The following is a 56,021-nucleotide window of genomic DNA, read 5'->3' on the forward strand; positions in this document are numbered from 1 at the left end:
TCCCCCCGAAGTCCGGCCTGCATGTCGGCCAGGAACTTGTCCTGATCGGCCTGGGCCTGGGCGTCGGCGGGCGGGGCCAGGATGGCGCCATCCACGAACACCGCCCGGTCCACCTTGAGCTGACCACGGCGGATCACCGTATGGATCACCGGCAACCCCATGGAATGACCGACCAGGGCGGCATGCGACAGGCCGGCATCCTTGGCCACCGCCTCGACCGCGCGGGCATAAAGCGTCATGGTGTAGGCGACATCCTGGGGCGCCCCGGAATCGCCATGACCGGGGGAATCCAAAGCGATCACCCGATGGGTCTTGGCCAGCGCCGGCACCTGATGGTTCCAGAACGACTGATCCAGGGTGAACCCGTGGATCAGGATCACCGCCGGCGCCCCCACCTTGCCCCAGCTCTTGTAATGCACCAGGAAGCCGTCCAGGCCGGCATAACGGCTTTCACCGTCCTTGGCCGCCGCCGGAAGCGCCACCATAACCAGAAGCAGGACCAGCAACGGCCGCAACAGACGGGCCATGACCTCAGGCCCCCACCATCTCGATGAACACGCCACACGCCTCGGACGGCGGAATGCGCACGGTGCCTTCGCGGTCACGGCTGAAATCGACGCCTTTGTCCTTCAACACCTGGGCGGCCCGGTCGGTGTCGGCGACGCGGATGGCCAGGGCGACCAGGGCCGGCGACGGCGGCAGTTCGTCCAGTTCGGCCTCGGGATGCAACTGGGTCAGTTCGTCCGGGCGGGTCAGATAGATCAGGCCGCCGCCGGTGTGCACGGTCACCGTGTCGTCGGTCAGAACCGCCGAATGGGGGCCGAACAGCACGTCCCAGGCCGGGGTCAGGGCTGGCGGCTCCTCGACGATGGCGGTGGCCGCGGCGATGCCGCAGGCGGTGTTGGGATGGTCCAGCCATTGCGGATGGCGCTCACGCTCGGCGGTGATGTGCTGGACCACGCGGGTCGGAATGCCCGGCGTCGCCACCGGCGGCAACGGCATTTCGGAAAACATCAGGGTGGTGCCCTTGCCGTCATCCAGCTTGCGCGACAAAGAGCGCGCCACCGGCACCTCAAGACCGGCGGAACGCAACGACTGGCTGGTGGCGGCACCGTCCGACGATCCCAGAGACAGACTGAACAGTCCCTCTTGCCGGGTCAGGAAGTCGCGCAACTGGTCGGCGACCTCGCCCTCGCCCTCGGGGGCGATCAGTTCCACGTAATCGCCGGCGAACATGGCGCAACGGTTGGCCGTGCCCCATTCGGCATGATGGCCCACCGGGGTCAGCGCGAAACCAAGGCGTTCGAAAACCCCGGAAGCGGCGTCAAGGTCGCGCACCGCGACGACGGCGTGGTCCAGACCGGTCAGATTGTTCGCCATGCGCGTGCCCCCTTTTCTGCGTAAAACCCGCAAGAGGGGACACCCTGAGGGGGGGCGGAGTCAACCGTCGATCGGTGAAAGCGCGCTTAACGGTCCTGTTTGGCGTCGATGATGGCGCGGCGAATGGCGCGGGTCTTGGTGAAGTGCTTTTCCAGCACCTCGCCCTCGCCCCAGCGAATCGAGCGCTGCAACGCGGTCAAATCCTCGGTGAAGCGCTGAAGCAGTTCCAGCACCGCTTCCTTGTTGTTGAGGAAGATGTCGCGCCACATGATCGGGTCGCTGGCCGCGATGCGGGTGAAGTCGCGGAAACCCGAGGCCGAGAACTTGATGACCTCTTGCTCCATCACCCCTTCCAGGTCGTTGGCGGTGCCGACGATGGTATAGGCGATCAGATGCGGCAAATGCGAGGTGACGGCCAGCACCCGGTCATGGTGGGCGGGGTCCATTTCCTCGACCGTCGAGCCCACCGCCTCCCACAGGGCGCGCACGCGGGCGGTCGCCTGGACGTCGGTGTGGGCCTGGGGCGTCAGGATGCACCAGCGCCCCTGGAACAATTCGGCGAAACCGGCGGCGGGGCCGGAAAATTCGGTACCGGCGATGGGATGGCCGGGGACGAAATGCACGCCTTCGGGCAGGAACGGCTCGACGTCGCGGATCACCGCCGTCTTCACCGAACCCACGTCGGACACGATGGCCCCGGATGCCAGATAGGGCGCGATGGCCTGGGTCACCGCCTCCATGGCGCCGACCGGCGTGCCCAACACCACCAGCCCGGCCCCCGCCACTTCGGCCGCCGGATCGGCGGAGGCGGAATCGACCACGCCCAGTTCAAGCGCCACCCGACAGGCTTCGGGGTCACAATCCAGCGAGGTCAGCCGCCGGGCCAGCCCCAGCTTGCGCACGGCCCGCGCCAGCGAGGAATTGATCAGGCCGATGCCGACGAAGCAGATGGTGTCGAAAAGCGGTGCGGTCATGTCATGTCCCGAAAGGGAGACCGCCGCCGTCACCGGTGACGGCGGCGGTTGCCGTTACTTTCCCTGGCCGACGAATTCGGCCAAGGCCTGGACCACCAGCTGGTTTTCCTCGCCGGTGCCGATGCTGATGCGCAGCCAGTCGCCCAGGCCATAGCCGACCATGCCGCGCACGATGATGCCCCGCGACCGCAGGAAGGCGTCGGCGGCGGCCGCGTCCTTGCCCGCTTCCTTGGGAAACCGCACCAGGATGAAGTTGCCGACGCTGTCGGTGAGCCCAAGGCCCAATTTGCGCAATTCGGCGGTGATCCAGGGCAGCCAGTAATCGTTATGGCTCTTGCACAGATCGGCGAAAGCCGTGTCCTCGAGCGCCGCCTCGCCGGCCACCAGGGCGGCCGAGCTGACGTTGAACGGACCGCGCACACGGTTCAGCACGCCGACGATGTTGGCCGGACCATAGGCCCAGCCCAGACGCATGCCGCCCAGCGCGTACATCTTGGAGAAGGTGCGACACATGATGGTGTTGTCGCCCGCGTCCACCAACTCGACACCGGGGGTATAGTCGTTCTTGGACACGAACTCGGCATAGGCCGCGTCGATCACCAAAAGAATGTCGTCGCGCAGGCCGGCGCGCAGGCGCTTGACCTCGTCGGCCGGCAGATAGGTGCCGGTCGGGTTGTTGGGATTGGCCAGGAACACGATGCGGGTCTTGTCGGTCACCGCCGCCAGCAGGTTGTCCACGTCGGCCACCAGATCGGTTTCCGGCGCGGTCACCGGAACACCGCCACAGGCCTTGGTGGCGATGGCGTACATCAGGAAGCCGTGCTGGGAATACACCACCTCGTCGCCGGGGCCGACATAGGCCTTGACCAGCAGCGCCAGCAACTCGTCGGAACCGGCGCCACAGACGATCCGCTCGGCGTCCAGCCCCCAGCGCGTGGCCAAGGCCTTGCGCAGCCGGGTGGCGCCGCCATCGGGATAACGATGCATCTCGGCGGTCATGGCCGCGACCGCCGCCATGACCTTGGGGCTGGGCCCCAAAGCACCTTCGTTCGACGACAGCTTGAGCACCCGATCGACGCCGGCGACGGCGGACTCACCACCCACATAGGGCTTGATGTCCATGATGCCGGGACGAGGCGAGGGAGCGGCCATGATGCGATACCTCCTTGAGGATGCGTTTTACGGAAGAATTCAGACGGGCAACGGCGCGGCGTAACCGCCGATGACGCGGACATGGGCGACCGGGTCGCGGGTCTGGACCAGATCCGCCAGGCGGGAATCGTCGGCGGCGACATAGCCCGGCACCTCGACCAGATGGCGCCACACGCCGTCGGAACGATGGGTGGCGACCAGATTGGCCACGTCCATGCCGGCGGCGGTGAAAGCGGCGCGCAAGCGGTCGCGGCTGATGTCGGGAGCGGTTTCCACCGCCACCAGGGTAAAGTCGTCGCCGGTGGCCTCGGGTTCGCGGCAGGCGACCACGAACGCTTCCAGCGGTTCGGCCCGGCCCGAGGCGACGCTGTCGGCCAGTGCCGGCAGGCGGGCGACCACCCGCGGCAGGTTGCCGGCATCCGAGGTCAACGCCAGCCACCACGGCTCGACGTCATGGGAACCGGGAATGGGCACCAGACCGACGCTGGCCTGGGCATCGGCGACCATGCGCACCACGTGACCGGGGGTCAGGTGCACGATCTGCGGCCACACCACGCCGAAATGGTTGCGCGCCAGCTCGATGTAACCGGCGCCGCGCTCGGGCTGATAGACGGCGATGACGAAAGGCTGTTGCAACCCGACCAGGGCGCCCATGATCTCGCGCCAGATGCGCACCAACGCCTGTTTCGGGAAAGACCCCTTGTGGCGTTCCACCAGCCGGCGCAGCACCTGGGCCTCGCGACCGGGACGCAGGGCGACGCCGTCCGGTGCCTTGGCCTTGGCGATTTTTTCCACCAGGCCGGCACGTTCCATCAAAAGGTCGTGAATCTTGTCGTCGATGCGGTCGATTTCGCGGCGGACGCGGTCAAGGGAAGCGCTGTCGGTACTCATGGTGCAGGGTTCGGGCTTTCTGAGGGGCGGCATAGGTGTAGTGCGCCTGTCGTCCGAAATCAAAGAAAACGTTGACAGCCCCCCTTCGCACCCATAGCTAATCGTGTTCTTTCGTCGTTGGATAACCATATTTCCATCATGACCGACGCCCCGCTTCCTGGGCCTGCTTCCCTTCGCAATCCGCTTGGCCTGACGGTCGAACTGGGCCGAGACACCCCGATTCGCCTTGATTGCGGGGTCGAGATGGATTCGGTCACCGTCGCCTACCAGACCTATGGCACGCTCAACGCCGACAGATCCAACGCCATCTTGCTGTGCCATGCCCTGACCGGCGACCAATACGTGGCCGACCCCCACCCCATCACCGGCAAGCCCGGCTGGTGGAACGACCTTGTGGGGCCGGGCCGATTGTTCGACACCGACCGCTATTTCCTGATCTGCTCGAACGTGCTGGGCGGCTGCATGGGCACCACCGGCCCCAAGGAGGTCAACCCCGCCACCGGCAAACCGTGGGGACAGGATTTCCCGATCATCACCATCGGCGACATGGTGCAGGTCCAGGCCCGGCTGGTGGACCACCTGGGTATCGACCAGATGTTCGCGGTCATCGGCGGGTCGATGGGCGGCATGCAGGTGCTGGAATGGTGCGCCTCGCGCCCTGAACGGGTGTTCGCCGCCATCCCCATCGCCACGGCGGCACGCCATTCGGCGCAGAACATCGCCTTCAACGAGGTCGGCCGTCAGGCGGTGATCGCCGACCCCGAATGGCGCGAGGGCCGCTACATGGACCACGGCACCAAGCCGCGCCGGGGTCTGGCGGTGGCGCGCATGGCCGCGCACATCACCTATCTGTCGGAGCCGGCCTTGCACCGCAAGTTCGGCCGCAACCTTCAGGGCGACCGCGACGCCTTCGAATACGGCTTCGGCGCCGAGTTCCAGGTGGAAAGCTATCTGCGCCACCAGGGCAGCACCTTCGTCGACCGTTTCGACGCCAATTCCTATCTCTACATCACCCGGGCCATGGACTATTTCGACCTGGCCGCCGAACACGGCAGTCTGGCCAACGCCTTCAAGGGGACCAAGACCCGGTTCTGCGTGGTGTCGTTCTCGTCGGACTGGCTGTTCCCCACCGTGGAAAGCCGCGCCGTGGTGCACGCGCTGAACGCGGTGGCGGCCAATGTCAGCTTCGTCGAGATCCAGTCGGACAAGGGCCACGACGCCTTCCTGCTGGACGAACCCGAATTCCACGCCACCCTGAGCGGCTTCCTTGAGGCCGCCGCCGTGCGGCGCGGCCTGCCGCCCGCCGGAAGCAAGGGGGAAACGCCATGATCATGTCCATCGGCAGCCTGCGCGTCGATCTGCGCCTGATCGCCGACATGGTCGAGACCGGGTCGCGCGTGCTCGACGTCGGCTGCGGCGACGGCACGTTGCTGGCGTGGCTGGGCCGGCACAAGGATGTGGACGGGCGCGGCATCGAACTGTCCATGGCCGGCGTGTCGGCGGCGGTGGCGCAAGGCTTGTCGGTGATCCAGGGCGACGCCGACACCGACCTCAAGGACTATCCGTCGGGCGCCTTCGACACCGTCATCCTGAGCCAGACGCTGCAAGCGACCTACGAGCCCAAGACGGTGCTGAACCACATGTTGCGCATCGGCCGGCGCGCCATCGTGTCGTTTCCCAATTTCGGCCATTGGCGGGTGCGTCTGTCGCTGGCGCTGAACGGGCGCATGCCGGTGACCGACACCCTGACCTATCAATGGTACGACACGCCCAACATCCATTTCTGCACCATCCACGACTTCCTGGCGCTGTGCGACGAATTGGGCATCACCGTCGAGCGAGCCATCGCCCTTGACGGCAAGGGCGGCGTGCTGCCGTTCGATGGCGACGGCCCCTTGGCCAACCTGTTCGCCACCCAAGGCCTGTTCGTGCTGAGCCGGGCCGGCTGAGGCCGTCATGAGCCCCCATCGCGGCCCGACGGCCTTCGTCAAGTTCCGGGCCGACGCGCCGTTTTCCTTTCACATCTCGGCCACCGAGTCCCGCCACCGTCAGGGCGGCGACGGCAGCCGCGCCTATTACACCCGGAGCCGTCTGGTGCTGCAACAGGTGCGCCAAGCCGGCCCGGCGGCGCGCGTCGTCGCCGAAAGCGCCCATTTCCGCACCCTGCCGGCCGAACGCTGGGCCCGCGATTACGGCCGCCAGAAGGTGATGTTCGTCCTGCCGTCCGAGGCGCTGGGCGACTGTGTCGGCGTGGTGCTGTTTCTCAGGGCCTTCCGCCGGCGCTTCCCCGAGGCCGGGGTGACCATCGCCAACACCGGCGCCGCCAGCGACCTGTTCGGCCGCGAACCGGGCGTGCGGGTATTGCCGCTGGTGGTCTCGGAAAAGGAACTGGACGGCCATTTCCCCATCATCGACCTGGGGGAAGTGGATGGCTGGGACACCGTGACCACCCAGCCGGTGGACGTGGAAACCACGCTGTTGCTGCGGTTCGGGCTGGACCCGGTCGAGGTGCCGCCCCGCCCCCTGTCCGCCGGCCGTCCCGCCGTCGCCATCCTGCCCATGGCCAGCAGCCCGCTGCGCACCCTGCCCCCCCAGGTCGCCGCCGCCATCGCCACCGCCTTGCACGAAAAGGCCGACGTGACGGTGGTGCTCAACGCCTATCAGGGCTTGAAGCCGGCCTATGAACGCCGGCTCGTGCCATTGCTGCCCAAGGATGTCCGGGTGTCGCCCGGCTTTCCCACCACCGCCGGATTGCTGGATTTCCTGGCGGCCCAGGATTTCGTGGTCACCGCCGACAGCGGTCCCGCCCATCTGAGCAAACTGTTCGGCACCCGCGGGCTGGCAATCTACACCTCGGCCTCGGGCACGGTGTTGCAGGGACGGCACGGCAATCTGGATTTGTGGCAGGTGGATTATGCCGGCCGCCATTGCGCCGCGCCCTGCGGCCTAGCCAAGCTGCGCGCCACCGCCGACGGTCGGGTCGGATGCATGGGCAGCCTGAACCTTCCGGTCGAGGATTTGCCCAATCTGGTGGGCGAGGCCCAACCGGCCCTGGCCGAACGCCTGACGTTCGACGACCACGTCCCTTGCGTGGCGCGGCTGGTCGAGGAACGCGATCGCGTGGCCCAAGCCGCCTTGGACCACTTCTCCTCCCTCAGCTCTCGCTGACCGAACGCGAGAACCCCTGCGCCACCGGCAGATAGCCCCGCCGCTTGCCCTGGCGTAGGCCGGTGGCGGCGTAGATCTGTTTGGTCGCCTCGACGATGTTGACCCCGGCGAAGGTTTCGAACCAACGGCACCCCAAATTCTCGATGGCCATGGCCGAGCGCAGCATCACCCGCGAATTGGTCGGCGGCAGGAACAGCGCGCCGCAACTGGAAACCGGGGTGAACATGTTGTCGCGCAACAGCCGCGCCAACTGGCCGGTGGTGTAGGGACGGCCCTGGCCGAACGGCGTGCGCTCCAACCGCGCCCAGATGCCGCGACGGTTGGGCACGACGATGGCCAGACGACCGCCATCGGCCAGCACCCGCCACAACTCGCGCATCATGCCCCGCACCTGTTCGGTGGATTCGAGGGCATGCACCAGCAAGATCCGGTCCATGCTGCGGTCGGGCAACGGCAGGTCGGTCTCGTCGCCCAGCAAGGTCATGCCCGGTCCCTCGGGCGGCCACGGCAACACGCCCTGACTGGCCGGCATGGCCGCCACCACCCGTTCGGCCTCGGCCAGGAACGGACGCAGATAGGGCGTGGCGAAACCGACGCCCAGCACCCGCTGGCCGGACACATCCGACCACAGCATCCGCAACTGGCGGCGGATCATGCGTTGGGCCATCTGGCCCAGGCTGGTGGCGTAGAAATCCCGAAGATCGACCACGTCGGCCCACAGCGACGGAGAAGGGGGCAGGTTGGACACGGTACGCCTCGTTGTCAGGATGGAAACACTCTACCTCATTCGCCGACGTTGAGCAGCAGGCCGCGCCGCCGCGCCACGTGGTGGGTGCGCAGGAACAACGCCCCGGCCAGCACCAGATAGACAAGGTTCAGCCCCACCGCCCCGGAAAAAAGATCCCACCGGAACAAGTTGTCGATCATCAGCGCCCGCATGCCTTCGAACACATGGGCCGGCGGCAACGCCCACGCCACCGGCTGAAGCCAGCCGGGCAAGGTGGCGATGGGGTAATAGATGCCCGACAGCGGCGCCACCGCGAACACCATCACCCAGGCCAGACTTTCCGCCCCCAGACCGAAACGCAGCACCAGGGCGGAAACGCCCAGGCCGATGGCCCAACCGCTGACCATCAGGTTGACCCAGAACGCGACCAGCGGCAGCCCCAGGTCGAACAAAGAGAAATGATAAAGCGGAATCGCCAAGGCCACCGCCGGCAGCACCCCCAGCATGGTCCGCACCAGACTCATGCCCAGCATGGCGGCCACCAATTCATGCGGTCTGAGCGGGCTGACCGAAAGGTGGCCCAGATTGCGCGACCACATTTCCTCCATGAACGACAGCGCCACCCCCAGATTGCCGCGAAACATCACGTCCCACAGCAGCACCGCGCCGATCAGCACGCCGCCGGCGCGGGCCACCCAGTCGGAATGGCCCTGGAAGAACTGGCTGGTGAAGCCCCACACCACCATGTTGACCGCCGGCCAATAGGCCATTTCCAGCACACGGGGCCACGACCCGCGCAGGATGTAGAGATGGCGCAGCATCATGGCGAAGACCCGGCGGGCGGCGGAAGACGTGCTCATGGCATGGTCTCCGCACGGCGGTCGCGGGCGATGTCCAGGAACACCTCTTCCAGCGTGGCACGGCCGTATTCGCCAACCAATGCCGACGGCGCGCCCTGGTCCACCAACCGGCCGCCCTTGAGCACCAGGACGTCGTCGCACATGCGTTCCACCTCGGTCATGTTGTGCGAGGCAAGCAAGATGGTGGCGCCGCTGGCGCGCTGGTAATCCCGAAGATAACCGCGCATCCAGTCGGCGGTGTCGGGGTCGAGCGATGCCGTCGGTTCGTCCAGCAACAGCAATTCCGGCCGGTTGAGCAGCGCCTTTGCCAACGCCACCCGCGTCTTCTGGCCGGCCGACAGCTTGCCCACCGGGCGGTCAAGGAACTCGGAAAGCTCCAGCGCGCGTTCCAGTTCGCCGACCCGCGCCTTCAGATGCGGCACGCCGTAAAGGTGGCCGTAAACCGTCAGGTTCTCGCGGGCGCTCAGCCGATGCGGCAGGTCCACGTAGGGGCTGGAGAAATTAAGACGCGGCAGGACCCGATAGCGATGCCGCACCATGTCCTCGCCCAGGACCCGGATGGTGCCGGAACTGGGCAGCAAAAGGCCCAGCAACATGGACAAGGTGGTGGTCTTGCCGGCACCGTTGCCGCCCAACAAGGCCACGGTGGCGCCGCGGGCAATTGTGAACGACACGCCGTCCACCGCCACCACCGATCCGAAATGCTTGCTCAGGCCGTCCACCTGAAGGGCGAAGTCTTGCATCCACCGGATATAGGCGAGAGCCGGCGCCGACGCAAACCGTGATCTTGACCGGGCTCAAGGCGGCACACCCCGCATTGTTGCTTGGCTGACGCCTCTTTCGCCCACAAGGAGCACCGTCATGACCGAAACCGTCCTCGACGTCCGGGCCATCGCGCCCGCCGAGCGTCACGCCCTGGTTTTCTCCACCTTCGACGCCTTGGCCCCGGGCGGCGCCTTCATCCTGGCCGCCGACCACGACCCCCGGCCGCTCTATGCCCAATTCGGCGCCCAGCGTTCCGGCAAGTTCGAGTGGAGCTATGTGGAGCAGGGCCCGGAAGTATGGCGCGTGCGGATCGCGCGGGCCCGCGAAGGGGCTTCGTGCTGCGGCAGTTGCAGCTAGTGCATTGAAGCATTCAGATTCTTCAATGTACCAAGCCCGAGCGGCGTTTGAGCCAGACTTGCGCCGGAGGCGCAGCCGCCAAAGGCAAAGCGAGTGCTCAGACGCATTTGAATGCGTCTGAGCACTCGTCACCGTCCCCCGCGCTCCGATGCCGACGCCGACGGGCGCGGGGGATCAATACTGACGGGGACGGGCGCGGATACCCCGCCGGCGCACATCGCCGGCCAGGGTCTGTTCCACATGGCGGCCCTGGAACAAGGTGATGCCCACCGAATGGCCGTATTCGATGGCCGAGGGAGTGTCGCACCGAGCCAGGATGATGCGGGTGACGCCGATACGGCGTAGCGCGTCGGTCTTCTTGTCGCGTTCCTCGGTCAAGCTCGGGTCCCAGATCAGCTTGATCAGATCGGCCCCCAACCGTTCGCGATCGACGAAGGGCAGCATGGAATAGCTCAACCCGTCGATGCAGATGCGATAGCCGCGATCATGGGCGAAGTCGCGGGCGAACAGATAGGCCCCCAGGTCGGCGAAGATATCGACCTTTTGCAGTTCCAGCACGATGGTGCCGCGCATGCCGGCCTTGACGTTGTCGTCGAACACCATGAATTCAGGGCTCAGGATGGTCGAGACGTTGAGGTTGATGCTGATGTCGCCTTCCAAGGTGCGGTCGTCGTGCTTGTTGAGCAAGCTCAGCACGCGGCGGTCCAGCGTCTCGGTCAACTGCTGGAACAGCCAGGGACTGGAATTCATGTTGACGCTGGGCATCAACGTCTGACGCAGGTCGGCGATGGAAATGAACAATTCGTGGAACACCGGCTGCGGCGGTGCCTGGCCGACCACCGCGCACACCGCCTGGCGCCGCATCAGATTGGCCAGATCGGCCTGGCCCAAGGCCGCCTCGACGCGCGCCAGAAGGTCGGGAGTGAACGGCGCGCCCTTGGGCTTGTCCTGCTGACGGGTGTCGCGGGCGGTCCGTTCCTGTTCGGCACGGCGACGGTCCTGCTCCTCCTGAAGCATCTTCTGCGCCAGCGCCACCAGGACGTCATACTCGCGTTCCAGGTCGTACCACGTGCAGAACGTGCCCTTGCGGCCCTGAGCGTCGTCGATGATCAGCGGATCGTCGGAGAACAGGAACCTCAACTTGACGATGGCCGATTCCACCTCGTCCTGGGCCTGGGCCTTGTACACCACCATCAGGTCGGCGTTGGCCAGGGTGAACACCTGGGCCTGCAACATCTTGACCAGCCCTTCGAAGGTGCTGGCGGCAATGCGCATGTGATGGTCGCGCCGGTTCTGGCTGAGCAGTTCCGAAAGGTGGATGTGCACCGCCCGGCGTTCGGAACGATGGCGTTCCAGCCGATGCAGGTAGTCGATCAGCAGGTTTTCCTGGGCGTTGGCACGCGGGGCGGCGGAGGGGGAACCGAACATGGCCGCTCCTATCGCAGCACGCGCAAGGGCGGGAAGGCGTCGAGCATGTCGTTGTTGCCGCATTCCACGCGCGGCCGTCCCGAAATGACGCCGTGACGCTGGGAACATTGCGCCAAGGTGCAGGCGGAAGCCTTGTCGCATTGCGCCATGGTCACCGCCGCCACCATGGAATCGATATAGCGGCCCTGGAAATGGCGAATACCCTGGTTCAGGCCCCAGGCGATGGCGCTTTCGGTGTCGCACCGCGCCAGGATGACCCGCTCCAGGCCAACCGGCCCCAGCGCGTTGTGGATGTCGGCGGTCACCACGTCGTCGGCCATGTCGCCCGACCAGTTCACCTTGACGAAATCGGTCTGGTAAAGCTCGGCGTCGATGAACTGAAGAGTGATCGGACTCATGCCGTCCAGCACGGTCTGATGGCCGCGCGACCGCAGGAAGTCCCGCGCCTTGAAGAAGGCTTCGAGGTTGTTGAAGATGTCCATCAACTGGAACTCCACCACCAGGCCGGCACGGCCACGGATGGCCGCCTCGAAATTCTGGAAGGCCGGCGAGTTGATGGAAGACATGTTGAGGTTGACCGAGAACGCCGCCGGCAGCTTGCGGAAGCCCGCGTCCTGCAACACCGACAATACCCGCAGGTCCAGGAACTGGCACAGATGCTGGAACAGCCAGCGGTTGGACAAGATGTTCACGTCGGGCGCCAGCACCTTTTGCAGGTCGGCGATGGACATGAAGAATTCCTGGAACGCCACTTCGGCCGTCATCTTGTCGGAAAAACGGACACAGGGCTGGCGCCGCACCACGCCGGCGATGTCGGTGGCACCGATGGCCTCCAGCACGCGGTTCAGGTTGCGCGCGTCAAGCTGTTGGATCTGCGGCGCGGTGCGGGCATCCACCTGACGCTTCTTGGCCTGGTTCAACAACTGGCCGCAGACCGCGAAGAAGGTGTCGTACTCGCTTTCCAGGTCGTAATACGTCGCGAAACGGTCCTCGCCATGGGCCGCTTCGCTGTAGGTCAGCGGATCCTTGGAAAACAGGGCGCGCAGTTTGTAGACGATGGCGTCAAGGTCGGCGAGACGCGCGTCCTTGCAGATCAGCATGATGTCGGAATTGGTCAGCAGGAAAAGCTGGCCACGAAACATGTCGACCATGCTTTCGAACATGCGGAACGCGATGCGGATCTTGGCGTCCTCGCGATTCGCCGGCAGCAATTGCGACAGATGCAGGTGCAGCGCCAGACGGCCTTCGCGGATTCGACCGACACGTTCGGCCGCGTCGAAAAGCAGGCTTTCCGACGTGACGATTTCCTGTGGCCTGTCACCGAACGCCGTCGCGTTCATCCCGTCCCCATTCTGGTGAGCCGGCGCGGACAAAATCCGGCCGCGCCTGGCGATGGTTGTTCTTCGCCGGTGGATGGCGCAAACTTCTTTCTGTCTTGTAATCTACATCGCCGCCCCAGGGTCTCCTAGAGCGAAATGCAAATGCCCGGTTCGGATCGCCCCAAACTCGCCGCCCGCGTTCCCGCCGGCAACCGCGTCTACGCGGTGGGCGACATCCATGGCCGCGCCGACCTGCTGGAACGGCTTTTGATCCGCATCGAGGCGGATTGCGCACATGCCCGGCCCGAACGGGTGGCCGTGGTGTTCCTGGGCGATTACGTGGACCGCGGCCCCGATTCTCGGCGCGTGGTGGAACGGCTGTCGCATGGCGCCCCGCAAGGCGGCGCCCTGGCCGACGCCCGATGGATCTGCCTGCGCGGCAACCACGAGGACGAAATGCTGCGCTTCGTGGACGGCGCGGCGAACGGCACCGGCCGGGCATGGTGCCTGAACGGCGGTCTCGACACGCTCAGGTCCTATGCCGGCGACGTGCCCGAGCGCCCCCTTGACGACCTGGACGGGCTCAGGCTGACACTGAGCCGCGCCTTGCCGCCCGCGCATCTGCGGTTTCTGTCACGTCTGCCGCTGACCCATCGCGAAGGCGACTACGTCTTCGCCCATGCCGGCATCCGCCCCGGCGTGCCACTGGACGCGCAACTGGAATCCGACCTTCTGTGGATCCGCGAAGGCTTCCTGGACGACGTGCGCCCGGCGGATTTCGTGGTGGTGCATGGGCACACCCCCACCCCCACCCCCGATATCCGCCCCCACCGCATCGGCATCGACACCGGTGCCTATTATTCCGGCCATCTGACGGCGCTGGTGCTCGAAGGCGACACCCGCTGCTTCCTGAGCAGTTGAGTTTTTCTTGCATCCTTTCCAGCCGTGGGGTAACGCACCCGAAGACTTGCGACAGGGTGTGACATGACGGAAATCTCGGCGCTGGTGGAACGGGTGGAGAAGCTCAAGGGAACGCCGGTGCTGTGCATCGGCGACGCCATGCTGGACCGCTTTGTCTATGGCTCGGTGGACCGCATCTCGCCCGAGGCGCCGATCCCGGTTCTGTGCACCGAACGCGAAGACGCCATGTTGGGCGGTGCCGGCAACGTGGTGCGCAATCTGGTGGCGCTGGGGGCCCATCCCGCCTTTGTCGCCGTGGTCGGCGACGACGAGGCCGGACGCGAGGTCGGACGGCTGTTGGGCGAACATCACGAGATCGACCCCTGTCTGGTGATCGAACCAGGGCGCCAGACCACCATCAAGACCCGCTTCTTCGCCAGTTCCCAACAATTGCTGCGCGCCGATTGCGAAACCCGCGCGCCGCTGGCTCAGCTCAGCCGCGATCAGGTTCTGGCCCGTGCCGAACACCTGCTCGAGCGGGCCGGAGTGGTGGTGCTGTCCGATTACGGCAAGGGCGTGCTGGCGCCGCCGGTGGTGAGCGAACTGATCTCCCGCGCCAAGGCCATGGGCAAAAAGGTCATCGTCGATCCCAAGGGCACCGACTACACCCGCTATCGCGGCGCCAGCCTTCTGACCCCCAACCGCAAGGAACTGCACGAAGCCACCGGCATGGCGGTGGACACCGACGCGGCGGTGGTGGTGGCGGCGCGGCGGCTGATCGAGACCTGCGGCGTCGAGGCGGTGCTGGTCACCCGCAGCCAGGACGGCATGACCCTGGTGCCCGCCAAGGGCGAGGTGCACCACCTGCCGGCCGAAGCCCGCGAAGTGTTCGACGTGTCGGGCGCCGGCGACACCGTCGTCGCCACCTTGGCGGCGGCGGTGGCATCCGGCGCGACGCTGCTGGACGCCGCACGCATCGCCAATGTCGCCGCCGGCATCGTGGTCGGCAAGGTCGGCACCGCCGTCGCCTACGCGGCCGAGGTGGTGGCGGCCCTGCATCACGACGAGATCATGACGGCCGAAACCAAGGTGGCCGACCGCGACACCGCCGCCGACATGCTGGAACGCTGGCGGCGCAAGGGAATGAAGGTGGGGTTCACCAACGGCTGCTTCGACCTGTTGCACCCCGGCCATGTGTCGTTGTTGAACCAAGCCAAAAACCACTGCGACCGGCTGGTGGTGGGGCTGAACTCGGATGCCTCGGTCGGCCGGCTCAAGGGGCCGACCCGGCCGGTACAGTCGGAATCGGCCCGCGCCGCCGTCCTGGCCTCGCTGGCCGCCGTCGATCTGGTGGTGATCTTCGGCGAGGATACGCCGCTTGAACTGATCCGCGCGCTCAAGCCCGACGTGCTGGTCAAGGGGGCCGACTACACCGTCGACACCGTGGTCGGCGCCGCCGACGTCCAGAGCTGGGGCGGCCGCGTCGTGCTGGCCGACCTGGTGGCGGGTCAAAGCACCACCAACACCATCAAGAAAATGAGCGCGTGATGGCCGATTACCCCCACCTCACCCAACTGGGACAGAAATCCGGCCTGCCGTCCACCCCGGACGAAGCGGTGCTGGAGACCGTGCCCAACCCCCATCCGGGCACCCATTATCTGGTGCGCTTCGTCGCCCCCGAGTTCACCTCGCTGTGCCCGATCACCGGCCAACCCGACTTCGCCCATATCGTCATCGACTACGTCCCCGACGAAACCCTGGTGGAATCCAAGTCGCTCAAGCTGTTCCTGGGCTCTTTTCGCAACCACGGCGCCTTCCACGAGGCATGCACGATCGGCATCGCCAAGCGGCTGGTGGACGCGCTGTCGCCGGTATGGCTGCGCATCGGCGGCTATTGGTATCCGCGCGGCGGCATCCCCATCGACGTGTTCTGGCAGACCGGCGAACCGCCCAAGGGCCTGTTCCTGCCCGATCAGGGCGTCCCCCCCTATCGTGGCCGGGGCTGACCCCGCAACCGTAAAGGAAGCCATCCGCGCCAAGGCGCTGGAACTCGGCTTCGATGCCGTCGGCTTCGCCCCGGCGAACGGCGAGTGGAGCGCCGGACTGGAAGCGTTCGTCGCCGACGGCCGCCATGGCACCATGGCCTGGATGGAGGAGCGGAGGGAGCAACGGGCCGCCCCCAAGGGCCTGTGGCCCGACGTCCGCTCGGTGGTGGTGCTGGGCACCAGCTACGCCCCGGCCGGCGACCCGCTGGCGACCCTGTCCCACCCCACGCGCGGCCATGTCAGCGTCTATGCCCGCAACAAGGACTACCACGATCTGATGAAACGTCGCCTCAAGGCGCTGGGACGCTGGATGGTGGAAAGTTTCGGCGGCGCACTCAAGGTGTTCGTGGACACCGCGCCGGTGATGGAAAAGCCGCTGGCGGCGCAATCGGGAATCGGCTGGCAGGGACGACACAGCAACGTGGTGTCACGACGGTTCGGATCGTGGCTGTTCCTGTCGGAAATCTACACCACCCTGGAGATCGAAGCCGACCCGCCGGAACCAGACCATTGCGGCAAATGCACGCGGTGCCGCGACGCCTGCCCCACCGGGGCCATCGTCGCCGACGGCCAAGTGGACGCGCGGCGCTGCGTCAGTTATCTGACCATCGAACACAAGGGCGCCATCCCCGAGGATTTGCGGCCCCTGATGGGAAACCGCGTCTACGGCTGCGACGATTGCATGGCGGCATGCCCATGGAACAAGTTCGCGCCGCCGACCCGTGAAGCCGACTTCCTGCCGCGCATGGAATTGGTGGCGCCGCGCCTGAGCGACTTGGCGGAACTGGACGATTCCAGTTTCCGCGAGGTGTTCTCGGGATCGGCGATCAAGCGCGTCGGCCGTGACCGCTGGCTCCGCAACGTCCTGGTGGCCATTGGCAACAGCGACGATATCCGTCTGATCGATTCCGCCCGCGCCCATGTGGACGACCCGAACGAGACCGTTCGCGAAACCGCACGCTGGGCCGTGAACCGGCTCGCGCCTCATAACGGGAGATAGTGGTCAGACCACTCTCGTTACGGTAGACGTCGCCTCAAAACACTGCGGGGCGGCCTTTCGGCCACCCCGCAGTGTGATGACGGCACTGAAAAGCAGCCTTATTCCGCAGCGAGAGCCCGAGCCAACTGCGACAGCGCTTCCTGATGCTTTTCGTTGGAAATGCTGGCGAAATTGCGAGCCAGTTCCAGGCACATGCGCTGACGCGCGGTCAGGTCGGTGCTGCGCTCGCTGTTCAGCCCTTCGAAGAAATAGCTGACGGGCACACCCAAGACCTGAGCGATTTCGTAAAGCCGACCAGCAGAAATGCGGTTGATGCCGCGTTCGTACTTGTGGGCCTGTTGATAGGTCACGCCGATCAGATCGGCCATTTGTTGCTGGGACAGTCCAAGCATGATGCGGCGCTCGCGAATACGCGCACCCACATGCCGATCCGTGTCGTTTGCCCGATTAGCCGGGCGAGCAGCTTTTGTTTCAGTGTTTGCGGTCATCGTTCTCAACTGACTCTGGATGTTGGCGTCATAGTCGCGGGGGTTGTCCGCTGTATCAGGCATAGGCATCAACTCCCGTGCATAGTCTGAATTCAAGAAACAGGCAACCCAGATTGTTATTCCATTAACGACTTATATAGTTCGTTCATTTGATCCTGCCGGAAATATACTGTATTTATTTAGTTTATATTAAACAGCGCAATACACAACCGGGACGATCCAACCGGCGAAGGAACATCCCCGGACGCTTTCCGCACCAGAGTATATGCATCCTCCCGCGCGGTATTACCAGTGTGGGAATCCGAAATAAAGGCGTTGATCAGCGTCAACACGGCCAGGGACGCAACGAGACAGCGCCCGTTGCACCCAGCACAAGGACACAAGGCCTATAGAAACAGCCGACAATGACGAGGAAGAAAACGTTAGACGGATAGATCCACCGCCCGCCCGGAAGACAACCGCGGGAAGGCCGGAGACATGACGTCAACGTCTCTATAGTTGCCGGCTTCAACGGAAGACGCGGTCCGGGCATAGGCCTGAGCCCCAGCGCGGGCAGTCCCTTCGGTGGAGGTGGCGGCATCAGCGGAACCGCTGTCGGCGAACAGGCGCGCCAGAAAGGAGGTGAAGGCCCCCAACAATCCCGACCCAGCCCAGCCCGAGCCTGTCGAGACGTTGCTTTGGTCGGATTGGCCCGTCTTTTCACTCTGGGAGGCGACGGCTTCGGCGTCGCTTTGGGAATCGACCGCGGCCCGCTTGGCGGCGTCGCGGTCCTCGACCTCGAAGCGTTGGCGGACAGGATCTATGGGACGAACCGGGATGGTCACGGCAAGCCGGTCGGCCTGGGCATAGGCGCCCGCCGCACCGATCTGGCTGGTGATCAATCCGCTGTCGGCCACAGCGCGCCCCAGTTGTTCTAGCGTCAACAGGATATTTTACGCGCAAGGCGGGTGAACAGGCAACAGGCCGGTCCACCCGAAACCCCGATTACTTCTTTTTGGTCAGCTCCGCCAACTGGCTTTGCAGTTGGTTGATGCGGGCCTGCATTTCCTCGAACGGCGAAATCATGCCGCCAGCCCCACCTTCGGTTCCCGGCGGATAGAACGGCGCGAACATCTTCATGGCGCTTTCAAAGAAAGCCATGTTCTGCTTGCTCATTTCCTCGAAGGAATTGAACGGAAACAGACCATCCAGAGCATTTTGCATGTAATGGCGCATCTGTTCTTCGTTGCGCTGGAAAGACGACATGGCGTGTTCCAGGTAACGCGGCACCAATCCCCCCAGGGAATCGCCGTAAAAACCGATGATCTGGCGCAGGAAGCTGATGGGCAACAGGTTCTGGCCGTTCTTGCCTTCTTCCTCGACGATGATCTGGGTCAGCACCGAACGGGTGATGTCCTCGCCACTCTTGGCGTCGTACACCACGAAATCGGTGCCCTCCTTGACCATCTGCGCCAGATGGTCAAGCGTGACGTAGCTGGAGGTCGCGGTATTGTACAGCCGCCGATTGGCGTATTTCTTGATGGTGATCGGCGCCTGGGCGGCGGTGTTGGCTTCGGACATCTTGGCGTCACTTCCGGTTTCGGCTTATGGATTCTGAAGATACCAGACTTTTCCCAATTGGCGGGATTGGCAACTTTTTTTTCATAGCCCTGCAACCAAACCGCTTGCCGCCCCCCTGGTCAAGCCCCGCCCCGAGGAGTATGCTGCCCTCATGTCTGAAGCGCCGCCGGATTACAGGATGCTCGCGCGCCGTTACCTGGACCTGTGGCAGGAACAGGTGGCCGCCATGTCCAGCGATCCGGCGTTTGCGGATGCGTTGGCCCAAGGCGTCGCCTTGATGTCCCAGGTGCCGGCAACCATCCTGCAAGCGGCCGCCGCCGGCGCGGCAAGCCCCGTCAACCAGGCGCGAGCAGCCGATGCCGGATCGTCGTCCGTCCCATCAGACACCAGCCCCGACACCGGCGCGGCAGGGGCCGCGCCCGCTGCCGCTGCACCTGATGGCCCACGCCTCGACCTTGATGGGCTCACGCGCCGCCTTGCCGCTGCTGAAGAACGGCTCGCTGCGCTGGAGGCCCGACTTGGCGAGGCAGGCGGAAGCCCTGCGCCAAAGCCTGGACGACGCCGGACCAAACGCATGGATTGAGCTGGACCGGGCACTGGCCGACGAGGGATTGGCCCGGCACGAAGCCATGCTGGCCGGCATCGAGGCCTATCGCCACCACCCTTACGCCCGCGATCTGCCCGAACCGCCCGTACTGTGGCGCGAAGGGACCAGCCGCGTGCTCGACTATCGCGCGGGCGACGGCGGCCTGCCGGTGCTGGCCATCCCGTCCCTGGTCAACCGCGCCTATGTGCTGGACCTCACCGCCCGGCGCAGCCTGATGCGCGATCTGGCGGCGCGCGGGATGTCGCCGTTCCTGGTGGACTGGGACGCCCCCGGTGCAGAGGAACGCCGTTTCACCCTGGACGATTATGTCGCACGCCTGGGACGGATGCTCGATTCGGTGGCCGCGACCACCGGCCGCAAGGTGGCGGTCTTGGGCTATTGCATGGGCGGCGATCTGGCCCTGGCCCTGGCCCAGACTCATCCCCGGCACGTCGCGGCGATGGCGCTTTTGGCCACGCCTTGGGATTTCCACGCCGAACAAGCCGCCCAGGGCAGCCTGCTCAAAACCCTGGCGCAGCCGCTGGAAACCGTGATCGACAGCGCCGGATGCCTGCCGGCCGACATGCTGAACTCCCTGTTCGCCAGCCTCGACCCCAATCTGGCGGCCCGCAAGTTCGCCGCCTTCGCCCGGCTCAAGCGGACCAGCGCGCGCGCCCGCGACTTCGTCGCCCTTGAGGACTGGGTCAACGACAGCGTCGCCCTGGCCGGCCCCGTGGCCCGCGAATGTCTGTTCCGATGGTACGGCGACAACAGCCCCGCCAAAGGTCAGTGGCGAATCGGCGGATTGCCGGTGCTGCCGGAAAAGGTGACAGTTCCAACCCTGGTCATGATCCCGGAACGCGACCGCATCGTGCCGCCGCAATCGTCGGAACCGCTGGCCCGCGCCATCCCCGGCGCCCGGACCCTGCGCATTCCCGGCGGCCATGTGGGCATGCTGTTGTCCAGCCGTGCCAAGACCGAGGTCTACGGCCCGCTGGCCCGCTGGCTGACGCGGACCGCCGCACAATAGGAGGTTTTCCGGGAGACACAGTTTTTTGCATCGCAGTAGAAACCGGCGAGAAATTTGTGGTAAGTTCCACATGAAACGCCGCAATGATCGGAAAGCGTTCAAGGAAGGAGCATAATTTTATGACCGATATCGTCATCGCCGCCGCCGCCCGCACCGCCGTCGGTTCGTTCAGCGGCTCGCTGTCCGGTTATCAGGCGGCGCAACTGGGTGAGATCGTCATCCGCGAGGTCCTGGCCCGTTCGGGTGTCGAGGCCGGCCAGGTGGACGAGGTCCTGATGGGCCAGATCCTGACCGCCGGCAACGGCATGAACCCGGCCCGCCAGGCGGCGTTGAATGCCGGCCTGGCCATGGAATCCACCGCCGTGACCATCAACCAGGTGTGCGGGTCCGGCCTGCGCGCCGTGGCCCTGGGCATGCAGTCGATCCTGGCCGGGGACGCCTCCGTGGTCATCGCCGGCGGCCAGGAAAGCATGACCAATTCGCAGCATGCGGGCTATTTGCGTGGCGGCGTCAAGATGGGCCCGATGGGCTTTGTCGACACCATGATCAACGACGGCCTGACCGACGTCTTCAACAAGTACCACATGGGCATCACCGCCGAGAACGTCGCCCAACAGTTCCAGATCGGCCGCGAGGAGCAGGACGTGTTCGCCGTCGCCTCGCAGAACAAGGCCGAGGCCGCCATCAAGGCCGGCCGCTTCAAGGACGAGATCGTCCCGGTCAAGATCGTGGTCAAGAAAGAGGAAAAGCAGTTCGACACCGACGAATACGTCCGGTTCGGCGCCACCATCGAAGCCATGGCCAAGCTCAAGCCGGCCTTCATCAAGGATGGCACGGTGACCGCCGGCAACGCCTCGGGCATCAATGACGGCGCCGCCGCCGTGGTGCTGATGACCGCCGACGAAGCCGCCAAGCGCGGCATCAAGCCGCTGGCCCGCATCGCCTCGTGGGCCACCGCCGGCCTTGATCCCAAGATCATGGGCTGCGGCCCCATCCCGTCGTCGCAGAAGGCCCTGGCCAAGGCCGGCTGGACCGTCCAGGACCTGGACCTGGTCGAAGCCAACGAAGCCTTCGCCGCCCAGGCCATCGCCGTCAACAAGGGTATGGGTTGGGACACCGACAAGGTCAACGTCAATGGCGGCGCCATCGCCATCGGCCACCCCATCGGCGCCTCGGGCTGCCGCGTTCTGGTCAGCCTGTTGCACGAAATGGCCAAGCGCGACGCCAAGAAGGGCCTGGCCACCCTGTGCATCGGCGGCGGCATGGGTATCGCGCTCTGCGTCGAACGCTGATAAGATAAGTCTAATATAAAAATACGGGGAGCCCGGCCCGCCCGCGGGCTCCCCGACACAATCAACGGGTGGAGACCAAACAGGCCGGGACTAACCGGCCGCCAGGAAACAGGAGATCATCATGGGGCGTGTTGCAATTGTGACCGGTGGCACCCGCGGCATCGGCCGGGCCATTTCCGAAACGCTGAAGAAGGCCGGCTATCGCGTCGCGGCGAATTATTGCGGTAACGTCGAGGCCGCCCAGCGCTTCACCGAGGAAACCGGCATTCCCAACTATCGTTGGGACGTGTCCAACTATGCCGAGTGCGAAGCCGCCATCGCCAAGATCACCGCCGAGATCGGCCCGGTCGAGATCGTGATCAACAACGCCGGCATCACCCGCGACGCCGTGCTGCACCGCATGACCTACCAGATGTGGGAAGACGTCATCCACACCAACCTGACCAGCTGCTTCAACATGGCGCGTCTGGTGGTCGATTCCATGCGCGAGCGCGGTTTCGGCCGTATCGTCAACATCGGTTCGATCAACGGCCAGGCCGGCCAGTACGGTCAGGTCAACTATGCCGCCGCCAAGTCGGGCATCCATGGCTTCACCAAGGCCCTGGCCCAGGAAGGCGCCGCCAAGGGCATCACCGTGAACGCCATCGCGCCGGGCTATGTGGACACCGACATGGTGCGCGCCGTGCCGCCGGCCGTCCTGGAAAAGATCATCGCCAGGATCCCGGTGGGCCGTCTGGGCCGCGCCGAGGACATCGCGCGCACCGTGATGTTCCTGATCGCCGACGAGGCCGACTTCATCACCGGGTCGACCATCTCGTGCAACGGCGGCCAGCACATGTATTGATCCCTTCCGCCAGGAAGGACGACAGCGGGGCGGGGGGAAACTCCCGCCCTTTTTTCATCGCCGCTCGATCACCGTGACGACGCCTTGGCGGTCGCAATCCGCGCCGGTACAGGTCCACACCGGATCAAGCCAGATGTGATCCCAGGGAAAGCCCTTGCCGCCGGTGGCGCGGCGCAACGCCTCGGCACGCTTGCGGGCAAGCTTGCCTTCGCCGCCCGCCCGCACCCACAGCATGACGACCCCCGGATCGTCCCGCCACAGCCGGGTCAGCATATGCAGGGCATGCTTTTGCCCGTCGTCCAGTTCCGCGGAACCGGTGGGGAACAGCACGGTGACCCGTGTTCCCGGCACGCCGGCGCGATGGTTGGCGGTCTGCCGCACCCGCCCCCGGCGGTCCTTGAGCGTCATCTCGGCGTCGGCATCGCGTGGCGGCGGGATGAACAACGACAGATTGGCCGCCGCCGCCTCGACCGCCGCCTTGGCGTTGCCTTCGGCGATCGGCACCTCGGCCCGGACGGTTCCAGCCGACAGCAGCGCCGCCACGGCCAAGCCCCACGCAGCCGCCCACATCACACCCCCACCGCCTGACGCAGGCGGTCCAGGCAAGCGTCGCGGTCGGGGCGGTAGTCGCGTTCCTCCCACCATTGCTCGACCTGCGACAGAAAGGCACCGATGGACGGGCCACGCGGCACCCCCAACGCCAGGACGTCGGCACCGCGCACCGGCAACGCCACCGGTTGCCAGCAATCGGCCATGTCGAGCAATCGCGTCCATTGCACCGAGGCGGCGGCGCAGGGCCGCCCCTCGACCGCGCGCTCGCGTGCCCATCCGGTCAGTACCAGATCACGGAAGGTGTCTCCCCCCACCCGGCGCAAGGCCCGGCGCGCCGCAGTGTCGTCCATGTCGCGGCCGACCAGGACCTGGGGCACGGCGATGGCCGAAAGGCGCGTCACCTGTTGCCCCGACAGCTTGAGCCGCTCGCCGATGGCGGCGATGCCGTCGGCGTCGGTTTCCAGCACCACGCCCAGCCGGCGAATGCCGTCCACCTCCACATGGGGACGGACCAAGGCCCGGCTTTCCAGCCAGCTCAGCACCTTGAGCGCGCCGAAGGCCCGCGCCTCGGGCAGGATGTGCTCCAGCACGCCGTTGCCATGCATGACCAGCAACACCCCGGCCGGGTCGGGAGCCTGCATCAGACGGATCAATTCGCCGGCCACCCGTTCGCCCGACAACCGCGACAATTGCGGCGCCATGCGCCGGCACGCCGCCAGCGCCTGGGGCTCCATGGGTGGACGGCCGTAATGGGCGAAGAAGCGGAAGAAACGCAACAGCCGCAGTACGTCCTCTTCCAGCCGCCGCATCGGATCACCGACGAAACGCACGATGCCGGCCCCCAAATCGGCCAAGCCGTTGAACGGGTCGTAGATGCGTCCCTGGGGGTCGGCGCACATGGCGTTCATGGTGAAGTCGCGCCGCGCAGCGTCCGCCGTCCAATCGTCGGTGAACGCCACCTTGGCGTGACGGCCAAAGGTCTCCACATCCTCACGCAAGGTGGTGATTTCGTAATGGGCCTTGCCGACCACCGCCGTCACCGTGCCGTGCGCCAGCCCGGTGGGAATGACGCGGATACCGGCGCGTTCCAAAAGCGCGGCCACTTTTTCCGGGGCGTCGTGAGTGGCGATGTCGATGTCCTTGATCGGACGATGCAGCACCGAATCGCGCACGCAACCGCCGACGAAACGCACGTCGGCGCCATCGGCGGTCAACGCCGCCACCACCGCGCGGGTCTCCGCCGCCTCCATCCATGGCTGCGGCGACAATTGCCCCAACGGTTCGGTGCTGCCGGGAACGGGACGCATCAGCCCGGCCCCAACACTTCGGACAGATTGACCAGGATGCCGGCTGTCGCCCCCCAGATCACCCGCTGTTCCCAGGTCATGGACCAGAACGGCCGGTGCCGCCCCTCGACCACCACCCGGTTCAGGGTATGGTTTTCCGGGTCCATCAGGAATTCCAGCGGCACCTCGAACGCCTCGGCCACCTCGAACGGGTCGGGCGACAGCTCGAACGGCGGCTCGACCACGCCCACCAGCGGCGTGATGGCGAAGCCAGTGCCGGTGAGATAGGGATCAAGCCGCCCCAGCACGGTGACCCGCGTCCGCGACAGACCGATTTCCTCTTCGGTTTCGCGCAACGCGGCGATTGTCGGGTCGCCATCGTCGGCGTCCTCCAGACGGCCGCCGGGAAAACTGATCTGGCCGGGGTGGTGGGCAAGATGGTCGGTGCGCCGGGTCAGAAGCACGGTCCAGCCTTCGGACCGCTCCACCAAAGGCACCAGAACGGCGGCCGGGGTCGGCGGCCGGTCAAGGGCGACACGACCGGGACGCACCGCGTCGGGCGGCCCATCGACCGCCGCTTCCAGCATGGCGTCGCCGCGACCGGCCGGGTCGAAGCCGGCGGTCAGCAAGCGGGCGATATCAGCCCGTTTCAGGCGGGATCGTCCAACCGTCCCAGGGGGAAAAAGGTTCCGCTGCTCCATAATCCGTAATGTTCTTCTCCGTCCACCGTCTCGGTGAAACCCTGCGCCACCAGGTCATAGTACACCGAACGGGTCAGGCGCGCCTCCAATCCGTCACGCACCAGGACGTACGGGACAAGCTCGCCGCTTTCCCCGCATTCCCGGATGCACAAGGGGTGGCCGTCGTCCACCGTGACCAGTTCATCCATGTTGGTGCGAAAACTCACCACCTTGTCGCGGCCACAGCCGCATGTGAACATCTCGACCGCCAGGAACGGCACGTCGTCCACCTGGATGGTGCCCATCTCCTCGGGTGTCACCAGCCAGTACGACCCGTCGGCGCGCCGTTCCAGCACCGACGCGAACAAACAGACCATCTCTTTGCGGTCGATCGGCGAGCCGTGGTAAAACCAACGGCCGTTCCGGTCGATCCTGAGACCAAGGTCACCACAATCGGTCGGCGGCCGGCACCGTTTCGCGGAGCCGTCGGCGCGGGTCTGAGGCTGGGTCACCAAATCCATGTTCTCCAAGTCGCGTCGCATACCTTCAGTTACGTTTGGTTTTCGCGCCGTTTTTCAACCGGCAGCCCGGAGCCCAGCCCGTGAAATCCATGACCGGTCCTGAAACCATCTCCCGTATCGACGTCCCGGCACCCGAGGCCCAATCCATCGTGCGGGCGGCCGAAGACCTTTCCGCCCGCGTCCATGCCGCGCGCGACGCCGTCGGGCGCGTCATCTTCGGGCAGTCTCGGGTGATCGATGAAACTCTTATCACGCTGCTGGCGGGGGGTCACGCCCTGTTGATCGGCGTGCCGGGGCTGGCCAAGACCCGTCTGGTGCAGACGCTGGGCGTGGTGTTGGGGCTCGATGACCGCCGGGTCCAGTTCACCCCCGACCTGATGCCGGCGGACATCCTGGGGTCCGAGGTGCTGGAGGAAGCGCCCACCGGCGCCCGTTCGTTCCGCTTCGTCAAGGGGCCGGTGTTCTGTCAGTTGCTGATGGCCGACGAGATCAACCGCGCCAGCCCGCGCACCCAATCGGCGCTGCTTCAAGCCATGCAGGAACACAAGGTTTCCATCGCCGGAACCTATCATTCCCTGCCGGCGCCGTTCCATGTGCTGGCCACCCAGAACCCGCTGGAACAGGAAGGCACCTATCCGTTGCCCGAGGCGCAACTGGATCGTTTCCTGATGCAGATCGACGTCGGCTATCCCGATCTCGAGGCGGAACGCCGCATGTTGCTGGCCACCACCGGCGCCGCCGAGGCCGAGATTCAGGCGGTGATGGATGCCGACGACCTGTTGGCGGCACAGCAGTTGGTCCGCCGGCTGCCGGTGGGGGAAACGGTGGTCGAGGCCATCCTGACCCTGGTGCGTGCCGGCCGGCCGGAAAGCTCGCCCCTGGATCTGGTGCGTACCGCGGTGGCCTGGGGGCCCGGACCGCGTGCCGCCCAGGCGCTGATGCTGGCGTCGCGCGCCCGCGCCCTGCTCGACGGCCGGCTGGCACCGTCGCTGGACGATGTCCTGGCCCTGGCGCCGCCCATCCTGCGCCATCGCATGGCGCTCACCTTCGCCGCCCGCGCCGACGGAGTCAGCGTGGACCATGTCATCGCCAAACTGATCGAGGTGGTGGCGTGAGCCTTTCTCCCGCCCAGGGGAAAGCGCAGGAACTGGCGGCGCGCCTGCCGCCCTTGCTGTTGGCCGCCGAGCGGGTGGCCGCAACGGTGGCCGGCGGCAGCCACGGCCGGCGCCGCGCCGGATCGGGCGAAACCTTTTGGCAATTCCGCACCGCCCAGCCGGGCGATTCCCTGGGGGCTATCGACTGGCGGCAATCGGCCCGCGCCCAGGGCCTGTTCGTGCGCGAAACCGAATGGGCGGCAGCCCAGGTGGTGGGAATGTGGCGCGACGCTTCGGCGTCGATGGCGTGGCGGTCGTCGCCGGCCTTGCCGCAAAAGAACGAGCGGGCCGAGCTGTTGCTGCTGGCCCTGGCGGCAACCTTGCTCAAGGCCGGTGAGAAGGTGGCGCTGGTGTCGGGCGGCCTGCCGCCGGTGACCGGCGGCACGGCGCTGGAGCGCCTGGCCCTGGCCCTGGACCAGGACGGTGCCGCGCTGCCGCCGCCGGGCCGCCTGCCCCGCCACACCCAACGGGTGCTGGTGTCGGATTTCCTGATGCCCCTGGCCGAGATCGAGGCCGCGTTGCGCCCTTTGGCGGCCGAAGGCGGCGGCGGCCATCTGGTGCAGGTTTTGGACCCGGCCGAGGAAACCCTGCCCTATCGCGGCCGCATCCGTTTCCTCGGTCTCGAGGGCGAAGGTGAAATGCTGGCCCGCCGGGCCGAGGATCTGCGCGTACCCTATGCCAAGGCCCTGGCCGCCCATCGCGACGGATTGGCCGCGCTGGCGCGCTCCTTGGGCTGGGACTTCGCGATCCACCACACCGACCAGCCGCCCCAGATGGCCTTGCTGGCCCTGCACCAACGGCTGTCGCAGCCCCGCTTCGAGCGTCGCCGATGCTGAGCATCGGCCCCCTGGCCCTGGCCGAACCGTGGGCGTTGACCGCGACCCTGGCGTTACCGGCGCTGTGGCTGCTGTTGCGCGTCGCTCCCCCCAGCCCGCGCCGGGTCGGCTTTCCGGCGCTGCGGCTGTTGCTGGGGCTCGACGGCCACGAAGACAGCGCCGCCAGGACGCCATGGTGGGTCCTGGTGCTGCGGCTGGCTCTGGCGACGTTGGTCATCGCCGCCGCCGCCGGGCCGGTTCTGCATCCCGTGCCGGTTTCGGCGTCGGCCGGCCAGCCGCTGGTGCTGGTGGTCGACGATTCCTGGGCGGCGGCCCGCGACTGGAACGCCCGCCGCGCCTTTCTCGACGCCCGTCTGGCCCGCGCCGAACGCGAGGGACGGGCGGTGATGGTGGTCCCCACCACCCCCCCGGCCGATGGCGGTCCCCCGGTTCCATCGCAATTGATGCCTGCCGCCCAGGCCCGCTCGGCGGTGGCGGCGCTGACGCCCAAACCGTGGCCCCCCGACCGGGCGACGGTCGCCGCCCACATCCGCGCCCTGCCCCGCGACCGGGTTGCCGAGGTGGTGTGGCTGGCCGACGGCGTCGATGACGGACACGGCACCGAACTGGCACAGGCGCTGCAAACCCTGGGCGGCGGCGTCGAGATGGTTCTGGGCCGCAGCGGCCGGCTGTTGCTGCCGCCGGCCGAAACCATCGCCCACGACCGTCTGGAAATCCGGGTCCAGCGGCTGGAAGGCGATGGTGCCGAAGCGGTCGCGGTCCGCGCGCTGGACGGCAGCGGCCGCGTCCTGGCCCGTGCCGAGGGAAACTTGGGAGCCACCGCCCGCGAAACGACCCTGACGCTGGTTCTGCCCGGCGACCTTGGCAACCGTGCCGCCCGCCTGTCCATCGAGGACGAGGACGGCGCCCAGTCCACGCTTCTTTTGGACGAACGCTGGCGCCGCCGGTTGGTCGGTCTGGCGGGGGAAGACGCCGCCGCCCCCTTGCTGTCGGCCTTGACCTATGTGGAACGCGCCCTGGCCCCCGGCGCCGAATTGCGGCGCGGAACGCTGGCGCAATTGCTGGACGGCGCCCCGGCGGCCATGGTGCTGGCCGACATGCCGGTACCGTCGGGCACCACCGGCCAACGGCTGGGGCAATGGGTCGACCAGGGCGGCGTGCTGATCCGCTTCGCCGGTCCCATGCTGGCCCAGGCGGCCATTGGCGGCGCTGTTCCCGATCCCTTGCTGCCGGTTAGACTCAGGGGCGGCGGCCGTTCGCTGGGCGGCGCCATGAGCTGGACCACGCCCCAATCCCTGGCCGCCTTCACCGAGAACACCCCGTTCGCGGGCCTTGCCCTTCCCGCCGATGTCACCGTCACCGCCCAGGTGTTGGCCGAACCGTCGCTGGATCTGGCCGAACGCACCTGGGCCCGGCTGGCCGACGGCACACCTTTGGTCACCGGCGCGCGGCACGGCAAGGGCTGGACCGTGCTGGTCCACACCACCGCCAACGCGTCGTGGAGCAACCTTGCCCTTTCGGGATTGTTCGTGGACATGCTGAAACGGCTGGTCGAATTGTCGGATGGCGGCACCGTACCGGGCGAGGGACCGTTGCCGCCGACCCTGGTGCTCGACGGCTTCGGCCGGCTGGTGGCGCCGGGGGCCGCCGCCACCGCCTTGCCCAATGACGGCGTCACGGTGGCACCGGGACCACGACACCCCCCCGGCCTGTACGGTGACGATGGCGGACGGCGAGCGTTGAATCTGGCGCCCTCCCTGCCGCCGCTGGCGGCGTTGACGCCGCCGGCCGGAGTGGCCCTCGGCCATCTCGGCACCCCGGAACGGGAACGCGACCTGCGCCCGCCGCTGTTGGCCGCCGCCTTGGCGTTGCTGGCCCTCGACCTGTTGTTGGCGCTGGGCTTGCGCGGCGCCCTGCGAAGCGGCACGGCGGTCGCGGCGATCCTGCTGTCCACCATCCCCGACAGCCGGGCGGCCGATGTCGCCGCCCTGGAAGCGGCACTGGAAACCCGGCTGGCCTATGTCCGCACCGGCGACGCCGCCATCGACGCCAAAAGCGCCGCCGGTCTGGCCGCGTTGAGCCGGGTGGTGGGCGAACGTTCCACCGCCAGCCTGGGCCCACCCATGGCGGTGGATCTGGAACGCGACCCGGTGTTGTTCTTTCCCCTTCTTTATTGGCCGGTCACCCCCAGCCAGACCCCGCCCGGCCCCCAGGCGGTCGAACGACTGAACGCCTATATGCGGACCGGCGGCATGATCGTGTTCGACACCGCCGACCAGGCCGACCCGGCTGGCCCCATGCCACAGGCCACGCTGCGTCGGCTGACCGCCGGCTTGGTCCTGCCGCCGCTGGCGCCGGTGGACGAGGAACATGTGCTGACCCGCTCGTTCTACCTGTTGAAGGACACCCCCGGCCGCTTCGTCGGCGGCAACGTGTGGGTGGCCGATGGCGAGGTTCAAGGCAATGACGGCGTCTCGCCGGTGGTGATGGGCGGCAACGACTGGGCCGGCGCCTGGGCCGCCGACAGTGGCGGCCGCCCCCTTTATGCCGCCGTGCCCGGAGGCGAACGTCAACGCGAGTTGGCCTACCGCTTCGGCGTCAACCTGGTGATGTACGCGCTGACCGGCAATTACAAGGCCGACCAGGTGCACGTCCCGGCCATCATGGAGCGGCTGGGCCGATGAACGTCACCGCCTCGATCATGCTCGCGCCCTTGCTGCCCTGGCCGTGGCTGGCCGGGCTGGCCGCCGTCGCCCTGGCCGTGGTGGCGCTGGCGCTGATCCGCCGGGCACGCGGCGCCTGGTGGCGGCTTGGGACGGTCGCGGTGCTGGTCCTGGCCCTGCTTGACCCCCGGCTGGTCACCGAACAGCGCCAGCCGCTGTCCGACCTTGTCCTGGTGGTGGTGGACGACAGCGCCTCGCAACGTATCGGCGACCGCCGCGCCCAGACCGAAAAAGCCTTGGGCGAACTGCGCGACAAGCTGGGGCGCCAGCCCAACCTGGACATCCGGGTCGAACGGGTGGGCGGCGACGGCGAGGACGGCACCCGTCTGTTCGCCGCGGTGGACCGCGCCCTGGCCGACGTGCCGCGCCGCCGCGTGGCGGCGGTGGTCATGATCACCGACGGCCGCGTGCACGATCTGCCGACGGATGGCGGCGCCAGTTTGGGGACGCCGCTGCACGCCTTGATCACCGGCCATCCCGGGGAACGCGACCGCCGGCTGGTGGCGACACGCAATCCGGGTTACGCCCTGGTCGGCAAGACGGCCAGCATCGGCTTTCGGGTGGACGATCCCGGTTACGACGGCCCGGTCGCGGTGTCGCTGCTGGTGGACGGACGGCCACAACCGGCGCTCAGCGTGCCGGCCAACCACGAAACCCAGGTCGAAATCCCTGTCACCCATGCCGGCGCCACCGTGGTGGAGTTGGAAACCGAAGCCGGAGACGACGAGTTGTCGCTGGCCAACAACCGTCTGGCGATCGGCGTTTCCGGCGTCCGCGACCGGCTGAAGGTGTTGCTGGTGTCGGGCGAACCCCATGCCGGCGAACGCACCTGGCGCAACCTGCTCAAGGCCGACCCGGCGGTCGACCTTGTCCATTTCACCATCCTGCGGCCACCGGAAAAGGACGACCGCACCCCCATCCGCGAACTGGCGCTGATCACCTTTCCGGTGCGCGAGCTGTTCGAGGAACGATTGAACGATTTCGATCTGGTGGTGTTCGACCGCTACCGCCGGCGCGGCGTGCTGGCCGGCGCCTATTACCAGGCCCTGGCGGCATATGTGAAGCGCGGTGGCGCGTTGCTGGTCGCCTCGGGCGCGGAATTCGCCGAACCGGGCGGATTGTACGACACGCCGCTGGCTCCCATCCTGCCCACCGAACCCACCGGCCGGGTGCTGGAACAAGGTTTCGTCCCCCACCTGACCGATCTGGGCCGGCGCCACCCGGTGACCGCCGCCCTGATCGGCAACGGTCATTGGGGGGAATGGTTGCGTCAGGTTGCGGCGGTGCCCCGACGCGACACCGTGACCCTGATGTCGGGGGCCGACGGCTTGCCCTTGCTGGTGCTGGGAAAAGTCGGGGAAGGCCGCGTCGCCCAGCTTTTGTCCGACACCATCTGGCTGTGGGCGCGCGGATACGACGGCGGCGGCCCCCATGACGAAGTGCTGCGCCGGCTGGCCCATTGGCTGATGAAGGAACCGGAACTGGAAGAGGACTCGCTGTCCGCCGAGATCAAGGGAAACCGCCTTGAGGTGGTCCGCCGGTCGCTGGCCCCGCCGCCACCCGCGGTCACCGTCACCGACCCCGACGGCACCCGCACGACCTTGCCCCTTTCGCCTTTGCCCGATGGACGCGCCAGCGCCGCCGCGACCGTCGAACGTCCCGGCCTTTATCGGATCGACGACGGCGAGCGGGTGGCCATCGCCGCCGTCGGCAGTCTGGCCCCGCTCGAGGAAAGCGAACTGGCGGCGACGGCCGCGACGCTGGCGCCAGTTGCAACCGCGTCGGGCGGGTCGGTCCGCTTTCTGGCCGAAGACGGCGTTCCCGATTTCCGCAAGGTCGGCGAGAGCCGCACCGCCTCCGGGCGCGGCTGGGCCGGACTGGTCGGGCGTGGCGACAGCACCGTCTCCGGCGTGCGCGAAACCCCCTTGTTGCCGTCCTTGGCCCTGATGGCGCTGGCATTGGGGGCATTGGCCGCCGCCTGGACCCGCGAGGGGCGTTAACCCTGGGTTTCCGCCACCGCCACCCTGTGCGTATCCCATACTTCGATAATGTCGAACAGCGAGATCGTCTGGAGTTATTACCTATAGATTAACGCCTCCGAGGCGGATACACTGCGCCTCGCCAAAGCGCATCACCAATCCGCAAACGGCAGGGGTAGTCTCAGTGGCGGAATGGAAGTCCAGACAGCTCTTTGGGGATGGGAACGGGGATAGGATCAGGAACACCCTGGCGCGCCTGCTGCCCGATTGGCAGGTGTTCGTCCGCCACGCTGACGGACGTCCGAACCAGTTCACCATTCGCCGCAAGCATCAGATCGCGTTGCTGGCCAGCGCGGCACTGGTCGCGGTGTGGGCCGGCATCGCCACCACCGCGCTGGTGGCACAGCCGGATCGTTTGGCCGCACGCGAACGCGAACTGAACGAAATGATCGCCGCCGCCCGCGCCACCGAAACCCGGCTGGCCTCGACGGAAAAGCTGGTGGGGGACATCGCCCACGAGGTCGAGCAGGTTCACAACACGCTGGTCGCCTTCACGGAAACGTCGGACAGCCTGTCCAAGGATCCTCCGGGAGCCCGGCTGGCGCGTGGCGGGGCCACCCCCCGCATGCTGGCCGAACCGGCGGCGGCCGAGGGCGAGGACGCGCTTTCCGCCGGCGGTGCCGACGCCATGCGGGCACAGATGCGCCGGCTCGAGGAATCGCTGGACCGGCTCAAGCTGTCCTATACCCGCGCAGCACAACAGACCGCCGAAGCCGCCGCCAACCGCATCAGCCATACCGAGCGCCAGATCGCCCGACTGGGCCTGAACACCGAACGGCTGATCCCCGACGCGCGTCCCGCGGCGCCGGCGGCCCAGCCGCAAAGCGGCCAGGGCGGCCCCTTCATCCCGGCGCAGCCCAGCGCCGGCGAGGAACTGGCCATGGACGCGCTGGTCCAGCGCGTCCAGCAATGGAACGGCGTCAAGGCCGCCATGCAGCGTCTGCCGTTGGCCATTCCCATTCGCGGCGACATGCAGATCAACAGCGGCTTCGGCACACGCGCCGACCCGCTCAACCATCGCAGCGCCATCCACGAGGGCCTGGATTTCGGCGCCCCCATCGGCACCCCGATCTACGCCACCGGCGAAGGCGTGGTGACCTTGGCTTCGCCTTGGGACCGTTACGGCAACACCGTCGAGGTCGACCACGGCAACGGCATCGTCACCCGCTATGCCCACATGTCGCGCATCAAGGTCAAGAAAGGCCAGCGCGTGACCCGCTCCACCGTGGTCGGATTGGTCGGCAACACCGGCCGTTCCACCGGCGCCCACCTTCATTATGAAATCCGGGTGTCCGACGTTCCCAAAGATCCCATCAAATTCATCTCGGTAGGTCGCGATGTTCGGAAAAACCGCTAAACGCCAAGGAGCCAACGGCCAGACCGCCCTGCCGTTGTCGATCATCGGTTCCGATGTCCGCATCGTCGGCGACATCATCACCCAAGGTGAGATGCAGATCGACGGCCAGATCGACGGCGACATTTCCTGCGCCCGGCTGGTGGTCGGGGAAAGTGCCTGCATCACCGGCGCCATCAAGGCGGAGATCGTGCGCATCCACGGTCAGGTCAACGGCACCATCGTCGCCGATTCGGTCAAGATCGCCAAGACCGCGGTGGTGGTGGGCGACGTCACCCACGACACCATGGAAATGGAAGCCGGCGGCCATGTCGAGGGCCATCTGATCCGCAAGGGCGCCCAGCCGCCGACCATGGCGCTGGAAGCCCCGCGCCAAGCCTTGACCGCGCCCGAGGCCGAAACCGAAACCCCCGACGAGAAAGAGCCGGCCGCCGCGGTCCAGGCCGCGCAATAAAGCCGCCATCCGCGCCATGATCAGCGTGTATTCCGCCGATGGGCGCCTGTCGCGGGGCGGCCCGGAGATTCTTGTCCCCGACGCGGTGTGGATCGACCTGTTGTCGCCCACCCCCGAGGAGGAAGACGCCGTCGAAAGTCTGGTCGGCACCGACGTCCCCACCCGCGAGGAAATGCAGGAGATCGAGGCGTCGAGCCGGCTGTCGCGTCACGGCGACCATCTGGCGATGACCGTGCCGGTGCTGACCGATTCGTCGGGCCTCAACCCGCAGAACGTAGCCTTGACCTTCATCCTGGCCGGCGAGCGGCTGATCACCGTGCGCTACGGCACCCCCCAGGCGGTCGCCGCCTATCTGGAACGACTGGAGCGCCCGCATCCGCCCGTTTCCAAAGCCGGCGAAGTGCTGTTGTCGCTGGTTGAGGCGCTGGTCGACCGACTGGCCGACGTGCTGGAACGCATCGCGGCGGAACAGGACGCCATCTCGCACCGCATTTTCCACCATCCGAACCGTCCACGGCGCCGGTCCAGTTCCCGCGACCTTGAAGTCATGCTGCGCACCATCGGACGCGGCGGCGACCTTCAGTCCAAGGCCCACGACACCATCATGGGCCTGCGCCGCATGGTCGTCTTCCTGCCGGACGAACGTCTGGGCCTGAGCGACGGCAAGGTGCGGATCAAGACGGTGGGCCGTGATCTGCAATCGCTGGCCGAATACGCCACTTTCCTGGCCAACAAGGTGGCATTCCTGCTGGATGCCACTTTGGGCATGATCAACATCCAGCAAAACCACATCATCAAGCTGTTCTCGGTGATGGCGGTGCTGTTGATGCCGCCGACCCTGGTCGCCAGCATCTATGGCATGAACTTCCGCCACATGCCGGAACTGGACCATCCCTGGGGCTATCCGGCCGCGCTGTTGCTGATGCTGGTGGCGGCACTGGTGCCCTATTGGCTGTTCAAGCGCAAGGGCTGGCTCTGAAAACACCGAAAACCCCGGAACACGCAATGTGCTCCAGGGTTTTACACGATGTTGGCTCAGGCCTTGGGCGCCGCCTTCGGCTTGGCCGGCGCCTTGGCCTTGGGGGCCGCCTTGGGCTTCGGCTCAGCCTTGGGCTTGGCCGCGGCCTTCGGCTTCGGTTCCGCCTTGGGCTTGGCCGGCACTTTCACCTGCGCCTCGGCGGCGAACCAGAATTCCTGGTCGCGGCCGTCGGGACTTCCGGCGTCCAGCCACAGGCGATACGCGACATCCTTAATTTTTTCCTGCTCCGCACTCATCTCTCGGTTCCCCCGGGGTGCTGGTCTCGGACCTGACAAAGACTAGCCCAGGACAAGCCCCGGAACAATCCCCGCAACTTCATGCTTGCGTGACGATTCCGTGCAGGAAACACTCCCCCATCAGGGGGAGAGCATGAAACGACGCGCACCGCATTCTCACACCAACCGACCGGCCCGAACCGCCCGCCCGGCCCAAGCCACACGAGCTCATGACGAGGCGACCCGCGCCTTGGCCGAGGGCGGGCACGCCTGGAGCGCCGGCAAGATCGAAACGGCGGCCACCGCTTTCGCCCATGCGGCATTGCTGGCGCCGGACATGGCCCAGGCCCATTCCAACCTGGGCGTCGCCTTGCGGAAGATGGGCCGGGTCGAGGCCGCGTTGGCCAGCTATCGCCGTGCATTGGCGCTGACCCCCGACGATCCCGCGCTGCATTCCAACCTGGGCAACGCCCTGCGTGCCCTGGGCCGGCTGGCCGAAGCCGAGGAACACCTGTCGCGGGCCGTCGCCGCCCGGCCCGAGGACCAGTCCTTCGCCTACAACCTGGCTCTGGTGATCCGCGACCGCCGCCGCCAGAGCGAAGCCCGGCAACGGCTGGCGGCGTTGTGCCAGGCCAATCCCGCCAACGCCGAGATGATCTGGGATCTGGCGCTGACCGATCTTTACCTCAAGGACTACGTCCGGGGTTTCGCCGGCTACGAGGCCCGCTGGCGTCTGCCCCGGCTGCAAGCGCGCGACCTGCCCGGCGAGCGCTGGCAACCGGGGGCGGCGACCGCCGGCAAGCGCGTGCTGATCACCGCCGAACAAGGTTTCGGCGACGCCTTGCAATTCGCCCGCTTCCTGCCGCTGGTGGCACGCCAGAGCGCCGAACTGGTGGTGGAATGCCAACCGGAACTGATGGAATTGTTCGCCGCCATTCCCGGCGTGGCGCGGATGGTGGAAAAGAACGCTCCCCTGCCCGCCCATGACATGTGGGCGCCGATGATGAGTCTGGCATGGTTGTTGGGGGTGACATGGGAGACGTTGCCGGCTCCCCGATCCTATCTGACCGCGCCGCGCAAGCTGGCATCCCCCTTGGGACGACCGCCCGGCACGCGGTTGAACGTCGGTCTGGTGTGGGCGGGCAAGACCACGCCGCGCGACCGTTCGTGGCCGTTGGAGGAGCTGTTGCCGTTGATGGAGGATCCGCGCGTCACCTGGTGGAGCCTTCAGATGGGCGAGCGGGCCGCCGACCTTGGTACGGTCGGCGCCGACCGTCTGGTGCGCAATCTGGCGCCCCGGCTTCGCAATTTCGCCGACACCGCCGCGGCCATGACCGAACTGGACATGGTGGTCACCATCGACAGCGGCCCGGCCCATCTTGCCGCCGCCCTGGGGCGGCCGACCTGGATCTTGCTGCGTTACGTTTCCGACTGGCGCTGGTTGGACGAAGGCGACACCTGCGCGTGGTATCCCTCCGTCCGCCTGTTCCGCCAACCCACCCCCGACGACTTCACCACCCCGGTCACGACGATGAAGGCGGCATTGGACAAGGTGCTGGCGGGAATTCCTTAACGCGCCACCCCTGCCCGTTTCTCGCTGGTGCGCAGCCAGCTCATGCCGAGCAACGAGCCGACCAGCCCCAGAATGTCGCCGATGCCCATTTCCGGCATGGGCGGCAGGGTCTGTTGCCCCCAGGCGGCCTGCACCCAAAGCGTGGTGCCGACCACGAAACGCGGAATGTAGTAGACCGCCAGCGAGGCCGCGCACACCCAGCCGATGGCCGGACGCCAGCCGGCGACGAACACCGACGACGACGCGGCCTCGATCTTGTTCAGCTCGACCTGCAACTCGTCTTGGTGCTGTTTCAGTTTTTCCAGAACAGCCTGGGCCTGCAAGCGTTCGTCGTCGCTGGTGAACAGCTTGTCGAACACGTTGCCCAAGGCCTCGATGGGTTTGGCGACGCTGTCGCCGCCAGCCCCCAGCAAGGTGGACAAAAGAGACATCGTCCTTACTCCACGTCGTTGTAGAACAGATGGCTGCCGATCTCGGCCGAGGGGTCGCGCCCCTTGGCCCAATCGGGCATCAGGCCGCGCACGTGGTAATGGGTGGCCCCCCGCGTGGGATCGTCGAGGCCGCCGCCCACCGCCCGGCGCGCCACCCGCAGACAGACGCGAAAGACCCGGTCGGCCTCGGTCACCCGTTCCAGTTTGGCGCGGTTGGGGTCATCGGCGTTCCAGCACGAGAACTGCCACTTCTTGCGGCACACCGTTTCCACGCTGTTCCCCCACCAGCCGCCCTTGGCCACCCGGTTCATCACCACTGCGGCCACCGCCTCGATGCCGCGCACGGACTCGCCCCGCGCCTCGCCCCACAAGGTGCGGGCCAGCACGTCCACGGCCGAGCCCGGCTTGGCCGGGGCGGTCTGGCTTTCGCTGTCGGGATCGACATCGACGATCAGGATCGGCGCGGTCATGCCCGCCCGCCCGCGCCGACGGCGTCCAACTTGGCTTCGATCCGCACCAGATGTTCGGTCAGGCGGCGTTCGACCTCGCGCAACGTGCCGGTGGTGGCATAGGTCTTGGCCACCTCCAGCTTGTAGGCGGCCAACGCCTCGCGCATCTGGCTGCCGGCCGCCTCGACCTTGTGGTCCACTTCGTCCAGGCGGGAATCGGCCTCGGTCCGCGCCCGCCAGATCAACACGAACAGCCCGCCAAGCGCCGGCAGTTCCACCGCCGACACCCACCAGGCCAGATTAAGTCCCAGATTTTCCATGGTTCCTGCTCCTATATCTCGAAATCGGTTTGTGCCAGCAAGCCCGCGCCCCCCGGCCGCCAGTCGCGGCGTTCGCCCAAGACGCCGCCAGCACGGCCAAGGCGCACCGGCTGCGACGCCAGACAGCCGGCGACGGCGTCCAGTCCGTCGTCGCGCCCACGCCCGCCGGGCCGCCATTCGCGCATCTCGGCGACGAACGGCGTCGCCCACACCGTGCGGTGGGCATGCAGCACTCCCGCCGCCAGCACGGCGTCGAAGGCATCGACGATGCGTTGGTCCTTGGCCCGGCTGGAATGAATCTCGACCACCGCGCAGGGCAGACCGGCGGCCGTCATCTCACGCCGCAACAGACCGGGCAGGAAACGGCCCAGCCCGTTGCTTTCCAGCGTCACCGCCGGCAGATGCATCTCGCGGGCAAAGGTCACCACCTGCCGGCACAATTGGGTAGCCTCGTCCACCTCGCCCCAATCGGGGTCGTGCTCCAGATATCGCACCCGGTGCAGCCAATAGCCGCCCTCGGCGTCGGTGAACACCGCCGCCACCACCGAGGCGTCGCCCTTGCCCGGCGCGCCGTAGGCCGGGGCCCACCAGCACGACGCCGACACCAACCGTTTGCCGTCCAGCGACAGCACCGGCTGGCCGTTGCCTTCGGCGTAACAAAGCTCGGCGTCGTAAAGCCGCAGCCGGTCGGGATCGAGCCGGCCGTCGGCGACGTTCACCGGTTTCAACAGCATCTGGCTGTCGAACTTGTTGGGGCCGGTGCGGCGCCGGATGGCCGCCACCTTTTCCGGCGGGAAGCGTTCGGGCCAGGCGCTGTGGCCGGCGGTGTCGAGCAACGGGATTTCCAGCCGCTCGAACCCGGCCAGAAAGGGTTGCGCCTCGCCGCTCTCAAGGCGCGGTTCGGCGGCGTAGATGGTGTAATAGGAATGGGGCGTGCCGACGTAAAGCTGGGCCCCGCCCGGCACCAGCACATAGTCGATCTCGGCCAGCCGTTGGCGCAGGTCGGCCCGCTTGGGCGCGGTGTCGCAGGTGTTGGGAACCTCGACGTCGTCGCAGATGATGATCTCGGCCCGCGACCCGGTGATGTTGGCCCCGATGCCCTTGGCGACCATGGACGGGTCGCGCAGCTCGCCAGGGCGGTTGACGGTGAACTGGTCGCTGGCCCAATGCTCGCGACGTTTGGGCTTCAGCCCTTGGGTCAGGGGATGGCGTTCGATGATGCGTTTGACGTTGCGCACCATCTTTTTCGCCAGGGCGAAATCGGCGGCCAGCACCATGATGCGCAAGTCGGGATCGCCCACCAGCACCCAGGCGCAGAACAGCCCGACGATGGTGGACTTGCCCGACGAGCGAAACGCCATCAACAGCATCTCGCGCCGATGCCCGCGCCAATGGCGGGCCAGCCAGCGGGCCATGCGCAGGTGGTGGCGCGGTGTGGTCTGACCCAGACGCGCATTCCACACCCAGATGAATTCTGGAAAATCGACGGCGTTCATGCGCCGTCCTCCCCAGGGGGAGCAGGCATGGCAACCTCCTGTGGCGGATGTGAAAAGAAAACGCCCCGCCTTTGGAACCAAAGGCGGGGCGGAAGGAAACGGAGCGGGTTACGGATTGCCCTGGGCGTTGGCCGGCGCCCGATTCTTGGGCCCGACCGTCGGCTTCCTGTCGTAGGTGGCGACCCAGGTGTTGTCGCCGCTGACGTTGTAGGCCGAACTGGCGGTCCTGATCTTGAACCCGGTCGCCAGCTTGTCGGCGTGGGTGCCCCAGATTACCGCATTGCCGTTGACGCTCAAGGTCTCGGGCACCGCCCCGGTGAAGACGCACGGACCATCGGCATTGGCGTTGCCGGTGAAGGTGCCACCGGTCTGGCCGGTGGTGGCCGGAAGGTTGGCGGTACAAAGAGATTGGAAGCCATCGGGCGGGGTGAAGGCGAAAGGACGCTGGCCGAAATTCAAATCTGCCACGCCGTCATTACCATCGACGGATGGAGCATATGCCCCGCTCAAACCTGAAATTGCGGTGCTGAGAACACCGTTCTTGTACCAAGAAAGCGTGCCTGCATCCATATCCAGGGCCATGCCGATGATGTCGCCGGCTCCCCATGTCCCGTAAGAGACCCCCAGATAAGAGGACCCATTGAAAATCTCTCCATTGAAGCCGTTATACGACCAAACGGGACGGCCAATGCTGGATAAGCGATTGGTGATACCCGGCATTTGCGAATACGATGGACGGCTGACACACGACCATTCCCAATACCACTTACCAGCGGTGACCCAGATACTCGCAACCGCCCAATCATCATTCGTCCAAGTGCAACGCAGATTGCCATCAGAGAGCGTCAAGACGTTGATGGAGGGATTTTGATCCAACGGATTCAGCGTCGCATACACATTGGTCGGGCTGTCGCCCATCACGTCGGAAGCCGCGAAGCCAGATGCTTGCCACGAGTCTGTAAGACCATTGAAGCCGGCAGGCGGTGTATACGCAAATTCCGTCGCACCAAAATTATAGGTCAACGATCCTGCGAAAGGCTGGCAGCTTGTGGCCGGATAGACCGATCCGACAATGCCAGAATAAGCTGGATTCAGTCCATTGGCAGGATCGGATTGTGAAGACACTCCCATCCAGGTTCCGTTATAACCAAACCACAACTTTCCGGCAGACGCATCGTAGGCAAACATGATCGTGCCCCCGACAGCGCCGGCAGAACCGAAAGCCGAATACGAACCGCTGTGGTACTTCCTCGCCTGCCCGGCGGCCCAGCCCCAACCGCCAGCGGTGTATCCGACATAGTTGCTGAAATCAAATTCAGCCGTACAGATGCCGGAAACAATTCCGTCAAGGCTTAAGGCAGAGGAAATAGCAAGTTCCCAATAATACTTTCCTCCGACCATCCCTAGAGCAGTGCGGGTTCCACCAGCTGAGCCAGCATCCGCATAATTTAGGGTAAGCCCATCGTTCGTAAGCCCGAGGTACGTACTGTTCGTCGTCCCGGCTTGCATGGAAGCATACGACACGGGATTGCCGCTGGAATCCATGCCCAGGTTGGCCGCGTCCCACGGCTTGCCGAGGTAAAAGCCGTTGGTGCCGAAATCGACGCCGGAAACCGCCTTCGGCCGCCACGATCCGGTGACCGGGTCGATCTGTCCGAAGTAGCTTGGGTCAAGCGCGGAACCGTCGACCAGGATCGGTTCGGCCATGTAACCCTGAAGGAAATTGAGAGATCCACCACCAGTCGTCGTGCTGTCAGTGCGCCCGAGATAATGAATGACATTAGAACTGTTCACTGCGGTGAGTAGATCCACCGGAATGTCATTGCTCGTCTCAAACGCCGTCACGCGCTCCCCATTGATGTACAGGTCCACAATCTGAGACCTAGTGTCCACCGCCAACACGACGTGGTACCAAGCCGTAACGTCCCTGAGTACAGACGTGGTGACTCTCCACGACGAAACCCCACCAGAGACCTGAATTTTGTCATTCAGAACCTCAAGGCTGAACAGGCCGCTGTCATCGCCGGCACCGCCGACAAACAACAACCTCTGACGAACACTAAGGGCAGAGCGTCTGAACCAGCAGTTGAACGTAAACGTCTTGCGATTTCCCTCCACGGCCGGCGTGCGAGTCAGGTATTGCGATCCCCGGAACAACAGGGAATTGTCGATGGGATAGGCGGCCTTGCGGCCGCCTCCCAGCATCATGGTGTCGCTGAGCATATTGTTACGCCTCCACGTCGTTATAGGCGTACTCGACGCGGTCGAGGGCCCGGATGTGATAGTCGATGCGGCCGATCCCGGTGATCTCGCCCGGCGCGCCGGTCTCGCCCACGCGTTTCCACATGCTGCCCATCTCGGTGATGGCGAAGCCGGCCGGGACGATGCCGATGGTGCCTTTCTGGCCGACGATGGCGGCGGTCAGGGTCGGGTTGGCGAAGGTGACGGCGGCGTCAAGCGTCAGGTCGAAGTTCTGGTACTGGGCGAAATCCAGGTCCACCGAACCGCCCACGGTAGCGGTCAGCACGGCCTGGGAGCGCTGCGGCTTGCTCCAGTCCTGGGCGACGTTCAGATAGGCGACGTCGGACAGGCCCAGATTGCTTCGCGCCGCCGCAACGCTGGACAGGTCGGACAGGTTCTGATCCTTGTGCAGCACCTCGCCCGACAAGGTGGCGACGGCGCTGGCGATAGCGGCGGTGGTCTCGGCGGAGGAGTTCACCTCAAGGTGACCACGCGCGGTCGCCTTGTTGGCGACGTCGGACAGGTTCTGGTCCTTGTGCAGAACCTCGCCCGACAAGGTGGCGACGGCGCTGGCGATGGCGGCGGTGGTCTGGCTGGTGGAGTTCACGCCCAGATTGGCCCGCGCCGCATCCACGTCCGACAGGCCGGAAAGGTTGCCGGTCTTGAGCAGGGCGGCGCTGCGCACCGCCTGGTCCAGGGCGTCCACCTCGGTCTTGGAATAGACGCCCAAGTTGGTCCGCGCCGTGGCGACATCGGCCAGGTCGGACAGGTTGGCGGACTTTTCCAGCGAACCCGCCATCTCACCGCCCGTGATGCGCAGACGCTGGACACCGCCGTCCTCGGTGACGGTCTCCAAGGTGATGTTGGCGCCCGCCACCAGCTTGTCGGCCAGATGGCCGGCGACGGCGTCGGCGACACCGATGGTCACGCCGCCCAGATAGCGCAGCGACACCACGGCGCCGGAAGCCGGGGCGCTGTCGAACACCACAACGCCGCCATCGGCGCTGCCGGCGCAATTGACGCGGAAGCCCACCTCGCGCACCGAATCGTTGACCCGAACCTCCAGCGCGCTGACGGCCGGAATGGCGAAGGGGAAGGGAAAGGCCACCTGGGTTCCGGTGGCGGTATGGTTGATCATGCAGGTCATGGTTTGTCCTTTCGTGCAGACAAAAAAAAGACCCGCCGACAAAGCGGCGGGGCAGACAAGGAAAGACCCGCCGACAAAGCGGCGGGTCGGTGGTCGAAGGAAACGAAGACCGGTCAGGGTTCTTCCGTCTCCTCCAATCGCTCGATGGCGTCGCGGGCCTGGGACAGCAGCGCCGCCAGCCCGTCGTCGGTGGTCGCGGCCGTTTCGGCCTCTCCTCCGGCCCAGCGCAACAGCTTGACCGAGGACTCCACATGTCCCAGCGCCGCCTTGGCCGCCGCGTGCCAGGCGGCGAAACCCTTGGCATCGGCCGGCGGTTCGTCGGCGGTGAACCGGGCATAGGCGGTCAGGGCGGCATGGATGCTGGCGGGCAGGTCCCGTTCCAGACGCCGCCGCAGGATCTCCAGTTCGTCGGACATGGTGCGTCAGTTGCTTTGGGCGTTGGCCGGCGCCCGGCCCTTGGGCCCGACCGTCGGTTTCTTGTCGTAGGTGGCGGCCCAGGAATTGGCACCGCTGGCGTTGTAGGCCAAACTGGCGGTCCTGATCTTGAACCCGGTCGCCAGCCTGTCGGCGTGGGTGCCCCAGATCACCGCATTGCCGTTGACGCTCAGGGTCTCGGGCACCGCGCCGGTAAAGACGCACGGGCCATCGGCGTTGACATTGCCGATGAAGGTGCCGCTGGTCGCACCCGTGGTGGCCGCAAGGTTGGCGGTGCAGATGTTTTTGTAGCCGGCAACGCTGGGGGCGAAACCTCCAAACCGCGCCGTCGTCGTGCCCGTATCGTAGGCATAAATAAACGGGATGGCGAATTCACCGGGGTTTGTTATCGCCCCGCTGTAATAATTCGTACCGTCCCGTTTGACCGTGACTGTATTGCCATCGAAGTCGAACAGGAATTCAAAGGTGACCGCGCCTGACGTGACGGCTTGATTTGTCAGCCCTGCGCCGAAATTACAGACACATCCGTTGTCCGACACGCCACAATATGCGGCCTGCCCGCCGCCCCAGATGAGCCCGTCAACACCGGCGCGGCGACCGGCCAGAGACAGTTTGACGATGCCTGCGAACCAATAGGTTCCGGCGAACCCGGCGCCCGGCGCCCCTGTCGGCGGTTTGTCCACCCTAAACGCCCATTTCCCAGAATTCGGAAAAGCGATGGTCCCAAGCGTCACCGCATAGCCCGCCGCCGACGTGTTGGTCAGCGCGGTGTTGCCGTTGCCGTAACAGGCATAATCCGTCCCGATGGATTGCGGCGTGAGAGCGTTCAGCGTGGCGAACACGTTAGTCGGGCTGTCGCCCACCACGTCGGATGCGGCAAAGCCAACCGGCGTCCAGTCGTTGCCCCGGCCGGAAGCGTCGGCACCCAGGCCATCGGTATTCCACGGCCTGCCGAGATAGAAACCATTGGTGCCGAAATCGACGCCGGAAACCCGCTTCGGCCGCCATGACCCGGTGACCGGATCGATTTGGCCGAAGACATCCGGGGACAATGCGGCCCCATCCACGAACGCGGGCTCCGACAGGATACCTCTGAAATACCACACGCTGTTGAAGGTCTGACATCCGACAGCATGTGGCGTTGCTGCCCCCCACCACCGGCTGACCGTGGTTTCGGGATAGACTGTCGTGCCGCTGTCCGCCGTCAGCAGTTGTCCGTTCAAATAGACGCGAAGCCGGCCAGCGGCCGAAACATTGTCCAGGTCTCGGACAAAGGTCAGCATGACGAACCCCGTGGGATCGCGGAATTTCGCAGCCCCATGCCACCACCACTGCCGAACTCCGGTGGCGAAACATCCCCAGGTCAGCGTGTACCCCCCTGAACTTCCCTCGAAATAAGCGTATTCACGATTGTTTATGTCAGTTCCCGCGAAGAACAGACATTGAGCAGTGGCGATGTCGGAAAGGCGGAGCCAGACGTTGAATGTCGCGGACTTGATTGCTCCAGCCGAAGCCGGCGTGCGGGTCAGATACTGCGCCCCCCGGAACAACAGGGAGTTTTCCATTTGGCATCCGCCGCCGACCGCGACACCCAAAAGCGCGTGGTTCAGCATGATCAATACCCCGTCTTCGCGCCCATGAAATGCAGCGCGGTGGAGCCGTAGCCGACAAAAACCAGATAGTCGGTCTTGCCGACGGTGGAACTTAGAGCGGGCGAACCGTCGTCGCCCCAGGCGAAAGCCGCGCCAAAGGTCGGCACCCGTGCCGCCCCCGAATGGGTCAGGCGCAGTTGATAGACGCGGCCGTCCTCGATGTTGGCGACAGTGATTTCCGGGTTGCCGGTCATGATCAGCGCCGCCGCCGGCATGGCGCGCACGTCCCAGGTGATGGAAGCGGCATAGGCCAGCGGGGCAAAGGCATACCCCTGTGCCGCGCTCCAGGTTTGGGGCGCGTTCAGCCGCGCCAGGGTCTGGTCGTCGGGATTGACGATGGCCGTCCAACCGGTGACGCCGGCATTGGCGAACAAAGTGGCCGTGTCGAATTGCTGGACGACCGCCAATGTTTCCTTGCCCTCGATATCGTCACCGCTGCCCTCCATCACACTTACGGTGACGGCGTTGTTTCCTGCATCCAGGCGGACGATGCCGACACGCCAGTCGGCCACCAGGGACAGGGCGGACGGCAAGGTCAACACCACCGGCCCGGCACTGGCATCGACACGGAACATGGTGCCGTTATCGCCTTCGGTCAGGTGGCGATCGGCGACGACATCGACGACCACGGCGTAAAGATTCGACACCGCCGCCGATTGCGCGGCCAGGGCATAGGTTTGCGCGGCGGCGGCAGCCTCGGCGGCGGCGGCGGCGTTGGCGGCGGCCGAATGTTGCGCCGACACCGCCGATTGCATGGCTCCGCCCAACACGTCCGGGTCAAAGGAGGTATTCGTCACCCCCGATCCGTCGGCATTCCATTTCAACCCCCGCCCGGCAAGCGGTTCCGGCAGCGTCAGGTCGGCCGTGCTGGAACTGGTGAAGGGTCGTTGCAGACACCGCGACACCCCCTCGGCCACCTGCTGTACCGCCGCCACCTGGTAGTCTAGTTCGTCGTTCAACGTCTTGGCGCGGATGATGCCGTCCGCCTGAAAGTCGCTGACACGCTCCAGCACCATGTGGCGGCGTAAGGTAATCCGGGTGCCGGCGGCTGGCGGAATGGCAAACAGCACGCTTCCGCCCCCGGAAATACCCGCCCCCGACACGGTGAAACCACCCGACACCAGGGTTCCGTCCTGCCACACCTGAAGGTCGGCGGATCTGAGCACCGCGAAGGGATAGACGAAAGCGGTCTGGACGCCGTCGGCCACGTAATGGACGTTCGGCACCACCGCGTTGATATGGATGTGTTCGTTCATTTTATGTTCCAACCCTCAGTTGGCCACCTTCATTTCGGTGGCGACGGCCAGCACGGTACAAGGCAAGGGCACGTCCTGGGCGACACGCCACAGCGGCTGCATGGCGTCGCGGCGCCAGCCGATGGCGCGGACCTGCACGTCGCCGGAAAACAGCGGCGGCGCCGCGTCGAAGGCGTGGCGGCCGAACCGCCGGAAGGGGATTGCCGTCAAACCCTTGCCGGTGTCGAGATGCAGCGCCTGAGTGTCGAGCAGACGGAAATGGGCGCGCACCAGACGCATCACCGCCCCCGGCCCGGCACCGCTGGCGCTTTGCACCACCGGCGGCAGGGGTTCGATCTCGTGGGCATAGGACAACCCGACCTGAACGGTCTTCGCCGGTTCGGACAAGGTGACGGCACCGTTCGCCACCACCGCGTCCTCGATGGCGCCGCCATCGGCCAGGATGCGCACGCTCTGGCCTTCCAGGTGGTCAAGGCCGCTCCAGGTCGCCTTGGCTTCCTGTGCGGTACCGGTCATGGCGCAATCCAAGGACAGCGTGTCGTCGAAACACTCGACCATCACGCCGCCCGCGCGTTCCACCAGCACATAGACCTCGCCTTCGACCACCGCCACCGAGCAAAAGGCGCCAAGAGTGGTGTGTCCGGCCCAGGCCGTGACCTTTTCCGAACGGTAGACGGTGACCGTCGCCAAGCTGCCATCGGCCATCACCACATGGAACAGCCGCCGGCCGGAATCGTAATCCTGGTCCACCGGCGCCACCATCAGGTGCTTGGCCAACATGGCAAGGTCGGTGGACTGATAGGCCTGCTCCACATCGGCGAACAGGAACTCGCGCAGGTCGCGGCCACCGCGTGACACGTAAAGCGTGGCGCCGTCCACGTCGCGCGGCGGCACCTGACGGTCCACCGGCGAGCCGACGCGGGTCTGCCGCGTCAACTGGATATTGGACGGCGTCAACGGATCCCCCGACACCATCCATTCCGCCCCCGAGGTGAACACCTGAAGATGACGCCCCGAGAACACCGCCCGAATAGCGTTGACCTGGTCGGACAACAAGGCGAATTCGATGGCTTCGTCATCCAGGGCCTCGCCCAGGTCGAAATTGAACAGATCCGACGATTTCGACATCCACAGCCGGTTTGGAAGGTCGCGCGAACCGCCGATGACCAGCCGATCCTGATGGAAACACACCGACACCGGCCACCCGCGCAGGGCGGAAAACGCCTGTTCCTCCCAATCGGTGTTGGCGGTGGTGTCCACCAGGGTCTGCTTGACCAGCGCGGTGGCCTGGGTGGACGAAGCGATTGCGGTGATCTCCACTTCCTTTTGCTGAAGGCGAAACCGCAAACCCACATGTCCCGTCTGGAACACCTCGGCCGAAGCCGTCAAGGTCACCGTGCCCGACGTGCCCGATGGCTGCATCGTCACCGCGTCGTCGGCGAATTTGTGGGTGGGCTGGTAGATCACCCCATCCTTGCCGTAGAAGCTCCACTCGGTGATGGTCCACTTGGTGTGCGACGTGCGGGTGATCTTGCGCGGGGCGACATCGGGATGGACCAGCAACAACGTATCGGCGGTCTGGCTCCAGCGCAGTTGCTGGATTTGATCGGTGCTCCACGGCGCATCGAAATCGGCCATCAAGGTGCCGTCGGCATAGACGTCCACATGGCCGTCGCTCAGCACCAGCAGATAGGTTTGTTCGGTGTTGAACTCGAAGGCGATCAGGCGTCCCGGTCCACGGGCGGTGGCGACGAAGCGCAAGCCGGGCCGGCGCGACACCCCGCCGACCGGGGCGATGGTGACGTTGCGCAGCCGCATGGCGCCATTGGCATAGGCGGTGAGGTCACCCCGCCCCAGCATGTCGAGACTGAGTTCGCCGGCGGTGAAGTTGGTCTTGGTCAAGGTCATGTTCATGACCGCACCTCGACCAACGGAAAGTCGGTGAGGGCCTGGGGCGTGTCCTGCTGCCCGTCGGCCAGTTTGGCACGGCGGAACTCGTCCTCGGCCAGCCTGAACAGCATCTCGGCCCGCGTGGTGCTTTCGGTCAGCGGAATACAGAACTCGGCGGCCAGACGCGCGATCAGGGACTGGTCGAAGAAAGGCGGGAACGACACTTCCTCGGGCCGGAACACATAGGTCAGCACCAGATTGTCGACGTCGGCGTGCAGCCGGTTCTCGGCAATGCGATAGGACACGCCGAAACCGCGGCCGCCGATGCCCGCCGACAGCGCCCTCAGGAAATCCGCCGGCAATTGGTAGGCGTAGGCGTAATCGGCCACCGGCGCCGTCACCAGCTGCGGCAAGGAAATCTGGCCGGTGGCGAAGTTCCACGGATGGGCCGACAAAAGCGCGTCGCGGATGGACGGATAAAGGTTGGCCGCCACCTCGGCCTCGGCCGAGCCCTCCTCGAACGAGGCGATGGTGGCGGCTCCGATCTTCAGCAGCGCGCGCGAACAAAGAGCGATGGCCGACAACGCCATGGCGGAATCTCCTTTGCAAAAGCACACGGGCCGGCCTTCCCAAGGAAGCCGGCCCGTGTGGTCAGGTCAGCGAATTGTCAACGGTTGTCGGTCGTGCCGATCTGGGTCATGTCGTTGACGTCGACCACGCCCGACGCCGCCTGGGACACCAGGAACAGGCCGGCCTTGGGGGTCGAGCCGGTGTCGATGTTGGCGACGATGATGTCGCCAACCCGCAGCATGTCGGCGGCGGCGTTGAAATACCCCGCCGCGTCGACGACATCGGCGGCGTCGGCGGTGACGTAATGCCACAGCGTGAAGCCGTTGGCATAAGCCAGCACCGACAGGTCCTTGGACAAATAGGCCATGACGGAAAACCTCCTTACGATTCCAGGCAACGCAGGCTGACGATGCCGGCGGGGTCGACCAGCACCGCGCCCTGGCTCATCATGTTGTTGATGAACCAGGCGGCACGGTCGCCGTGATAGGTGATCTCGGACTTCACTTCCGAGCCGATGGCGTGGCCGATGGCGGTCTTGTGGAACCAGAAGCAGCGACGCACGTTGCCCGATTTGGAAAGCCCGGAATGGGGCATCCACAGCGTTCCCAGCCAGTGCTTGGCCTGGGTGCCCTTCCACGGCAGTTCGTCGGAACCGACATAGTCGGAATCGGCGAATTCCGGGATCTGCAACAGGTCGGACCACTGTTTCCACCCCACCACGGCGGTCCGTTCGCCGTCGTCGGGGACGTCGGCCTCGCCCAGCATCTCGAATGCCGCCAGAACCTTCTCCTTGGTCAGGCCGGTGGTGGCGTCGAGGGCGTGGTTGGTGGACTTGTCCAGTTCGGCGATGATCAACTCGTCGGTCTTGCGGCCAAGCGCGTAGGCGCCGGCGTTGACCAGGACGGCACGTTCGTCGTGCTCGATCTTCAATTCGTCCAGCTTGTCCAGCCAGTCGCCGGCGTAATAGTCGTAAAGCTGGCATTCGACGGTCTGGTGATCGACATTCATCACCGGCACCTTGCCGTGGCGGGCCTTGGTGCTGGCGGCACCCTTGCCGACCTTCTGGAACACGGCGATGGCGCCGGTAACGTTGCTGCGCGCACGCACCACGTTGCGCAGTTTGGAGCCCTGGCGCTGATAGGCGGCATGCACCTGGGCGCCATAATCCTTGGAATAGCCGTTGATAACGGACGTGGACATGATCGATTTCCTTTGATCGTGTTCGAGGGAACCGCACGAAAGGCGGTTCTGGCCCCAAAGGGCCGCCGCGTCGCGTGCGCGCCATCCGCCGGGCCGGGCCTCCGGTTCTCCGGCAGAGGGAAAAGAGAAAAGGGAAAACGCGCGGCCTCCTCTTCCTGCGCACAGACGGCGCGGGAAGAGGAGGCGAGCGCTCGACGGCCCTGACGGACCGGAGCGCCGAACGTCATGAAAATTCCCGCTGTCGCCTGCGGGGAAAATGGTTATGATCTTGCCCCGAAGGGGAAAATCCTGGGGCGGCAAGGGATTTACGGAGCATCATGACCGAAACTGTGCAAGCCACTCGCACCACCGGCGCCACCCTGCGCACCGAGCGCATCGAGAGCCGCGCGAGCGCGTTGCTTTCCGATTGCCGCCGCGCCTTCCATGCCTTCGGCGAATTGGACGAGTTGGCGGAAAACCTGCGAATCCTGTCGCTCAACGCCGAGCTTGCGGCCGGCCGTGCCGGCGACAAGGGACGGGCGGTTCGCGCCCTGACCCAATACACCCGCGAACTGGTCAACCGCCTGGCCCAGATCCGCGGCGAGATGAACCAGCAGCGGGGGCGCACCGATACCCTGTCCACCCAGATCGAGGACGACCTCAAGCGCCTGCGCTCCATCGAAGAACAATCGGGCAGCGACAGCCCGGCTTTCGCCGAGTGCATGAAGGCGCTGGTGGACAAGCTCGACACCTTGTCCACCAACGTCGAGGATTTGTCGCGGCGCGCCCACGGCGTCGAGGAGGTGGTGAGCCAGTCGGACTCGATCGCCACCAACATCGCCATCGAGGCCGCCGCCGCCGGCGTCCACGAAAAGGAGTTCCGCACGGTGTCCGACACCATGCGCCGTTACGTGGACGATCTGCGCAAGATGATCGACGAGGCTTCGGACTCGGTCCGTCGCGCGCTGGAAAAGACCGAAGCCTTGCGCCGATTGGGCGTCGAGAACCTGAACGACCTGCGCCGCTGAGCCCCGCCGGGGAGCAGGGACGCCCTATTCCCCCGACAGGCGGCGAAAGCCCGCCGACACCTTGTCGATGAAGGCCGGATCGCGCTTTTTCCAATAACGCGGGTCCTGGAGCATGCGCTTCAGCTCGGCTTCATCCGGGGTGTCGTCCTTGGGCACCGGAGCCCGGCCCATGGCCGGCTCGCCCGAAGCCATCATCCGTTCCATGGCGATCACCCCTTCGGGAGAACAGGCCAAGGCCTGATAGACCTCGTCGGGCAGGTTGGCACGTCCCCAGGCGGACACCTGGCGCGCGGTTTCCGACCAGCGCGCGTCGCCGCCGTAATGGTCCTTGAGACGGTCAAGATGACGGCGCTGGTCGAAATCCTGGTTCAGACGCGCCAGCATGGGCAACACGCAATCATGGGCCAGGTCATAGACCAGTTGCGCTTGATCCGGGGTAAAACCGCCGGCATGCAGACGACGGTTGACCTCGGCATCCGGGGTCAGCAATTCGTGCCGGGTGGCGATCTTGTAGCCATCGGGGCTGTCGGGGACGCCCAGGGCACGATGGAACGCGCAGCGTTCTTCGTCCGAGCATTCCGGGCCGGGAACCTTGACCATGGCGTGCATGCGCCGTTCCAGTTCCAGATAGGCCGACAGCAAGGCGTCGGTCCGCAAGCCACCGCTGCGCGGGTCACGGAACTTTTCCGGGATGGCCGGCGCGTCCAGCTCGGATTCGCCGGGATCAAGGGAATCTTCGTACAGCATCAAAATCTCCTAGACGATAGGGCCGCCCTGACGGCCGGTGCGAATCAGGGTTTGCAGATGCAGCACCAGTTGGCGCTGACCTTCCAGGCAGCGAAGCGCCGCGTCCGAGGCGTCCGGCCCCAGACAGCGTTCGGTGGTCAGTTGCGTGAGATAGGCCAAAGCGGCCTCGCCATCGGCGCCACGGAACATGCGGGCGAAAATACGGGCCAGACCAAGACGGCGACCGTCGTCCACCTCGTCCGTGGGTTCGAACCAGTCCCAACCGGGTTCAGAGGCCATCGCCACCTCCCGCCGTCTGCGGTGCGGCCGGTTGCGCGGGCACCATCAATTCGGCCGGCACGTTGAACACCCTGGCCAGCCACCGGGCTGCGGCACCGGCGTCCACCGCCTGGGCGGCGGTGCCGCCCACCTGCGACAGCGACGACAGCCATGTCAGCATGTTCATGGCGTCGCGGCGTGCCTGGGTCTGCGCCAAAGGCGAACGATAAGACAGATCCACGGTGTGGCCATCGACCAGCAATTCGGGGATCTCGCCACGGCGACGCAGGATGGCCACGGCCCGCAAGATCAACGGCGTCAGCAACTCGCATTGCAGCCGGCCATAGGTGGCCCCCAACAATCGCGCCATCTCGGCCGAACGTTCCAACACCTCGGTCGCGGTCATCTGCGGCGCGTCGGGCTGGCCCAACTTGTCGGCCAGCAGCGCGTGGCGGATACGCCCGCGCAAATCGTCCAGCACCAGTTGCGAGATGTCGAAGCGCCCCGGTGCCTCGAGCGGCTGTAACCCGGCCGAGCCCACCGCCTTGGGAATGATGGTTCCAGGCACCAGCTTGATGTTGGCCGGATTAAGGACGCCGTCGTCGTCGGCCTGCCAGATGCCGGTCACCGCGATGGTGGCGTTCTTCAACACCAGTTCGACCACCTTGTTGACGGTCTTGATGTCGGGCAGCGCCTTCATCACCGGTGAACGGCCATAGGTTTCCCCAGGCGCCTTGAGCCAGCGGAAATTGATGAAGGGGCTTTGTTCGAAACGTCCTTCGGCCAGGACCGCCTCGTCCGCGTCCTCATCCTCCAGCACGGCGGCATAGTGGTAATAATGCCCCCCCGTCGCCGGAACCACCGCCTCGACCAGGGCGAAACGGCGGTCGGGATCGTCCTCGGCCTGCTTGACCAGACCCTCCGGCAACGTCGCTCCGGGAAAGCGGGTCCGCAGGCCGGAGACGGTCAGTTCCGAACGGCGAAAGGTGGTGTCAAGCCGCCCGTCCACGCCTTCTTCAAGCACCACCTGCCCCAAGGGAACGGCGGTGAAGCGGAAAGCAGAGGCCTCACCCGGCGGCGCTTCCTCGAACAACAACGCGGCGGTGCCGCCGGTGACCACGTCCAGATAGCACTGGTGCATTTCGACGGCGAAGTTGGAACGGTCGAAATGCGATTGCAGCACCGTGCCAACCCGCTCCAGGACGACCGCCGCCGCCTCACGCTCACCATCGTCAAGATCCGGGCCGGCGGTCAGCCCGAACCATTGCGCCCACGGCGGCGTCAACTCGGACAACAGACTGGCGGCCAACTGGTCGACCGCGTCAGGCGCCGTTCCGTCGAACAGACGATCCCCTTTTTTCTCACCGGGATTGGGAGCGGACAACACGGCATCGCGCAACGGCAGGGCGAAATCATAGCATTCCTGCCAATGTCCCTCCCATGTCGAGCGGCGCTGACGCGCCTTGGCATAACGCCGCAGCAACGGCGCCGGGTCACGGTCAGGCCCCAGCAGGCCCGTTCCTTGGGAATGGCTGGTCATGGTCATTCCCCCAACAACGTCTTGGCCGCCGACGCGACCGGATCAAGAGCGCCGCGATCGGATGTCGCCACCATGCCGGCCCGGCCCCGGCGATTGCGTGCCATGGTTTCCTGACGCTGTTCACGAGCCTCGGCCTCTGGATCGGTGGTCGAGATGACCGGTGGCGTATAGCTGGGAGCCGAACCACCCCCGAAAAAACCTCCCATGGGAGCCTCCGCTATAAGAATTTGTTCCACATCGCCAAAATGCGAAGCCCGGCCAAGTTTTCAGCTTGGCCGGGCTCAAGACGCAGTTCCGGTGTTGATGAAATGACTTTATACCTCTAAACCAACCGCTGTCAACATTTTTGTTCCTCTTTTGTTCAAGTGACGATACAGCTGCCACGGCGTCAGCACGAATCCGGCGCGAATTCCCAGGATGCGCTTGACGGACTCGACGCATGAGTAAGGCCTTAGCGGCATAACTCTCCTTTCAGGAGAAAATTTATTGACAACAACGACCTTCATTTCGTGCTGCCGATACCACGACAAAAGATCAAATTCCTTGTTATGCGGAAAATGTACAACGAAGGTATAGTGGGACATGGGATCAACGACGACCCAGCCGGACGCCATTTCCAACGCCACGAAACAATGCCTGAATCCAGGGCGCAACAATCGCAGCCACCATAGATCCGTGGCATGGGAGAACACGACCAAAGCCCGGTGCCACCCCCTTTCCACATCCCCCGCGCTCACGCCACGATCCCCTTTCGACGCAACACCTCAGCCAGGCGCTCCAGCCCCTGACTCCACAGCTCCGCCTCGGTGGAACTGTCTCCACTCCAGGGATCCGGCGGCGTCAGACGACATCCGAAGCCCCCCAGAACCTGAATGTGCCGAGCCCCCAGAACGCCCTTGCGACGCAATCCATCAACCGCCCGAAAAATGTCATCAGGGTCGCAAGGCCGCCCACGATCGCCAGCGTCGGCAACAAACCGCACCCCCTCGATCCGGGCCATCTGGCAACGGCAGAACCATAGCCAAGCCTCCTCGGCCGAAGCGAAGACCTCGGCCGGCCGCTCACTCAGCGGACGCGGAGCGAATTTCCCCACACCCATCGCGACACCCTCCAAACAAGAACATATATCGAACATTGATGCCTAGAGTGCGGCCTTGAGTCAAGATTATAGGCTGATATTCCTGTTGGCCTTAACCGGAGATTGCGAGACCATCTTCCCATGCTGAAGCACGCCGACATCTGGGCCGCCATCGACGCCCTTGCCCGTGACCACGGATTGACCGCGTCCGCCTTGGCGCGCCGAGCCGGGCTCGACCCCACCACCTTCAACAAGAGCAAACGCATCACCCGCGAGGGGAAGCCGCGCTGGCCCTCCACCGAAAGCGTCGCCAAGGTGCTGGACGCCACCGGCGCCAGCCTGTCCGACCTGTTGGACCACATCGAAGGAGAGCACAGGGCGAACGGTGCCAATCACCTGCCGCTGATCGGTTTCGCCCAGGCGGGCGACCGGGGCTATTTCGATGACGCCGGCTATCCGGTCGGCGGCTCGTGGGACGAGATCCCGTTCCCGGAAGTGGGCGACCCCAACGCCTATGCGCTCGAGGTTTCAGGCGACAGCATGGAGCCCCTGTTCCGCGACGGCGACCGGGTCATCGTCTCGCCTTCCGCCTCGGTCCGGCGCGGCGACCGGGTCGTGGTCCGTACCCTCGAAGGCGAAGTGATGGTCAAGCAACTGGTTCGACAGACCGCCAAGCGCATCGAGCTGGCGTCGCTGAACCCAGCCCATCCCGGCCGCAGTTTGGCCACTGAAGAAGTTGCCTGGGTCGCCCGCATCCTGTGGGCCAGCCAGTAGGCCCTGGACTTCTAGTTCGCTTTTTGTTCTAATTGGTGGATGGATTTCACCCGCCGCGACATGTTGGAACGCCGTTATGACGGCCCCATCCCCCCCGCCGACCCGGCCGCCACCATGGCCGCGACGGCGGGGCGTGTCCGGTTGTTCCTGCGGCTGGCGGCGGAAACGCGGGAAAAAACAGCGACCCGCCGCTCGGAACTGAAAGCCGCCTCGGTCGCCGGCGACCGCCACCTCGGCCGCCTGCAACACGATTTGCGCCTCTATCGCGGACAAAGCGTGGCTTGGCACGACAACATCCCGGCGCGCCCATGAAACCCAGGCACGGCACCGCGTATTCC

At 65.9% G+C, this 56,021-nt stretch carries 57 protein-coding genes and 1 pseudogene (1 of these 58 only partly in view); 22 read left to right on the top strand and 36 right to left on the bottom strand.

Annotation, left to right across the window (positions count from 1 at the left end):
* The 5 genes from G4223_RS11595 to pheA all read right to left on the bottom strand — a co-directional run.
* Nucleotides 1-527: the 5' portion of an alpha/beta fold hydrolase gene (locus G4223_RS11595; RefSeq protein WP_163679566.1), read on the bottom strand. It extends 340 nt beyond the left edge of the window; the window shows 527 of its 867 coding nt (coding positions 1-527); the start codon lies at nt 525-527; its stop codon lies beyond the left edge, outside the window.
* A 4-nt stretch (nt 528-531) separates the two neighbouring features.
* Nucleotides 532-1,380, bottom strand: a complete 849-nt coding sequence (locus G4223_RS11600; protein WP_163679569.1) for a VOC family protein — start codon at nt 1,378-1,380, stop codon at nt 532-534.
* A gap of 86 nt (nt 1,381-1,466) precedes the next feature.
* On the bottom strand, nt 1,467-2,354 hold the full coding sequence (locus tag G4223_RS11605) for a prephenate/arogenate dehydrogenase family protein (protein ID WP_163679572.1): 888 nt from the start codon (nt 2,352-2,354) through the stop codon (nt 1,467-1,469).
* Between the two features lie 54 nt (nt 2,355-2,408).
* Entirely contained in the window at nt 2,409-3,506 is a 1,098-nt protein-coding gene (gene hisC / locus G4223_RS11610; protein WP_163679575.1) for a histidinol-phosphate transaminase, read from the bottom strand.
* Nucleotides 3,507-3,545: 39 nt separating this feature from the next.
* A complete protein-coding gene (gene pheA / locus G4223_RS11615; protein WP_163679579.1) occupies nt 3,546-4,397 on the bottom strand; it encodes a chorismate mutase in 852 nt (283 codons plus the stop codon).
* A gap of 138 nt (nt 4,398-4,535) precedes the next feature.
* Here pheA and metX point away from each other — a divergent pair, with 138 nt between their 5' ends.
* The 3 genes from metX to G4223_RS20240 are packed head-to-tail and all read left to right on the top strand — an operon-like array spanning nt 4,536 to nt 7,565.
* Entirely contained in the window at nt 4,536-5,726 is a 1,191-nt protein-coding gene (gene metX, locus G4223_RS11620; RefSeq protein WP_163679582.1) for a homoserine O-acetyltransferase MetX, read from the top strand.
* Nucleotides 5,723-6,346, top strand: a complete 624-nt coding sequence (gene metW, locus G4223_RS11625; protein ID WP_163679585.1) for a methionine biosynthesis protein MetW — start codon at nt 5,723-5,725, stop codon at nt 6,344-6,346. Before metX ends, metW begins: the two co-directional genes overlap by 4 nt.
* 7 nt (nt 6,347-6,353) lie before the next feature.
* Nucleotides 6,354-7,565, top strand: a complete 1,212-nt coding sequence (locus G4223_RS20240) for a glycosyltransferase family 9 protein (RefSeq protein ID WP_163679588.1) — start codon at nt 6,354-6,356, stop codon at nt 7,563-7,565.
* On the opposite strand, the gene G4223_RS11635 is transcribed toward G4223_RS20240, so the two are convergent.
* The 3 genes and pseudogenes from G4223_RS11635 to G4223_RS11645 all read right to left on the bottom strand — a co-directional run.
* A complete protein-coding gene (locus tag G4223_RS11635) occupies nt 7,552-8,286 on the bottom strand; it encodes a class I SAM-dependent methyltransferase (RefSeq protein WP_241004101.1) in 735 nt (244 codons plus the stop codon). The two genes, G4223_RS20240 and G4223_RS11635, sit on opposite strands and share 14 nt — an antisense overlap.
* A 62-nt stretch (nt 8,287-8,348) precedes the next feature.
* Nucleotides 8,349-9,152: an ABC transporter permease gene (locus G4223_RS11640; protein ID WP_163679589.1), complete on the bottom strand. Its 804-nt coding sequence runs from the start codon at nt 9,150-9,152 to the stop codon at nt 8,349-8,351.
* Nucleotides 9,153-9,396: 244 nt separating this feature from the next.
* Nucleotides 9,397-9,895, bottom strand: a pseudogene (locus G4223_RS11645) (ATP-binding cassette domain-containing protein); the annotation flags it as partial.
* A gap of 118 nt (nt 9,896-10,013) precedes the next feature.
* Here G4223_RS11645 and G4223_RS11650 point away from each other — a divergent pair.
* Nucleotides 10,014-10,274, top strand: coding sequence for a DUF2249 domain-containing protein (locus G4223_RS11650; RefSeq protein WP_163679593.1), 261 nt, complete (start codon nt 10,014-10,016; stop codon nt 10,272-10,274).
* A gap of 174 nt (nt 10,275-10,448) precedes the next feature.
* Here the strand turns inward: G4223_RS11650 and G4223_RS11655 are convergent, their stop codons facing one another.
* Together G4223_RS11655 and G4223_RS11660 are read right to left on the bottom strand one after the other, a co-directional pair.
* Nucleotides 10,449-11,702 carry an EAL domain-containing protein gene (locus tag G4223_RS11655; protein WP_163679595.1) on the bottom strand — a complete coding sequence of 418 codons (1,254 nt, stop codon included), beginning with the start codon at nt 11,700-11,702 and terminating at the stop codon, nt 10,449-10,451.
* An 8-nt stretch (nt 11,703-11,710) separates the two neighbouring features.
* On the bottom strand, nt 11,711-13,042 hold the full coding sequence (locus G4223_RS11660; RefSeq protein ID WP_163679598.1) for a hypothetical protein: 1,332 nt from the start codon (nt 13,040-13,042) through the stop codon (nt 11,711-11,713).
* A 141-nt stretch (nt 13,043-13,183) separates the two neighbouring features.
* Here G4223_RS11660 and G4223_RS11665 point away from each other — a divergent pair, with 141 nt between their 5' ends.
* The 4 genes from G4223_RS11665 (at nt 13,184) to queG (ending at nt 16,966) form a co-directional block, all read left to right on the top strand.
* Complete coding sequence (locus G4223_RS11665; protein WP_205762487.1) at nt 13,184-13,942, top strand: metallophosphoesterase family protein; 759 nt, start codon at nt 13,184-13,186, stop codon at nt 13,940-13,942.
* 63 nt (nt 13,943-14,005) lie between these two features.
* The gene (gene rfaE1 / locus G4223_RS11670) at nt 14,006-15,469 is read left to right on the top strand and encodes a D-glycero-beta-D-manno-heptose-7-phosphate kinase (protein ID WP_163679604.1); all 1,464 of its coding nucleotides are present in this window, start codon (nt 14,006-14,008) and stop codon (nt 15,467-15,469) included.
* Complete coding sequence (queF, locus tag G4223_RS11675; protein WP_163679607.1) at nt 15,469-15,927, top strand: preQ(1) synthase; 459 nt, start codon at nt 15,469-15,471, stop codon at nt 15,925-15,927. The genes rfaE1 and queF overlap by 1 nt, the downstream gene beginning before the upstream one ends.
* The gene (gene queG, locus G4223_RS11680) at nt 15,914-16,966 is read left to right on the top strand and encodes a tRNA epoxyqueuosine(34) reductase QueG (protein ID WP_163679610.1); all 1,053 of its coding nucleotides are present in this window, start codon (nt 15,914-15,916) and stop codon (nt 16,964-16,966) included. The genes queF and queG overlap by 14 nt, the downstream gene beginning before the upstream one ends.
* Nucleotides 16,967-17,064: 98 nt before the next feature.
* Here the strand turns inward: queG and G4223_RS11685 are convergent, their stop codons facing one another.
* The 3 genes from G4223_RS11685 to phaR all read right to left on the bottom strand — a co-directional run bounded on the left by G4223_RS11685 (nt 17,065) and on the right by phaR (nt 19,014).
* Nucleotides 17,065-17,454, bottom strand: coding sequence for a helix-turn-helix domain-containing protein (locus G4223_RS11685; protein ID WP_163680366.1), 390 nt, complete (start codon nt 17,452-17,454; stop codon nt 17,065-17,067).
* Nucleotides 17,455-17,876: 422 nt separating this feature from the next.
* Nucleotides 17,877-18,377: a hypothetical protein gene (locus tag G4223_RS11690; protein WP_163679612.1), complete on the bottom strand. Its 501-nt coding sequence runs from the start codon at nt 18,375-18,377 to the stop codon at nt 17,877-17,879.
* 61 nt (nt 18,378-18,438) lie between these two features.
* Complete coding sequence (gene phaR / locus G4223_RS11695; protein ID WP_163679615.1) at nt 18,439-19,014, bottom strand: polyhydroxyalkanoate synthesis repressor PhaR; 576 nt, start codon at nt 19,012-19,014, stop codon at nt 18,439-18,441.
* A 356-nt stretch (nt 19,015-19,370) separates the two neighbouring features.
* Between phaR and G4223_RS11700 the strand changes: the two genes are divergently transcribed.
* The 3 genes from G4223_RS11700 (at nt 19,371) to phbB (ending at nt 22,766) form a co-directional block, all read left to right on the top strand.
* Nucleotides 19,371-20,630, top strand: coding sequence for an alpha/beta fold hydrolase (locus G4223_RS11700; protein ID WP_163679617.1), 1,260 nt, complete (start codon nt 19,371-19,373; stop codon nt 20,628-20,630).
* A gap of 119 nt (nt 20,631-20,749) precedes the next feature.
* The gene (locus G4223_RS11705) at nt 20,750-21,922 is read left to right on the top strand and encodes an acetyl-CoA C-acetyltransferase (protein ID WP_163679621.1); all 1,173 of its coding nucleotides are present in this window, start codon (nt 20,750-20,752) and stop codon (nt 21,920-21,922) included.
* A gap of 121 nt (nt 21,923-22,043) precedes the next feature.
* Nucleotides 22,044-22,766: an acetoacetyl-CoA reductase gene (gene phbB, locus G4223_RS11710; protein WP_163679624.1), complete on the top strand. Its 723-nt coding sequence runs from the start codon at nt 22,044-22,046 to the stop codon at nt 22,764-22,766.
* Between the two features lie 54 nt (nt 22,767-22,820).
* Here the strand turns inward: phbB and G4223_RS11715 are convergent, their stop codons facing one another.
* Genes G4223_RS11715 through G4223_RS11730 form a run of 4 tightly spaced genes read right to left on the bottom strand, consistent with a single transcriptional unit; the run spans nt 22,821 to nt 25,805 of the window.
* The gene (locus tag G4223_RS11715) at nt 22,821-23,336 is read right to left on the bottom strand and encodes a hypothetical protein (RefSeq protein ID WP_163679627.1); all 516 of its coding nucleotides are present in this window, start codon (nt 23,334-23,336) and stop codon (nt 22,821-22,823) included.
* Nucleotides 23,336-24,625 carry a CCA tRNA nucleotidyltransferase gene (locus tag G4223_RS11720; protein ID WP_163679629.1) on the bottom strand — a complete coding sequence of 430 codons (1,290 nt, stop codon included), beginning with the start codon at nt 24,623-24,625 and terminating at the stop codon, nt 23,336-23,338. Before G4223_RS11720 ends, G4223_RS11715 begins: the two co-directional genes overlap by 1 nt.
* Nucleotides 24,625-25,233, bottom strand: coding sequence for an NUDIX hydrolase (locus tag G4223_RS11725; RefSeq protein ID WP_241004082.1), 609 nt, complete (start codon nt 25,231-25,233; stop codon nt 24,625-24,627). Before G4223_RS11725 ends, G4223_RS11720 begins: the two co-directional genes overlap by 1 nt.
* 20 nt (nt 25,234-25,253) lie before the next feature.
* Nucleotides 25,254-25,805: a DUF1285 domain-containing protein gene (locus G4223_RS11730; protein WP_163679635.1), complete on the bottom strand. Its 552-nt coding sequence runs from the start codon at nt 25,803-25,805 to the stop codon at nt 25,254-25,256.
* 89 nt (nt 25,806-25,894) lie between these two features.
* Here G4223_RS11730 and G4223_RS11735 point away from each other — a divergent pair, with 89 nt between their 5' ends.
* From G4223_RS11735 to G4223_RS11765, 7 genes are all read left to right on the top strand, one after another.
* Nucleotides 25,895-26,920: an AAA family ATPase gene (locus G4223_RS11735; protein ID WP_163680368.1), complete on the top strand. Its 1,026-nt coding sequence runs from the start codon at nt 25,895-25,897 to the stop codon at nt 26,918-26,920.
* Nucleotides 26,917-27,795 carry a DUF58 domain-containing protein gene (locus G4223_RS11740; protein ID WP_163679638.1) on the top strand — a complete coding sequence of 293 codons (879 nt, stop codon included), beginning with the start codon at nt 26,917-26,919 and terminating at the stop codon, nt 27,793-27,795. The genes G4223_RS11735 and G4223_RS11740 overlap by 4 nt, the downstream gene beginning before the upstream one ends.
* Nucleotides 27,789-30,479 carry a DUF4159 domain-containing protein gene (locus G4223_RS11745; protein ID WP_205762488.1) on the top strand — a complete coding sequence of 897 codons (2,691 nt, stop codon included), beginning with the start codon at nt 27,789-27,791 and terminating at the stop codon, nt 30,477-30,479. The genes G4223_RS11740 and G4223_RS11745 overlap by 7 nt, the downstream gene beginning before the upstream one ends.
* Nucleotides 30,476-32,518 (top strand): hypothetical protein, encoded by a 2,043-nt coding sequence (locus G4223_RS11750; RefSeq protein WP_163679641.1) that lies wholly within the window; start codon nt 30,476-30,478, stop codon nt 32,516-32,518. The genes G4223_RS11745 and G4223_RS11750 overlap by 4 nt, the downstream gene beginning before the upstream one ends.
* A gap of 253 nt (nt 32,519-32,771) precedes the next feature.
* The gene (locus tag G4223_RS11755) at nt 32,772-33,914 is read left to right on the top strand and encodes a M23 family metallopeptidase (protein ID WP_338086872.1); all 1,143 of its coding nucleotides are present in this window, start codon (nt 32,772-32,774) and stop codon (nt 33,912-33,914) included.
* Nucleotides 33,895-34,365 carry a bactofilin family protein gene (locus tag G4223_RS11760; protein WP_163679644.1) on the top strand — a complete coding sequence of 157 codons (471 nt, stop codon included), beginning with the start codon at nt 33,895-33,897 and terminating at the stop codon, nt 34,363-34,365. Before G4223_RS11755 ends, G4223_RS11760 begins: the two co-directional genes overlap by 20 nt.
* Before the next feature lie 16 nt (nt 34,366-34,381).
* Entirely contained in the window at nt 34,382-35,344 is a 963-nt protein-coding gene (locus G4223_RS11765; RefSeq protein ID WP_163679647.1) for a magnesium transporter CorA family protein, read from the top strand.
* A gap of 56 nt (nt 35,345-35,400) precedes the next feature.
* Here G4223_RS11765 and G4223_RS11770 read toward each other — a convergent pair whose 3' ends face one another.
* Nucleotides 35,401-35,640, bottom strand: coding sequence for a DUF2934 domain-containing protein (locus G4223_RS11770; RefSeq protein ID WP_163679650.1), 240 nt, complete (start codon nt 35,638-35,640; stop codon nt 35,401-35,403).
* 133 nt (nt 35,641-35,773) lie between these two features.
* Between G4223_RS11770 and G4223_RS11775 the strand changes: the two genes are divergently transcribed.
* On the top strand, nt 35,774-37,192 hold the full coding sequence (locus G4223_RS11775) for a tetratricopeptide repeat protein (protein ID WP_163679652.1): 1,419 nt from the start codon (nt 35,774-35,776) through the stop codon (nt 37,190-37,192).
* Here the strand turns inward: G4223_RS11775 and G4223_RS11780 are convergent.
* From G4223_RS11780 to G4223_RS11840, 13 genes are all read right to left on the bottom strand, one after another.
* Nucleotides 37,189-37,623 (bottom strand): 3TM-type holin, encoded by a 435-nt coding sequence (locus G4223_RS11780; protein WP_163679655.1) that lies wholly within the window; start codon nt 37,621-37,623, stop codon nt 37,189-37,191. The genes G4223_RS11775 and G4223_RS11780 overlap by 4 nt on opposite strands.
* Nucleotides 37,624-37,628: 5 nt before the next feature.
* The gene (locus G4223_RS11785) at nt 37,629-38,093 is read right to left on the bottom strand and encodes a cell wall hydrolase (RefSeq protein WP_163679658.1); all 465 of its coding nucleotides are present in this window, start codon (nt 38,091-38,093) and stop codon (nt 37,629-37,631) included.
* Entirely contained in the window at nt 38,090-38,392 is a 303-nt protein-coding gene (locus G4223_RS11790) for a hypothetical protein (protein ID WP_163679662.1), read from the bottom strand. Before G4223_RS11790 ends, G4223_RS11785 begins: the two co-directional genes overlap by 4 nt.
* An 11-nt stretch (nt 38,393-38,403) precedes the next feature.
* Complete coding sequence (terL, locus tag G4223_RS11795; RefSeq protein WP_163679664.1) at nt 38,404-39,888, bottom strand: phage terminase large subunit; 1,485 nt, start codon at nt 39,886-39,888, stop codon at nt 38,404-38,406.
* A 108-nt stretch (nt 39,889-39,996) separates the two neighbouring features.
* Entirely contained in the window at nt 39,997-42,111 is a 2,115-nt protein-coding gene (locus G4223_RS11800) for an SPRY domain-containing protein (RefSeq protein ID WP_163679668.1), read from the bottom strand.
* A gap of 4 nt (nt 42,112-42,115) precedes the next feature.
* The gene (locus G4223_RS11805; RefSeq protein WP_163679670.1) at nt 42,116-43,276 is read right to left on the bottom strand and encodes a hypothetical protein; all 1,161 of its coding nucleotides are present in this window, start codon (nt 43,274-43,276) and stop codon (nt 42,116-42,118) included.
* A gap of 113 nt (nt 43,277-43,389) precedes the next feature.
* The gene (locus G4223_RS11810; protein WP_163679674.1) at nt 43,390-43,692 is read right to left on the bottom strand and encodes a hypothetical protein; all 303 of its coding nucleotides are present in this window, start codon (nt 43,690-43,692) and stop codon (nt 43,390-43,392) included.
* A 6-nt stretch (nt 43,693-43,698) separates the two neighbouring features.
* Nucleotides 43,699-45,324 carry a LamG-like jellyroll fold domain-containing protein gene (locus G4223_RS11815; RefSeq protein ID WP_163679677.1) on the bottom strand — a complete coding sequence of 542 codons (1,626 nt, stop codon included), beginning with the start codon at nt 45,322-45,324 and terminating at the stop codon, nt 43,699-43,701.
* 2 nt (nt 45,325-45,326) lie between these two features.
* Nucleotides 45,327-46,619: a hypothetical protein gene (locus G4223_RS11820; protein ID WP_163679680.1), complete on the bottom strand. Its 1,293-nt coding sequence runs from the start codon at nt 46,617-46,619 to the stop codon at nt 45,327-45,329.
* A gap of 15 nt (nt 46,620-46,634) precedes the next feature.
* Nucleotides 46,635-48,533, bottom strand: a complete 1,899-nt coding sequence (locus G4223_RS11825; RefSeq protein WP_163679684.1) for a phage tail protein — start codon at nt 48,531-48,533, stop codon at nt 46,635-46,637.
* Nucleotides 48,530-49,099 (bottom strand): phage connector family protein, encoded by a 570-nt coding sequence (locus G4223_RS11830; RefSeq protein ID WP_163679687.1) that lies wholly within the window; start codon nt 49,097-49,099, stop codon nt 48,530-48,532. The genes G4223_RS11825 and G4223_RS11830 overlap by 4 nt, the downstream gene beginning before the upstream one ends.
* 77 nt (nt 49,100-49,176) lie before the next feature.
* Nucleotides 49,177-49,446: a hypothetical protein gene (locus G4223_RS11835; protein WP_163679690.1), complete on the bottom strand. Its 270-nt coding sequence runs from the start codon at nt 49,444-49,446 to the stop codon at nt 49,177-49,179.
* A gap of 14 nt (nt 49,447-49,460) precedes the next feature.
* Nucleotides 49,461-50,279 carry a phage capsid protein gene (locus tag G4223_RS11840; RefSeq protein ID WP_163679694.1) on the bottom strand — a complete coding sequence of 273 codons (819 nt, stop codon included), beginning with the start codon at nt 50,277-50,279 and terminating at the stop codon, nt 49,461-49,463.
* 317 nt (nt 50,280-50,596) lie between these two features.
* Here G4223_RS11840 and G4223_RS11845 point away from each other — a divergent pair, with 317 nt between their 5' ends.
* A complete protein-coding gene (locus G4223_RS11845) occupies nt 50,597-51,286 on the top strand; it encodes a chemotaxis protein (RefSeq protein WP_163679697.1) in 690 nt (229 codons plus the stop codon).
* A gap of 24 nt (nt 51,287-51,310) precedes the next feature.
* Here G4223_RS11845 and G4223_RS11850 read toward each other — a convergent pair whose 3' ends face one another.
* The 5 genes from G4223_RS11850 to G4223_RS11870 form a co-directional block, all read right to left on the bottom strand.
* The gene (locus tag G4223_RS11850; RefSeq protein ID WP_163679700.1) at nt 51,311-52,033 is read right to left on the bottom strand and encodes a capsid assembly protein; all 723 of its coding nucleotides are present in this window, start codon (nt 52,031-52,033) and stop codon (nt 51,311-51,313) included.
* Between the two features lie 9 nt (nt 52,034-52,042).
* Nucleotides 52,043-52,312, bottom strand: a complete 270-nt coding sequence (locus tag G4223_RS11855; protein WP_205762489.1) for a Bbp19 family protein — start codon at nt 52,310-52,312, stop codon at nt 52,043-52,045.
* Nucleotides 52,302-53,831, bottom strand: coding sequence for a portal protein (locus G4223_RS11860; protein ID WP_241004083.1), 1,530 nt, complete (start codon nt 53,829-53,831; stop codon nt 52,302-52,304). Before G4223_RS11860 ends, G4223_RS11855 begins: the two co-directional genes overlap by 11 nt.
* A gap of 2 nt (nt 53,832-53,833) precedes the next feature.
* Entirely contained in the window at nt 53,834-54,037 is a 204-nt protein-coding gene (locus G4223_RS11865; RefSeq protein WP_163679706.1) for a hypothetical protein, read from the bottom strand.
* A gap of 108 nt (nt 54,038-54,145) precedes the next feature.
* Complete coding sequence (locus G4223_RS11870) at nt 54,146-54,568, bottom strand: hypothetical protein (protein ID WP_163679708.1); 423 nt, start codon at nt 54,566-54,568, stop codon at nt 54,146-54,148.
* A gap of 482 nt (nt 54,569-55,050) precedes the next feature.
* Between G4223_RS11870 and G4223_RS11875 the strand changes: the two genes are divergently transcribed.
* Nucleotides 55,051-55,683, top strand: coding sequence for a S24 family peptidase (locus G4223_RS11875; RefSeq protein WP_163679711.1), 633 nt, complete (start codon nt 55,051-55,053; stop codon nt 55,681-55,683).
* Nucleotides 55,684-55,722: 39 nt separating this feature from the next.
* Nucleotides 55,723-55,995, top strand: coding sequence for a hypothetical protein (locus G4223_RS11880; RefSeq protein WP_163679713.1), 273 nt, complete (start codon nt 55,723-55,725; stop codon nt 55,993-55,995).
* The last annotated feature ends 26 nt before the right edge of the window (nt 55,996-56,021 follow it).

Source organism: Magnetospirillum aberrantis SpK (assembly GCF_011022235.1).
Lineage (GTDB): Bacteria > Pseudomonadota > Alphaproteobacteria > Rhodospirillales > Magnetospirillaceae > Magnetospirillum > Magnetospirillum aberrantis.

Coding starts and splice junctions, on each gene's coding strand:
- G4223_RS11600 (WP_163679569.1), bottom strand. CDS start 1,380: ATGGCGAACAATCTGACCGGTCTGGACCACGCCGTCGTCGCGGTGCGC.
- G4223_RS11605 (WP_163679572.1), bottom strand. CDS start 2,354: ATGACCGCACCGCTTTTCGACACCATCTGCTTCGTCGGCATCGGCCTG.
- hisC (WP_163679575.1), bottom strand. CDS start 3,506: ATGGCCGCTCCCTCGCCTCGTCCCGGCATCATGGACATCAAGCCCTAT.
- pheA (WP_163679579.1), bottom strand. CDS start 4,397: ATGAGTACCGACAGCGCTTCCCTTGACCGCGTCCGCCGCGAAATCGAC.
- metX (WP_163679582.1), top strand. CDS start 4,536: ATGACCGACGCCCCGCTTCCTGGGCCTGCTTCCCTTCGCAATCCGCTT.
- metW (WP_163679585.1), top strand. CDS start 5,723: ATGATCATGTCCATCGGCAGCCTGCGCGTCGATCTGCGCCTGATCGCC.
- G4223_RS20240 (WP_163679588.1), top strand. CDS start 6,354: ATGAGCCCCCATCGCGGCCCGACGGCCTTCGTCAAGTTCCGGGCCGAC.
- G4223_RS11640 (WP_163679589.1), bottom strand. CDS start 9,152: ATGAGCACGTCTTCCGCCGCCCGCCGGGTCTTCGCCATGATGCTGCGC.
- G4223_RS11650 (WP_163679593.1), top strand. CDS start 10,014: ATGACCGAAACCGTCCTCGACGTCCGGGCCATCGCGCCCGCCGAGCGT.
- G4223_RS11655 (WP_163679595.1), bottom strand. CDS start 11,702: ATGTTCGGTTCCCCCTCCGCCGCCCCGCGTGCCAACGCCCAGGAAAAC.
- G4223_RS11660 (WP_163679598.1), bottom strand. CDS start 13,042: ATGAACGCGACGGCGTTCGGTGACAGGCCACAGGAAATCGTCACGTCG.
- G4223_RS11665 (WP_205762487.1), top strand. CDS start 13,184: ATGCCCGGTTCGGATCGCCCCAAACTCGCCGCCCGCGTTCCCGCCGGC.
- rfaE1 (WP_163679604.1), top strand. CDS start 14,006: ATGACGGAAATCTCGGCGCTGGTGGAACGGGTGGAGAAGCTCAAGGGA.
- queF (WP_163679607.1), top strand. CDS start 15,469: ATGGCCGATTACCCCCACCTCACCCAACTGGGACAGAAATCCGGCCTG.
- G4223_RS11685 (WP_163680366.1), bottom strand. CDS start 17,454: ATGACCGCAAACACTGAAACAAAAGCTGCTCGCCCGGCTAATCGGGCA.
- phaR (WP_163679615.1), bottom strand. CDS start 19,014: ATGTCCGAAGCCAACACCGCCGCCCAGGCGCCGATCACCATCAAGAAA.
- G4223_RS11700 (WP_163679617.1), top strand. CDS start 19,371: ATGCCGGATCGTCGTCCGTCCCATCAGACACCAGCCCCGACACCGGCG.
- G4223_RS11705 (WP_163679621.1), top strand. CDS start 20,750: ATGACCGATATCGTCATCGCCGCCGCCGCCCGCACCGCCGTCGGTTCG.
- phbB (WP_163679624.1), top strand. CDS start 22,044: ATGGGGCGTGTTGCAATTGTGACCGGTGGCACCCGCGGCATCGGCCGG.
- G4223_RS11715 (WP_163679627.1), bottom strand. CDS start 23,336: ATGTGGGCGGCTGCGTGGGGCTTGGCCGTGGCGGCGCTGCTGTCGGCT.
- G4223_RS11720 (WP_163679629.1), bottom strand. CDS start 24,625: ATGCGTCCCGTTCCCGGCAGCACCGAACCGTTGGGGCAATTGTCGCCG.
- G4223_RS11730 (WP_163679635.1), bottom strand. CDS start 25,805: ATGGATTTGGTGACCCAGCCTCAGACCCGCGCCGACGGCTCCGCGAAA.
- G4223_RS11735 (WP_163680368.1), top strand. CDS start 25,895: ATGACCGGTCCTGAAACCATCTCCCGTATCGACGTCCCGGCACCCGAG.
- G4223_RS11745 (WP_205762488.1), top strand. CDS start 27,789: ATGCTGAGCATCGGCCCCCTGGCCCTGGCCGAACCGTGGGCGTTGACC.
- G4223_RS11750 (WP_163679641.1), top strand. CDS start 30,476: ATGAACGTCACCGCCTCGATCATGCTCGCGCCCTTGCTGCCCTGGCCG.
- G4223_RS11760 (WP_163679644.1), top strand. CDS start 33,895: ATGTTCGGAAAAACCGCTAAACGCCAAGGAGCCAACGGCCAGACCGCC.
- G4223_RS11765 (WP_163679647.1), top strand. CDS start 34,382: ATGATCAGCGTGTATTCCGCCGATGGGCGCCTGTCGCGGGGCGGCCCG.
- G4223_RS11770 (WP_163679650.1), bottom strand. CDS start 35,640: ATGAGTGCGGAGCAGGAAAAAATTAAGGATGTCGCGTATCGCCTGTGG.
- G4223_RS11775 (WP_163679652.1), top strand. CDS start 35,774: ATGAAACGACGCGCACCGCATTCTCACACCAACCGACCGGCCCGAACC.
- G4223_RS11780 (WP_163679655.1), bottom strand. CDS start 37,623: ATGTCTCTTTTGTCCACCTTGCTGGGGGCTGGCGGCGACAGCGTCGCC.
- G4223_RS11785 (WP_163679658.1), bottom strand. CDS start 38,093: ATGACCGCGCCGATCCTGATCGTCGATGTCGATCCCGACAGCGAAAGC.
- G4223_RS11790 (WP_163679662.1), bottom strand. CDS start 38,392: ATGGAAAATCTGGGACTTAATCTGGCCTGGTGGGTGTCGGCGGTGGAA.
- terL (WP_163679664.1), bottom strand. CDS start 39,888: ATGAACGCCGTCGATTTTCCAGAATTCATCTGGGTGTGGAATGCGCGT.
- G4223_RS11800 (WP_163679668.1), bottom strand. CDS start 42,111: ATGCTCAGCGACACCATGATGCTGGGAGGCGGCCGCAAGGCCGCCTAT.
- G4223_RS11805 (WP_163679670.1), bottom strand. CDS start 43,276: ATGACCTGCATGATCAACCATACCGCCACCGGAACCCAGGTGGCCTTT.
- G4223_RS11810 (WP_163679674.1), bottom strand. CDS start 43,692: ATGTCCGACGAACTGGAGATCCTGCGGCGGCGTCTGGAACGGGACCTG.
- G4223_RS11815 (WP_163679677.1), bottom strand. CDS start 45,324: ATGCTGAACCACGCGCTTTTGGGTGTCGCGGTCGGCGGCGGATGCCAA.
- G4223_RS11820 (WP_163679680.1), bottom strand. CDS start 46,619: ATGAACGAACACATCCATATCAACGCGGTGGTGCCGAACGTCCATTAC.
- G4223_RS11825 (WP_163679684.1), bottom strand. CDS start 48,533: ATGAACATGACCTTGACCAAGACCAACTTCACCGCCGGCGAACTCAGT.
- G4223_RS11830 (WP_163679687.1), bottom strand. CDS start 49,099: ATGGCGTTGTCGGCCATCGCTCTTTGTTCGCGCGCGCTGCTGAAGATC.
- G4223_RS11835 (WP_163679690.1), bottom strand. CDS start 49,446: ATGGCCTATTTGTCCAAGGACCTGTCGGTGCTGGCTTATGCCAACGGC.
- G4223_RS11840 (WP_163679694.1), bottom strand. CDS start 50,279: ATGTCCACGTCCGTTATCAACGGCTATTCCAAGGATTATGGCGCCCAG.
- G4223_RS11845 (WP_163679697.1), top strand. CDS start 50,597: ATGACCGAAACTGTGCAAGCCACTCGCACCACCGGCGCCACCCTGCGC.
- G4223_RS11850 (WP_163679700.1), bottom strand. CDS start 52,033: ATGCTGTACGAAGATTCCCTTGATCCCGGCGAATCCGAGCTGGACGCG.
- G4223_RS11855 (WP_205762489.1), bottom strand. CDS start 52,312: ATGGCCTCTGAACCCGGTTGGGACTGGTTCGAACCCACGGACGAGGTG.
- G4223_RS11860 (WP_241004083.1), bottom strand. CDS start 53,831: ATGACCAGCCATTCCCAAGGAACGGGCCTGCTGGGGCCTGACCGTGAC.
- G4223_RS11865 (WP_163679706.1), bottom strand. CDS start 54,037: ATGGGAGGTTTTTTCGGGGGTGGTTCGGCTCCCAGCTATACGCCACCG.
- G4223_RS11875 (WP_163679711.1), top strand. CDS start 55,051: ATGCTGAAGCACGCCGACATCTGGGCCGCCATCGACGCCCTTGCCCGT.
- G4223_RS11880 (WP_163679713.1), top strand. CDS start 55,723: ATGGATTTCACCCGCCGCGACATGTTGGAACGCCGTTATGACGGCCCC.